This is a genomic window from Frigidibacter sp. MR17.24, assembly GCF_037095655.1.
In the GTDB taxonomy this organism is placed as follows: domain Bacteria; phylum Pseudomonadota; class Alphaproteobacteria; order Rhodobacterales; family Rhodobacteraceae; genus Frigidibacter.
The window spans coordinates 110,592-165,877 of record NZ_JBAWKE010000006.1; the positions used below are offsets into that span (position 1 = coordinate 110,592).

Consider the following 55,286-nt stretch of genomic DNA (forward strand, 5'->3'; position numbering starts at 1 on the left):
GATCTCGGCCCGGGTCTCCTCGGCGGCGATCAGGCGCTCCTCGGCCTCCTCGGCCGCCGACTGGGCGTCCTCGGCGGCGATGGTCGCGGCCTCGAGCGCCTCGGCGGCGCGCGCGCCGGCGCCGGCGGTCTCGGTCTCGGCGCGGCGCGCGGTCTCGCGCGCCTGCTCGGCCTTGGCGAGCCCGGCGCGCGCATCCGCGAGCATCCGCTGCGCCGACTGGTGGCGGGCCGACAGCCGCGCCATGTCCTCGGTCAGGCCCTGCATCGCGCCCTCGCGGTCGCCGAGCGCCGCCGACGCTTCGCGCGCGCGTTCGGTCGCATCGGCCAGCCGCGCGTCGTGGCCGTCGGCCGCCTGCAGGATCTCGGCCTGCTCGGCCTCGAGCCGGGCCATCGTCTCGCCGGCGTCGCGGTTCAGCGCCGTCTCCCGCTCGGTGTCGCGCTCGATCTGCAGCAGCCGCGCGGCCAGCGTCTCGATCGTCTGGCGCGCGCGCCGCTCCTCGTCGGCCAGCCCGTCGCGCCCGACGATCAGCCGCTGCAGGATCGCGCTCGCGATCGCTTCCTCCTCGCGCAGGGCGGGCAGGCCGCGCTCGGCCGCGGCGCGCCTTTCGGACGCGGCGCGGGCCGCCTGTTCGGACTGCGCCGCGGTGCGCGCGCAGGCCGAAAGACCTTCCTCGGCGGCGGTGCGCAGGCTGTCGGCCTCGCGCCAGCGGCGCCACAGCAGCATGTTCTCGGCCCGGCGCAGCGCCTCGCCGATCTCGCGGTAGCGGGCGGCCTGCTTGGCCTGGCGGGTCAGCGTGGCCAGCTGCGCGGCCAGCCCCTCGACCACGTCGTCGACGCGGGTGAGGTTGGTCTCGGCCGCCGACAGCCGCAGCTCGGCCTCGTGCCGGCGCTGGTAGAGGCCCGAGATCCCGGCCGCTTCCTCGAGGATGCGGCGGCGGTTCTTCGGCTTGGCGTTGATCAGTTCCGAGATCTGGCCCTGCCGCACCAGCGCGGGCGAGGTCGAGCCGGTCGAGGCGTCGGCGAACAGCATCTGCACGTCGCGCGCGCGCACGTCCTTGATGTTGACCTTGTAGGCCGATCCGGCGTCGCGGGTGATGCGGCGGATGATCTCGAGCTGGTCGGCATCGTTGAAGCCCGAGGGCGCGAGCCGCTCGGAATTGTCGATGGTCAGCGAGACCTCGGCGAAGTTGCGGGCGTTGCGGGTGGCGGCGCCGGCGAAGATCACGTCCTCCATCCCGTCGCCGCGCATCGCGGTCGGCCGGGTCTCGCCCATCACCCAGCGCAGCGCCTCGAGCAGGTTCGACTTGCCGCAGCCGTTCGGTCCGACGACGCCGGTCAGGCCCTCGTGGATCACGAGGTCGGTCGGGTCGACGAAGCTCTTGAAGCCGTTCAGTCTGAGCCGCGTGAAGCGCAAGGCGGGGTCCTTTGCCCGTTGGAAGGAGGGGTCATCCTTGCCGCTGCGGCGTCACGGAGTCAATCGCGGCCCGCGTCATCTGGGGCTGCTCCTAGGGCTTATCCACAAGATGCGGTGGTCACTCGGTCTCGCGCACCGGGAAATCCAGCCGCGAGACGCAGCCGCCGGCCGGGGCGTTGCGCATCTCCAGCTCGGCATCCAGCTGGATCGCGAACTGGCGCACGATCACGAGCCCGAGCGAGGGGCTGTCCTCGATCGCGAAGCCCGGCGGCAGGCCGGGGCCGTCATCGGCGATCTCGAGCAGCGCGCGCTCGCCCTCGCGCGGGGCGCAGCGGATGGTCAGCGTGCCGCGACGATCGCCGGCGAAGCCATGTTCGACCGCGTTCGAGATGAACTCGGTCGCGATCAGCCCCAGCGGCGTCGACTGCTGCGCGCCGACCCAGAGCGGCGGCCCCTCGAGCGCGAGGGTGATGCGCCGCTCGGCGCCCGAGGATTTCAGCACGTCCGCGGCCATCTCGCGCAGGAAGCGGGTGAAGTCGACGCGCTGCACCTCGGGGTCGTGCAGCATGCGCTGCATCCGCGCCACGAGGTTGATGCGGTTCACCGCCTCGTCCAGCGCCTTGGCCGCGCCCGGGTCGGCGATCTGGCGGCGCTGGATCTTCAAGAGCGAGGCGATGGCCGCAAGGTTGTTCGACACCCGGTGCTGCAGTTCGTGGAACATCAGCCGGCGCGCCTCGGCCTCGGTGTTGGCGATCTCGCGCGCGGCGTGCTGGCCGCGCAGCGCCCGGCGCATCATCTCGAGGATGGCGATGTCGGTCGCGCAGATGAAGGCGTAGAAGCCCAGCGCGACCGAGGTCGTCCCCGTCAGCCCGAACGAGTTGTAGGGCGGGATGAAGTAGTACCAGGCCAGCACCCCGCAGCCCAGGCAAGCCGCGATCCCCGGCCACAGCCCGGCGAGGAAGGTGGTCAGGATCACCGCGGGGAAGAAGGTCAGGTAGGGAAAGCCCGGCGGGAAATAGGCGTCGCCCGCATAGCGCAGGATGAACGAGACCAGCACCGCGAGGATCGCGACGCTCCAGCGCCACGAAGCGCTGCGCGGCGTGGCCGAGAAGGAGGCAAGGGTTCGGAACATGCAGCCGGGAGTTTCGTATCGTGCGGGCCGAGTCATGGGGGGAAAGCCCGGGACTGTCCATCAACTAAACCGTGGGGTGGGGGAATTCGCCGGTCCCGGGCTAGGTTGCGCCCCCATCTTCGCCCAGATGGCGCCGACCGCGGCGCGCGGCGAGCGCGATCTGGCGGGCGCGCTCGCGAAAGCGCGCGCGGTCGGCCGGGCCGTACTCCGCGGCGCAATGGTGGCAGGCGACGCCGTCCTCGAACTCGGGGCGGGCGCGGTCGGCGGGCGTCAGCGGCCGGCGGCAGGCATGGCACAGGGTCGCCGTGCCCTGCGCGAGCCCGTGGCCAAGGCTGACGCGGTCGTCGAAGACGAAGCATTCGCCCTGCCACAGGCTTTCGGCCTGCGGCACCTCCTCGAGGTATTTCAGAATGCCGCCCTGCAGGTGGAACACTTCGGGCACGCCCTCGCCCAGCAGGTAGTTCGTGGATTTCTCGCAGCGGATGCCGCCGGTGCAGAACATGGCGATGCGCTTGCCCGCGAAGCGGTCGCGATTGGCCGCCCACCAGGCCGGGAAGTCGCCGAAGCTGTCGGTGCCCGGATCGACCGCGCCCTCGAAGCTGCCGATCGCGACCTCGTAGCCGTTGCGGGTGTCGATGGTGACGACATCCGGGGCCGAGATCAGGGCGTTCCAGTCGGTGGGGGCGACATAGCGGCCGGTGCCCGCGGCGGGATCGACATGGGGCTGGCCCATGGTGACGATCTCGCGCTTCAGCCGGACCTTCATCCGGCCGAAGGGCATCGTGGGGGCGCTGCTTTCCTTCCAGTCGATCGCCGCGCAGCCGGGCAGGGCGCGGATCGCGGCCAGCGCGGCGTCGATGCCGGCCCGCGTGCCGGCGATGGTGCCGTTGATCCCCTCGGGCGCGATCAGCAGCGTGCCCCTGACCTCGGCGGCCTCGCAGGCGGCCAGCAGCGGCGCGCGCAGCGCGGCCGGGTCGGGAAAGGGCGTGAAGCGGTACAGCGCGGCAACGGTCAGCATGGCCCCGCCCATAGGGCAGGGCGGGGGGCGGCGGCAAGGGAAAGCCGCGGCGCGCGGGCCGCCGGGTCAGCCGGGCGGCGGCCCGGCCCCGCGCCGGCAGCCCTGCGGCATGGCGTGGGTCGCGCTGTAGGCGGTGGCGCCGCAGCGGCGGCACTGCCAGGGCTGCAGCCGGCCCGGCGCCATGTCGGCGGTGGCGGCGCGCCGCCAGCGACAGCGCAGCGTCGCCGCCGCGCGCTGGCGGCGGGCGCCCAGCCAAAGCAGCAGGATCATCGCCAGCGCCAGGCCCAGCCACTGGGCCAGGCTCGCCATCGGCAATTCCGACAGCCGGGCCATCGGGTCGGGGGGCATCAGGAAGCGCATCGGTCCTCCTTGAAATCGTCGTTAAACAAATGTGTGGACGGAACTTGCCAGCGAATCATGGCATTGACGGGGCAATCCCCCCTGCCTACCAATGCCGGGTCCCGGAGGAGACAGCATGCGCCCAGCCACCGACGCCCTTCTCGTCATCGACGTCCAGACCGACTTCTGCCCCGGCGGCGCGCTTGCGGTCGCCGAGGGCGACGCCGTCGTCGCCCCGATCAACGCGATGATGGCCGACTTCGCGACCGTGGTGCTGACGCAGGACTGGCACCCGGCCGACCACGCCTCGTTCGCGGCCAACCACCCGGGGGCGCACCCCTTCACCGTGACCGAGATGCCCTATGGCCCGCAGGTGCTGTGGCCGGTGCATTGCGTGCAGGGCTCGGCCGGGGCCGAGTTCCATCCCGCGCTCGCGGCCGCGCGCGCCGACCTGGTGGTGCGCAAGGGCGCGAACCCGGCGATCGACAGCTATTCCGCCTTCTTCGAGAACGACCGCGTGACCCCGACCGGGCTGCAGGCCGAACTGCAGGCGCGCGGCATCTCGGCGCTGACCATCGTCGGGCTCGCCACCGATTACTGCGTCGCCTATTCGGCGATCGACGCGGCGCGGCTCGGCTATGCCGTGACCGTCCGGCTGGACGCGAGCCGGGGGATCGACCTTGACGGCTCGCTCGCCGCGGCGCTGGACGAGATGCGCGCCGCGGGCGTGGTACTGGAGGGCTGAGCCATGGTCGACATCGCCGCGCGGGTCTGGGCGCACAAGTGGAAGATCGATCCGATCGTGCGCTCGCTGATCGATACCGATTTCTACAAGCTGCTGATGTGTCAGTCGATCTTCCGCAACCGGCCCGAGACGACGGTCAGCTTCAGCCTGATCAACCGCTCGAAATCGGTGCGGCTGGCGGACATGATCGACGAGGGCGAGCTGCGCGAGCAGCTGGACCACATCCGCTCGCTGTCGCTGACGCGCGGCGAGTCGACCTGGCTGCGCGGCAACACCTTCTACGGCAAGCGCCAGATGTTCCGGCCCGACTTCATGGAGTGGTTCGAGGGGATGCGCCTGCCCGACTACCACCTCGAGAAGCGCGACGGCCAGTACGAGCTGAGCTTCGAGGGCAAGTGGCCCGAGGTGATGATGTGGGAGATCCCCGCGCTGGCCGTGCTGATGGAGCTGCGCGCCCGCGCGGTGATGCGCGACATGGGCCGGTTCGAACTGCAGGTGCTCTATGCCCGGGCGATGACCAAGCTGTGGGAAAAGATCGAGCGGCTGCGCGAGATCCCCGGCCTGCGCATCGCCGATTTCGGCACGCGGCGGCGGCACAGCTTCCTGTGGCAGGACTGGTGCGTGCAGGCGATGATGGAGGGCCTGGGCGAGAAGTTCACCGGCACGTCGAACTGCCTGATCGCGCAGCGCCACGACATCGAGGCTATCGGCACCAACGCGCACGAGCTGCCGATGGTGCTGGCGGCGCTGGCCGAGACCGACGAGGCGCTGCGCGAGGCGCCCTATCGCGTGCTGGCCGACTGGCACGAGGAGCATGACGGCAACCTGCGGATCCTGCTGCCCGACACCTACGGCACCGACGGCTTCCTGGCCCATGCGCCGGACTGGCTGGCGGGCTGGACCGGGATCCGCATCGATTCGGGCGACCCGGCGGCGGGGGCCGAGAAGGCGATCGCCTGGTGGAAGGCGCGCGGCGAGGACCCGACGCAGAAGCTGGTGATCTTCTCGGACGGGCTCGACGTCGAGAAGATCGAGGCGCTGCAGGCGCAGTTCGCGGGCCGGGTGAAGGTGAGCTTCGGCTGGGGAACGCTTCTGACCAACGACTTCCGCGGGCTGATGCCGGGCGACGCGCTGGCGCCGTTCTCGCTGGTGTGCAAGGCGATCTCGGCCGATGGCCGGCCGACGGTGAAGCTGTCGGACAATCCCGAGAAGGCGATGGGCCCGGCGGACGAGGTCGAGCGCTACAAGCGCGTCTTCGGCGTCGGCCGCCAGCAGCGGATCGCGGTCGAGGTCTGAGACCGGCCCGCCGGGGGCCGTGGAGCGGGGCGCAGCTGGGCCGGACCCGGCCCGCGTCGCGCGCTCCCCCGGCCGGTCGCGGTCCGGCCATCGCGGTGCCGGGCCGGCCCGCGGGTCCGGGCGCGTCGCGACGCCCCCCCTCTGCGTTGGTGCGCGGACCCCGCGCGGGCCGGACCGCGACCGTCCGGGGCGATGCGCGCCGGTGGCCGGGTCCGGCCTAGCGCGCGACGAGCGTCAGCCCCCAGTAGATCGCCGCGGCGAGCAGGGCCGAGAACGGCACCGTCACCACCCAGGCCGCCGCGATCGTGGTCATGTGCGAGCGTCGCACCAGCTTGCGCCGCGCGCGTTCCTCGGGGGCGAGCACCTTGCCCTTCGCCAGCCCCAGCGCGCGGGCGCGCCGCTCGGCGTGCCATTCGCGGTAGAAGCCCACGCCGAAGATCGCGCCCACGGCGATATGCGTCGAGGAGACCGGCAGCCCCAGCCAGCTTGCCACGATCACCGTGATCGCCGCCGAGAGCGCGACGCAGAAGGCGCGCATCGGGTTGAGCTTGGTGATCTCGGAGCCGACCATCGTGATCAGCTTCGGCCCGAACAGCACCAGCCCGACCGAGATCCCGAGCGCCCCGATCGCCATCACCCAGATCGGCAGTTCGACCGCCGTCGCGACGTCGCCCGCGGCCACCGTGTGCACCACCGCCGCCAGCGGCCCGACCGCGTTCGCCACGTCGTTGGCGCCATGCGCGAAGGACAGCAGCGCCGCCGCGATCACCAGCGGCAGCGCGAACATCGGCTTGAGCGACTTCTTGCGGTTCTCGGCGCCCCGGGCATGGCGCGCGACCGCCGGCCGCGCCACCGCCCAGGCCACCAGCCCGATGACCGCGCCCGCCAGCAGCGCCTCGGCCGGCGAGACGTGGATCAGCCGCTTCAGCCCCTTGGTGATCAGGTAGGTGCCGAAGGCGCCCGCCATGATCCCCACGAGGATCGGCACCCACAGCTTCGCCGCCGACAGCTTGTCCTCGGCGTAGCTGATCCTGGCCTTGATGAAGGCGAGGAAGGCCGCCGCGATCACCCCGCCCATCACCGGCGAGATCACCCAGCTGGCCGCGATCTGCCCGACCATCGGCCAGTTCACCGCGTCGAACCCCGCCGCCACCACGCCCGCGCCGACGACGCCGCCGACGACCGAATGCGTGGTCGAGACCGGCGCGCCGAGCGCGGTCGCGAGGTTGATCCAGACCGCCGCCGCGATCAGCGCCGACATCATCAGCCGCACGAACAGGTGCGGCTCGGCCACCTGGTCGGGGGCGACGATCCCGCCCGAGATCGTGCCGACCACGTCGCCGCCGGCGATGAAGGCGCCCGAGACCTCGGCCACGGCGGCGATGGCGAGCGCGCCGCCCATGGTCAGCGCCTTGGCGCCGACCGCCGGGCCCATGTTGTTGGCCACGTCGTTCGCGCCGATGTTGAGCGCCATGTAGGCGCCCACCGCCGCCGCCGCGACGACGATCCAGCCCGAATTGTCCAGCCCGAACACCGCGAGCGCGCCCACCGTCGCCAGCACGACGAAGGCCAGCGCCAGCCCCGGCGCGACCAGCGGCCGGGCGATGAACATCGCCGCTTCCTCGAGCCGGCCGATCCGCCCGAGATCCTTGTCGAGCGTCTTCCACTGGTTCTTCGGCCGCCCCGAGGCGTCCCGGTCGCCGCGGCCGAGGTGTGCAAGCTGTGGTTCGGTGGCCATGAGCCCCCCGTCGCTGGCCGTCATCTGGCCGTTACAATCGGGGCCGGTACCTAGCGGCTTGGACCCGATGACGCAATCTGTCGCAGCACGCGCCGGCCGTCCCGTGCCCGGCGCGACGCGCCGTCCCGATCGGCGCCCGCCGTGGCCTCAGGTCGCGGCGGCCGCGTCGCGCGGCGGCTGGCGCTGGGGCAGGTGCCGGGGCAGCGCGCGCAGCAGCGCGGCCAGCTCGGGCTCGGCCACCAGCGCGGCGGCCTCGGCCGGGGCGAACCAGCCGAGGTCGCGCTGCCCGGCCTCGGGGAAATGCGGCTCGAGCCGGCGCAGCCAGAGCGGGTAGACATTGACGCTGACCCGCCGGCCCAGCCCGCCGCGGCCGTATTTCAGGTAATGGTAGGTGCCAAGCGGCGCGCGGCCGACCGCGCCGGTGACGCCGGCCTCTTCCCAGGCTTCGCGCTGGGCCGCGCCGGCAAGGCTGCGCCCCTTCATCGGCCAGCCCTTCGGCAGCACCCAGCGACCGCTGCCGCGGCTGGTGATCAGCAGCACCTGCTCGGCCCCCGCCGCGCCGCGCAGGCACAGCGCCGCGACCTGCAGCGCCGGCGGGCGGCGGCCCAGCAACCCGGCAAGCGGCGAGGCGATGCGCGCGATCCAGGCGGCGCGCAGGCGGCGGCGGGCGGCGGCGTCAGTCGGCCTCATCGACGCGCCCCCTGAGCGATTTCACCTCGCCGCGCTGGGTCTTGGCGGCAAGCCGGCGGCGCTGGCTGCCCAGCGTCGGCCGGGTGGCGATGCGCCGCTTGGGCGTGACGGTCGCGGCCAGGATCAGCTCGGCCAGCCGCTCGCGCGCCAGCTCTCGGTTGCGGGCCTGGCTGCGGGTCTCCTCGGCGCGGATCACGATCGCGCCATCGGTGGTCCAGCGCCGCCCCGCAAGCCGCTTCAGCCGCGCCTTCACCGGGCCGGGCAGGTGCGGCGAACGCTCGGCCTCGAATCGCAGCTCGACCGCGGTCGACACCTTGTTGACGTTCTGGCCGCCCGGACCCTGCGCGCGGGTGAAGGTCTCGACCAGTTCCCAGTCGGCGATCTGGATCGTGTCGGTGATGCGCAGCATGGGCAGGCGGGCCTTGGAAGCTTCGGGCGACGGGCGCGGCGGACTGGGGCGAAACGCGTTGAACGCGGATCGGCGGATCTTGTTCCCGGTAAATTGCGCGGCGGCGCAGAAAACCGGGGTCGGCGGGGCCGGCGCTTAAAATGCCGGCGCGGATTAAATCGGAAAGGGCCGTTTCCATCCGGAAACGGCCCCCGAGATCTACGGAGATGGGCCAGTTAGGGTGACGAACGGGTCGTTCGCCTAGGCCCAGTCAGGGTTCTTGACCTTGTGGGGTTGCCCTCAGGCCTCGGCCCCCCTGACTGTCCCGACACCAACCTCCAATATCACTCTAGACACTGGACCACCTCCTTTCATGAGTTGCCGATAAGCAGAGGATGGCACAGATTTAGTGTTCGTCAAATTAATTTATCCAGCCCTAGCGGTGTTTCCGAGCTGCTGTGAAACGATCACGCGGAACGGCACCAATGCCACCAAAGCGAGCAGAATCTTGACGAGCCAGTCCGCCGTCGCGAGCGAAAGCCACAGCGGCGCCATCGGCCCGAGGCCCAGAAGCGGCACGGCGTCGTTCGCCCAGCCGACGTCGTTGCCGGGCTCGAGAAACACCAGCGCGGCCGAGAACGCGGTGGTGAAGAAGATCGCGGTGTCCATCGAGGCGCCGACCAGCGTCGAGACGAAGGGCGCCGTCCACCAGCGCCCGGCGCGGTAGCGGTTGAAGACGGTGACATCGGTGAGCTGCGCGGCCAGGAACGCAAGCCCCGAGCCGAGCGCGACGCGGAAGCTCACGAGCGGCCCGAACGCGCCCTCGATCTGGCTGCCGACCAGCGAGCAGGCCACCCCGACCGCGAAGCCGATGACGATCACCCGGCGCGCGGCGGCCGCGCCCTGCAGGCGGTTGGTCAGGTCGGTGACGAGGAAGGCGAAGGGATAGGTGAACGCGCCCCAGGTCAGCCAGTCGCCCAGCAGGAACTGCACCAGGATGTTCGAGGCCACGACGATGGCGGCCATGGCAAGGATGCCGGGAAGCAGGCGGGTCATGTCCGATGTCCGTTGTGGCAGGGCAGGGGGCGGCAGAGTGAGGAAACCTCGCGGCGGCGGCCGCCGCGACGGGGCCGGATACGCCCGCAGGGGGATTCGGTCAAGCGGGGCAGGGTCCCGCGTGCGCCCCGGGTCCCGGCCCCCGGCATCGACGCGTGCGCCCGTGCGGGCGGCGTGCAGGCGGTGGGCAGGCGGCGGGTCAGCGGCCGGGTCAGCGGCCGGGCGGCAGGCGGTAGTCGATCAGCTCGGTGCGCTGCAGGGCGATGAAGTTGTCGTCCGCGATCATCGTCAGGCGGATCGCGCCCTCGGCATCGGACCAGATCGCGAGGCCCTCGAGATTGTCGAACTCGCCCACGTTGCTTTCCAGAATCGCCTCGCCCGGCAGGGGCGGACTTGCGGGCGCGGTGGCGGTGACGGGGGGATCGAAGCGCCGCACGCGGCTCTGGAAGCCGAAGGGCGGCCAGAAGGCCCGCTCGAGCAGGTAGAGCCGTCCGTCGGGGCCGTAATCCGCCCCCACGGGCTTCCAGCGCCCGTCGCGGGTGATGCGGAACGCGGCGGTCCAGCGGTTGCCCTCGAGCCGCCAGACCGGGGTGTCGGTCTCGTCCGGCAGCGGCTCCTCGGGCAGGGTCACGAGCCGGCCCTGCGGATCGATCGCCAGCGCCTCGAGCGCGCCGTTCTCCTCGAGCCGGCGGAACTCGGGCCGCACCGGGCCGGGCCTGCCGCGGGTGCCGGGCCGGTCGTAGGACATCACCCGGGCCTGCTGCTCGAACGACACCCAGAACCCGCCGTCGTCGCGCAGGGCCAGCCCCTCGGAATCCGACAGCTTGCCCGACATGGCGCCGCCACGCAGGTCCATCAGCGCCATGGCCGGACCGACGCTGGCGCCGGTGACCGCGCCCTCGGCGTCCCTCTCGAGCGTGCCCGAGAAGACGTATCCGCGGTCCGACAGCACCACGACCGACCGGCCGTCCGCCGACAGCTCGATCCCCGACAGCCCGCCGAGGGCGCGGTCGGGGCTGGTCCAGACATGGCGGCCGACGAAGGTCGCGGGCAGCCCGTCGGCGGCGGGCGCCGCATTGGAATGCAGGCACCCGGCCACGAGGAGCGGCAGCGCGACGAGGGCTAGTCCGAGCGGAGGACGGAGGCGCATTGGCGGGGGAGGTCTGCCATGGTGTAGGTGCGCGCCGTGCGGGGCGGGGGGGAGGTCCGGTCCGGACGCGCGGTGGATTTCGGCGGGTTCAGGTAATCGGTCACCCACCAGGTGAGAGTGTCGTCGCAGCCGTCGCCGCCCTTGGACAGCTCGGCCACGGTCGGGCTCTGGGTCTCGCACAGCCGCGCGCCGCGCGGGCACTTGAGCCGGACGTGGAAATGGGTGTTGTGCCCGGCGATCGGGCGGATCTTCTGCAACCAGGCGCGGTCGGCGCGGCTGGCGGTGCGGCACATCTCGATCTTCACCGCCGCGGCGACGAAGATGCGGTCGACGCGCGGGTCGCCGGCGGCGGCCTTCAGCAGCGCGGCATGGGCGGGGGTGTAGTTGGCATTCACCCGGCGCTGGTCCTCGGTCCGGACCGAGATCGACGAGATCGATTCCCGTTCCGCCCGGCTCAGGTTCAGCCGCCGCGGCGGCAGCATCCAGACATCGGCATCAAGCCCGATCTGGTGGCTGGCATGCCCGCCGGTCATCGGCCCGCCGCGCGGCTGGCTGATGTCGCCGATGTAGAGCCCCGCCCAGCCGAGCCGCGTGGCATAGGCCGACAGGTCCGCCAGGAACTGCACCATCTCGGGCTGGCCCCAGTTGCGGTTGCGCGACAGCCGCATCGCCTGCCAGGTCGGCCCCGACTCGGGCATCTGCACCAGCCCTGCGGCGCAGCCCTTCGAATAGAAGCCGATCGGGCTTGGCTGCTGGCGCGAGGGGCGGTTCTCGGCGCCGAACAGCTGGCGCGCGAGCGGCTCCGCCTGCAGGGCGGGGGCGGCGGCGAGAAGCGGCAGCGCCGCCAGCGCGAGCGCGCGCAGGATGGGTCGGATCATGCGGGAGGCTCTCCTTCGGCTTTCACCCAAGGTAGCAGGGCGAGCCCGAGAAGAAAGAGCACGATCAGCGGAACGATCCCGGCCTGCTGGCTGCCGGTCAGCTGCGTGGTCACCGCGATGCCGAGCGGCGCGAGGAAGGCGGTGGCCTTGCCCGCGAGCGCGTAGAGGCCGAAGCTCTCGGTCAGCCGCGCCGGCGGCGACTGGCGCACCAGCATCGTGCGGCTCGCGGCCTGCAGCGCCCCGCCCGCCGCGCCGATCGCGGCGCCAAGCAGGTAGAAGGCGGCATCGGGCAGCCAGCTGTCGGGCGAGACGATCGTGCCGAAGACCGCGTCGCGCGAGACCTGGGTGATGGCGAAGGCCACGAGCGCGAGCAGCGCGACGGTGACCGCGATCACCGGCTTCGGCCCGAAGCGGTCGTCGGCGCGCCCGCCGGCCCAGGCGAAGACCGCGCCGGTCAGCACCGCGAGCAGGCCGAACTTGCCCACGTCGGTCACCGACCAGCCAAGCACGCCGGCGGCATAGATGCCGCCGAAGGTGTACATGCCGTTGAGCGCGTCGCGGTAGAGCATCGAGGCCGCGAGATAGGCCGCGAGGCTGCGCTGGCCGGGCAGGGCGCGCAGCGAGGCCTTCAGCCGTGGCCAGGCCTCGCGCGCGGCGCGGCTGATCGGCACCGGGGCGATGACGCCGGGGTCGCGCACCCACAGGAAGAACGGCACCATGAACACGCCATACCAGATCGCCGTCAGCGGCCCGACGGCGCGGGTGCCCTCGCGCAGCACCGGGTCGAGGCCGAAGAGCGGCGGCAGCCCGAAGAGGGTGCGCCCCGTCGCCGCGTTCTCGGCCAGAAAGCCCAGCACCAGGACCAGCGAGACCAGCCCGCCGAGGTATCCGAAGGCCCAGCCCGAGCCGGAGATGCGCCCAAGCTCGGTGCGCGGGCCGAGGCCGGGCAGAAGCGCGTTGGTGAAGATCGTGGCGAATTCCATCGCCGCGAGGCCGAGGCCGAAGCAGACGAGGGTGAAGACAAGGTTCGGATCGTCGGGCCGCGCGAACCACAGCCCCCATGCGCCGAGCATGTAGACGACCGAGAACAGCGCGACAAAGCCCATGCGGCCGCCCGAGCGGTCGGCCATCGCCCCGAGCAGCGGCGCCAGCAGCGCGATCACCACCCCGGCCGCGCCGATGCCATAGCCCCAGGCCGCCTGCGCGAGGCTGCCGTCGCCCAGGATCTCCTGCACGTAGGGCGCGAAGACGAAGGTCATCAGCAGCGTGGCATAGGGCTGGCTTGCCCAGTCGAAGAAGTACCAGCCGAGGATGCGCTGTCGTGCGGTTGCCGCCATGGCCGTCTCCTGTCTGCCGATCCGGCGCATAACGCCCGAAATGCCGCGGCGCCGCAAGCCGGTGGCGCGACCCGAGGGGGCAGGGGGCATGCAAGCGGGCAGGCCGGTCCCGGGCAGGCGCCGGGGGGAGGCGCGCCTCCCCCCGGACCCCCCGCCCTGGCGCTTCCCGGCCGGGGCGCGCCTGCCGGGGCTCAGGTCTCGGGGGGCCAGGGCCGCTCGCGGTCGGCGCCGATCCAGCCCGCGACCCAGCCCGGCAGCGGCGGCGAGGTGTAGGGGCGCCCCATCGCGGTCAGCATGTCGGCCGGCGGCACGATCCCCTGGGGCGAGCTCACCGCGGCGCGGATCAGCACGTGGCTGGTCGCCTCGCCCTTCCGCCACAGGCTCTGGTCGACGTAGAAGAAGCGCTGGTCCCACCCGAGGATGCGCGAGCGCATCTCGAGCCGGTCGAACATCACCACCCGCCGGCGGTAGCGCACCGACGAGCCCGCGACCGTCAGCCCCCAGCCCTGCGCCTTCGCCGTCGCCACCACGCCGGTCCGGATCAGCAGCGGCAGCCGCCCGAGGTCGAACAGCGTCAGCGTGCGGCCGTTGTTCAGCTCGCACCAGATGTCGAGATCCCAGGGCAGCACCGTGGTGCGGGTGACGAGGGTCTGGGTCACGGGCAGCGGGCCCGCGCGACGGGCGGCGCCGCAGGCAAGCGACATGCGCAGGAACGGGTACATCTTGTCTCCTTACCGGCGCGACTGTCGCCGCGCCGCGGCGCCTTGGCAAGACCCGGGCGGCCGCGGCATGTTGCGCCACCGGCCCGGACGCCTTACCTAGGGCGGCGACGCCCCCTTGGAGATGACGATGGTAACGCTGTTCCAGGCCCTGATGCTGATCCTCGACGTGATCTGGTTCGTGATGATCGCCCACATCATCATGAGCTGGCTGATCAACTTCCAGGTGCTGAACCTGCGCCAGCCCATCGTCGCCCAGATCTGGTACGGGCTGTCGAACCTGCTCGAGCCGCTCTACGCCCCGATCCGGCGGATCCTGCCCAACACCGGCGGGCTCGACCTTGCGCCGCTGGTGGTCTTCATCATCATCATCATCCTGCAGCAGGCGCTTCGCAACAACGCGGGCTTCTTCTACGGCTTCGCCTGACCCCGTGGCCGCGCACGACGCCACCCTGCCGGGCGAGGAGATCCCGGCCGAGATCCTGCACCGGGTCTTCGGCTTCCCGGGCTTCCGCCCCGGCCAGGAGGAGATCGTGCGCGCCGTTCTCGCGGGGCGCGACACGCTGGCGATCATGCCCACCGGCGGCGGCAAGTCGCTGTGCTACCAGCTGCCCGCGATCTGCCGCGCGGGGGTGACGCTGGTGATCTCGCCGCTGATCGCGCTGATGCGCGACCAGGTGCGGGCGCTGAAGGCCGTGGGCGTCGAGGCGGGCGCGCTGACCTCGGGCAATACCGACGAGGAGACCGAGGAGGTCTTCGCCGCGCTCGACGAGGGGCGGCTGAAGCTGCTGTACCTCGCGCCGGAACGCCTCGCCTCGGCCTCGACCCTGCCGCTGCTGCGCCGCATCGGCGTCGCCGCGATCGCGGTCGACGAGGCGCATTGCGTGAGCCAGTGGGGCCACGACTTCCGCCCCGACTACCTGCGCATCGGTGAGCTGAAGCGCACGCTCGGCGTGCCGCTCGCCGCCTTCACCGCGACCGCGGACGGCGAGACGCAGGACGAGATCATCCGCCGCCTGTTCGACGGGCGCGAGCCCGCGCGCTTCCTGCGCGGCTTCGACCGGCCGAACATCCACATCGCCTTCGCCGCCAAGGACGGGCCGCGGCGCCAGATCCTCGACTTCGCCGCGGCGCGACCGGGCCAGTCGGGCATCGTCTACTGCGGCACCCGCAACAAGACCGAGGTGCTGTCGAAGGCGCTGAACGATGCCGGCCACCCGGCCTGCTTCTACCACGGCGGCATGGACCCCGACGATCGGCGCAGCGTCGAGACCCGGTTCCAGCGCGAGGACGGGCTGATCGTGGTCGCGACCGTGGCCTTCGGCATGGGCATCGACAAGCCCGACATCCGCTGGGTCGCCCATGCCGACCTGTCGAAGTCGATCGAGGCGTATTACCAGGAGATCGGCCGCGCCGGCCGCGATGGCGCGCCCGCGGAAACGCTGTGCCTCTACGGCCCCGACGACATCCGCTATCGCCGCCAGCAGATCGACGAGGGCATCGCGCCGGGCGAGCGCAAGGAGGCCGACCACTGGCGGCTGAACGCGCTCCTGGGCCTGGCCGAGGCCGTGGGGTGCCGGCGCCAGAAGCTGCTGGGCTATTTCGGCGAGACGGCGGAGCCCTGCGGCAACTGCGACACCTGCGACAAGCCCCCGCGGGTCTTCGACGGCACCGAGGCCGCGCGCAAGGCGCTTTCGGCCTGCCTGCGCACCGACGAGTGGTTCGGCGCGGGCCACCTGATCGACATCCTGACCGGCGCCCAGACCGACAAGATCCGCGAGCGTCGCCACGACCAGCTGCCGACCTATGGCGTCGGGCGCGACCTGTCGAAGGGCGAGTGGCAGGGGATCTTCCGCCAGATGATGGGCATGGACCTGCTGCGCCCCGATCCCGAGCGCCACGGCGCGCTGCGGATGACCGACCGCGCGCGCCCGGTGCTGAAGGGCGAGGAGAAGGTGGTGTTCCGCCGCGAGCTGCCCGCGCCCGCGCGCCGGGGCGGCCCGGTCGTCAAGGCGCTGGTGGCCGAGACCGACGCGCCGCTGCTGTCGGCGCTCAAGGCCAAGCGGCGCGCGCTGGCCGAGGCGCAGGGGGTGCCGGCCTATGTCGTCTTCGCCGACCGCACCCTGATCGAGATGGCCGAGCAGCGGCCGGCGACGCTTGACGCGATGGCGCGGATCACCGGGGTCGGGGCCAAGAAGCTCGACAGCTACGGTGCGGCCTTCATCGAGGTGATCACCGGCGCCACGGCCGACCGGCCGCACCCGGCGCGGATGCGGCTGGCGGGGCGCGAGGCGGGGTCGCTCTACGACCGGCTGGCCGAGACGGCGGCCGAGCTGGCGCGGGGCGAGGACGGGATCGACAAGCCGCTCAGCTGCCCGCCGGCGCTGCTGCGCCAGCTGGCCGAGCGCCGCCCCGCGACGCCCGAGGCCGTGGCGCGCATCCTTGGCGAGGCGCGGGCCGAACGCTTCGGCGCGGCCTTCCTCGAGCTGTTGCAGACCGCCGACTGACCCCCGCGGCCGCGGCGGCCTCCGACGAAGGCGGCACGCCCCGCGCATCCGGTCGAGCCGGGCTTGAGCCCACCGGCCGCTCGCCGGTCATCGCCCCCCCTGTCGGTCGATTGCCGGCCGCGCGCCGCCCCATGCCGGTTGCGTACCGTTTTCGCCCGCCCTCGCCCGCCGCGCGCGCACGGTAGACGCCGCGCCCCACCGCGGTCCGTCGGAACCATCCATCGAGGCCCCGCGGTCCGGATGCATTTCGGACGGCGGATGACAGCGGCGGTGCCTTGCCCCGGCAGCATCCCCTCACCCGCGCCGGCCGCACGCGCCCGACGCCCGCTACCGCTCCGCCTCACCGGGGTCCCAGCCCCGTGCTGCCCGTCCCGGAGCGGCCCGGGAGGCGGGGCAGGCGGCGCGATCACTCCCCGGCCAGCTCCAGCGCCGGGCCGGGGATCGGCGGGCGGGCATCGGCGGGGCAGTGCAGGGTGATCCGCTCGACGATCGCGTTCTTCTTCAGGGGCTTGGTCAGGTAGTGATCCATCCCGGCGTCGAGGAACTCCTGCGCGTCGCCCTCCATCGCGTGGGCGGTCAGCGCCACCACCGGCACATGGGTGCCGGTCAGCCGCTCGTTGGTGCGGATGGTCCGCGTGGCCTCCTTGCCGTCCATCTCGGGCATCGAGATGTCCATGAAGATCAGGTCGGGCTGCCAGGCGCGCCAGCGCTCGACCGCCTCGCGCCCGTTGGCGGCGAATTCAAGGTCGATGTCCAGGTCCTTGACCATCTTGCGCAAAACCAGCTGGTTCGTGCGGTTGTCCTCGGCCGCGAGCACACGCATCGCGCGGCCGCGCGGCGGCGCCGGGGGCGGCGGCGCCGGGGCGGGGGGCGGCTCGGTCCGCACCGGTGCCGCGCCCGAGATCGACTGCAGCGTGCGCATCAGGTCCGAGCGCAGGATCGGCTTTTGCAGCACCGCCGCGACCTGCCCGGCCGACGTCTGCTGGGCATCCGCCGGGTCGGACGAGACCAGCAGAACCGGCACCTCGATCCCCTTCTCCTTCAGCCGCTCGGCGAAGGCGAGCCCGTCCATCCCCGGCATGTCGTGATCGGTCAGCACCAGGTCGAAGGACTGGCCGCGGTCGACGACCGACAGCGCCTCCTCGGCCGAGCCGCAGAGCGTCACCTGGATGCCGTAGGCCGCAAGCTGGCGTTCGAGGATCATCCGGTTGATCAGCGTGTCGTCGACCACCAGCGCGCAGTTCATCCGGATCGGGTCGGCCGAGGGCCCCTCGGCCCCGTGCGGTTCGGCCACCGGCAGCGGGACCCGGAACCCGAAGCACGATCCCTTGCCCAGCGTGCTGTCGACCCAGACCGTCCCCTCCATCATCGTCACCAGCTGGCGCGTGATCGCGAGGCCGAGCCCGGTGCCCTCGAACTTGCGGTTTTGCGCCGCGTCGACCTGGTCGAACTCGCCGAAGACCTTCTCGATGTTGTCGGCGGCGATGCCGATGCCGGTGTCCTCGACCGTGACATGCAGGTCATAGCGCCCGTCGCCGCGTTCCAGCCCGACGACGCGGGCCATCACGTGGCCCTCGGGCGTGAACTTGACGGCATTGCCCACGAGGTTGGTCAGGATCTGGCGCATCCGCCCTGGGTCGGCGATGAAGCGGGTCGGCAGGAAGATGTCGTAATCGACGACCAGCTTGACCCCCTTGTCGCGCGCCGAGGGCTCGAGCAGCATCATCACCTCGTGCAGGCAGCGCTCGAGATCGAAGGGCTCGGGGTAAAGCCGCATCCGCTCGGCCTCGATCTTGGAATAGTCGAGGACGTCGTTGATGATCTGCAATAGCGCCTCGCCCGACGAGCGGATCGTGTCGGCATAGAGACGCTGATCCTCGGTCAGCGCGGTTTCGCACAGAAGCTCGGCCATGCCGACGACGCCGTTCATCGGCGTGCGGATCTCGTGGCTCATGTTGGCGAGGAAGGCGGACTTGGCGCGGTTCGCGGCTTCGGCCTTGATGCGGGCCTCGTGCAGCTCGGCCTCGCGCCGGATGGTGTCGGTGATGTCCTGCACCAGGCAGACGAGGTCGCCATCCGCGCCCCAGCGGTCGATCAGCCGCAAGTGGCGGCCGTCGGCAAGCCGGATCACGAAGGGCTCGATCCGGTCGCGCCGGATCCGCGCCGTCATCTCGTGGTGCCAGTCCAGCGGGTCGCGCCCCTCGAGGTCCAGCAGGCCCCGCTCGGCGACGATGCGCAGCACCGCGTCATAGCTGACGCCCTGCGTGATCGCGATCCGCCCCTCGAAGAACCCGAGCCAGGCGCGGTTCGCCACCACCAGCCGCAGGTCCGAATCGAACACCGCGAAGCCGTCCTTCACGGTCTCGAGCGCGTCCCACAGCCGGGTCTGCGCGATCCGGGCGAGCGAGGTCGCCTGTTCCAGGTCCTCGAGCGCGCGGGTGGTCTGCGATTTCAGCGTCGCGGCCTCGGACCTTGCGCGTTCCAGGCCGTTGCGCTGCTCGACGATCTGGTCCGACAGCAGCCGGGCATGGTGCGACAGGCGCTGGTTCGCCTCGGTCAGTTCGCGCTGCTTCTGGTCGAGCAGCCGCTCGGCCGCCAGCCGCGCGCGCCGCTCCTTCGACAGCCGTTCCAGAAGTACCGCGGGGTCGAGACCCATCTGCCAGCCATGCCTTTCCGCCCCCGGACCTTGCCAGAGGCTCGGCGATCCGGGTGAAGGCGCGGTTAAGGCGCGGTGGTCACGCCTCGTAAAGGCGCTGGGTCACGGTCAGCGCGGTGTCGAGCGCCGTGCCCTCGGCATAGATGTCGAGGCTCGCGGGGCGCGAGAGGCCGGCGGGGATCTTCGGGCAGGTCTCGGCCGCGCCGATCACGGTGCGCACCGGGATCACCCCGGCCCAGGCCGGGAAATCCAGATCCTCGTCGTCGTCGCCGACGCCCTTGGCGCGGATCTTGGCCGAGGCCTCGTCGATGCGCATGCCGATGACGGTCGTGGCCTTGGTCTCCTGCTCGGTGATCGCGCGCAGGCCCGCGGTGCGCCCGGGATAGAAGCGGTCGACGACGCCGACCAGCGCGCGCGCCTTCTCGTCGGGGTCGTCGATCAGCACGGCGGTGCCGAAGCACATCGCGGCGCGGTAGTTGACCGAGTGGTTGAAGCCCGAGCGCGCCAGCACCAGCCCGTCGAGATGCGACACCGTCAGGCAGGCGGGCATCCCGGCCCGCAGGTGGCGCAGCATCCGGCTGGCCGAGGAGCCGTGCCAGTAGAGCATGTCGCCCTCGCGCCAGTGGATCGTCGGCGTGGCATAGGGCTGGCCGTCGATGACATAGCTGACATGGCACAGCATCGCCGCGTCGAGGATCGCGTGCACCGTCTCGTGGTCGTAGCGGCCGCGCTCGTGCGCGCGCTTGACCCGGTTGCGGGCGGAGACGGGATAGCTGTGGGCCGCGTCGGTCATCTGGCTTGCCTTTCCTGCGAAGTCGCGCCACCGATAGCGCCGGGAATTGGTCCGAAGGAGATCCAATATGATGCCGAGTGATCGGACCAATCCTCCGGACCTGTCGGCGCTGCTGCCCGTGCTGCCCGCGGGCGGGCCGCGGCGGCTCGCGCTTTACCGGGCGCTGCGGGACCGGATCGAGCAGGGGGCGCTGCCGCCGGGCACCAAGCTGCCGACGACGCGGGACCTGGCGGCGCGGTTCGGCCTGTCGCGCGGGGCGGCGGTGGCGGCCTTCGAGATGCTGCTGGCCGAGGGGTTCGCGGTCGCGCGCACCGGGGCCGGCACCTTCGTCGCCGAGGCGGTGCCGCGCGTGGCGCCCGCGCCGGGGGCGCCGGCGGGCCCGGCGCCGCGGCAGCGGCTGCCGGGCACGGTCGGCGCGGCGCTGCCCGACCCGATCAGCGCCGAAGCCTTCCGCCGGCTGCTGATCCGCCACGCCACCCGCCCGGCCGAGGCGCAGTTCCACTATGGCGACCCGCGCGGCGGGGTGGGGCTGCGCGCGGCGCTCGCGGCCTATCTGGCGACCGCGCGCGGGGTGCGCTGCCACCCCGACCAGATCGTGATCACCTCTGGCAGCCAGCAGGCGCTGGACCTGGTGCTGCGCGGCGTGCTGGCCCCGGGGCAGGCGGTCTGGCTCGAGGATCCGGGCTATCCGATGGCGCGGGCCGCGGTGGCGGGGGCGGGGCTTCGGCCCGTGCCGGTGCCGGTCGGCCCCGAGGGGATCGAGGTCGCGCAGGGCATCGCGGCGGCGCCCGGCGCGGGGGCGGTCTATGTCACGCCCTCGCACCAGTTCCCGCTGGGGGTGACGCTGTCGATGGCGCGCCGGCTCGCGCTGCTGGACTGGGCGGCCGGGGCCGGGGCCTGGGTGATCGAGGACGATTACGACAGCGAGTTCCGCCATGCCGGCCCGCCGCTCGCGGCGATGCAGGGCATGGATGGCGCCGGGCGGGTGATCTATGTGGGCACGCTGTCCAAGGCGATGTGGCCGGGGCTGCGCACCGGCTATGTCGTGCTGCCCGAGCCGCTGATCGGCCCGGTGCTGGCGCTGCGCGACCGCACCGACCGCTATCCGCCCGTGCTGACCGAGGGTCCCTTGGCGGATTTCCTGTCCGAGGGGCATTTCTCGCGCCATCTGGCCCGTGCCCGGCGGCGGGTGAAGGCCGCGCGCGACGCGCTGGTCGCGGCGCTGGCCGAGGGGCCGCTGGCTGCGGCCGCGCCCGACCAGGGGCTGCACCTGATCGCGCGCGGGCCGGTGCCCGAGGCCGAGCTGTTCGCGCGGGCCGAGGCGGCGGGGCTTGGCGGGCGGCGGCTGTCGCCGCTCTATCTCGGGCCCGGCGCGACCGAGGGGCTGGTGCTGGGCTTTGGCGGCGGCACGCCCGAGGCGCTGGCCGCCGCGGCCCGGCGGCTGACCGCGGCCCTCTAGCAGGCGCGCCCCGGAAGCCGCGCCACGAACAGCGCGCCCCGAACCCCGCGCCTTAGCCGCGCAGCCGCGCGAGCATGGCGGGGGTCGGATAGCCGTCGGCCATCAGCCCGTTCGCCGCCTGCCAGGCCCGCAGCGCCTCGACCGTGTTCGGGCCGATCTTGCCGTCGGTCCCTTGCGTGTCATAGCCGCGCCGGGTCAGCAGCTCCTGCATCTCGCGCCGCTCGTCGGGGCTGAGCGAGCGGTCGCCGCGCGGCCACTGCCCCTGCAGCCCGGGCCGCCCGGCAAGCCGGTCCGACAGAAGCCCGACGCCCAGCACGTAGCTGTCCGAGGCGTTGTAGGTGCGGATCGCGCCGAAATTGGCACCGACGAGGAAGGCCGGCCCGCGCGCGCCCGCGGGTAGCAGGATCGAGGCGCGGTCGAGATCGGGGAGGCCGCTGCCCGACACCGTGCGCACGCCCATGCCCTGCCAGTCGCGCGACTGGCGCGAGGTCGCGCGGCCCGACAGGCGCATGTCGAAGTTGACCGGCAGCCGCACCTCGACCGCCCAGGGCTGGCCGCTGCGCCAGCCCGACTGCGCGAGGTAGGACGCCGTCGAGGCCAGCGCGTCGGTCGGATCGTCCGACCAGATGTCGCGCCGGCCGTCGCGGTTGAAATCGACCGCATGGGCCAGGAAGGACGAGGGCATGAACTGGGTGTGGCCCATGGCGCCGGCCCAGCTGCCGGTCATGTAATGCGCGGGCACGTCGCCGGCCTGCACGATGCGCAGCGCCGCCATCAGCTCTCCCTCGAAGAACGCGCCGCGGCGGCCGTCATAGGCAAGGGTGGCAAGCGCGGGGATCACCTCGGTCCGGCCGCGGTTGGCGCCATAGTTGCTCTCCATCCCCCAGACCGCCACGACGACCTCACGCGGCACGCCGTAGCGCCGCTCGATCGCGTCGAGGATCTGGGCGTTGGCGGCGATCTTGGCCTGGCCCTGCGCGATGCGGTCGGCCGAGACCGCGCCGTCGAGGTAGTCCCAGACGGTCTTGGTGAATTCGGACTGGTTCTGGTCCAGCCGGATGATCGAGGGCTGGTAGCCGACGCCGGCCAGCGACTGGTCGAAGACCGCCGGGTTGATGCCCTGCGACAGCGCGCGGATCCGCAGCCCCGACAGCCACTGGGCAAAGCCCTGGTCGGGCGCGTAGTCGGGGGCGCTGGGCTCGGGCATGGCGCGGCTCACCGGGGCCATCGAGGGCGGTGGCGAGGTGAGGGGGGCGTAGTCGGCACCGCTGCAGCCGGGAACGGCAAGGCATGCGAGGCCGAGCGCAAGGATCGGGTGGCGCATCGGGTCTGTCCTGCTCGGGGTCGTCTTGTTGTTGCCCCGAGCATAGCAATCCCCCCGCCGAACTCAAAGCGGATCAGCGCCGCTTGCGCAGCACCTTGCGCTTTCCTGCCGCCGTGCGCGCCTTGGCCATGCCGGGCCGGCGCGCGCCGCGCTTGCCCTTCTTGGCCGAGGCGCCGGCCGGCATCGCGCCGCCCTCGATCTCCAGCAGGTCGAGCATCAGGCCCCCGGTCACCGGCACCGCCTCGGCCAGCCGCACCAGCACCCGCTGGCCGATGCCGATCACCATGCCGGTATCGGCCCCCATCAGGGTCTGGCTGTCGGGGTCGTAATGGAAGAACTCGCGCCCGATCGCGCGGATCGGCACCAGCCCGTCGGCCCCGGTCTCGTCGAGCTTCACGAACAGGCCGAACTTCTGCACGCCCGAGATCCGCCCCGTGAACTCGCCCCCCACCCGGTCGGACAGGAAGGCCGCGAGATAGCGGTCGGTGGTGTCGCGCTCGGCCGCCATCGACCGGCGCTCGGTGTCCGAGATCACCTTGGCGGTCTCGTCCAGCGTCTCGATGTCGGCCGGGCTGAGGCCGTCCTTGCCCCAGCCGTGGCCGGTGATCAGCGCGCGGTGCACGATCAGGTCGGAATAGCGCCGGATCGGCGAGGTGAAATGCGCGTAGCTGCGCAGCGCGAGGCCGAAATGCCCGAAGTTCTGCGGATTGTAATAGGCCTGCGTCATCGAGCGCAGGGTGCTGAGGTTGATCAGCTCGTCGAAGTCGCTGTCGGCGGCCTGCGCCAGCAGGCGGTTGAGATGCGCGGTCTTCAGCACCTGCCCCTTGGCGAGGCTGAAGCCCGAGGCCTCGGCCACCTCGCGCAGCGACTCCAGCTTCTGCGGCGAGGGTTCCTCGTGCACGCGGTAGAGAAGCGGGCGCTTCAGCCGCTCCAGCTCCTCGGCCGCGGCGACGTTCGCCAGCACCATGAACTCCTCGATCAGCTTGTGCGCGTCGAGGCGGTCCTTGAAGTTCACGCTCGCCACCCGGCCGTCGTCGGTCAGGCGGATCTGGCGCTCGGGCAGGTCAAGCTCGAGCGGCTGGCGCAGGGCGCGCGCCTTCAGCAGCGCCCGGTAGGCGCCGTAGAGCGGCCGGATCACCGTGTCCAGCATCTCGGCGCAGCGGTCGTTCGGGGTGCCGTCCTCGGCCGCCTGCACCTCTTCGTAGACCAGCGAGGCGCGGGATTTCATCAGGCCGCGGTGGAAGCGGTGCGAGATCTTGTGGCCCTGCGCGTCGATGCGCATCCGCACCGCGATGCAGGCGCGGCTGACGCCCTCGTGCAGCGAACACAGGTCGCCCGACAGCCGGTCGGGCAGCATCGGCACGACGCGGTCGGGGAAATAGGTCGAGTTGCCGCGCCGCCGCGCCTCGTGGTCGAGCGCCGAGCCGGGGGTGACGTAATGGGCGACATCGGCGATGGCGACCCAGATCACGAAGCCGCCGGGGTTCGACGCGTCGTCGTCGGCATGGGCATAGCAGGCATCGTCGTGGTCGCGCGCATCGGCCGGGTCGATCGTGACCAGGGGCAGGTCGCGCAGATCCTCGCGCCCCTCGAGGCCGGCGGGTTCCCAGGCGTCGGCCTCCTTGATCACGCGGTCGGGGAAGTCGTCGGGGATGCCGTGCTGGTGGATCGCGATCAGGCTGACGGCCTTGGGCGCGCCGGGATCGCCCAGGCGCTCGACGATGCGGGCCCAGGGCAGGCCGAGGCGGCCCTTGGGGCCGGCCTGCTCGGCCTCGACCAGCTCGCCGTCCTCGGCCTCGAGCGTGGCGTCGCGCGCGACGCGCCATTCCTTGTCGGAGCCCTTGTCGACCGGCACGATCCGCCCGCCCTCGGGGCCCTTGCGGAAGATGCCCAGCAGCCGGTGCTGCGCGACGCCGATCTTGCGGATCAGCCGCGCCTGATAGTCGTGGTCGCCCCCGCCCGGGATCTCGATCAGCTTGGCAAGGATGCGGTCGCCCGCGGCCACCGGGTCATCGGCCTTGCGCGGCACGAACAGGATGCGCGGCGGGGCGCCCTTGCCCTCCCATTCCATCGGCCGCGCCCAGAGGTCGCCGTCGGCATCGGGCGGCAGCACGGTCAGCACCGTCACCGGCGGCAGCTTGCCCGCGCCGTTGTAGCTGTGGCGGCGCCGCTCCAGCAGGCCCTCGGCCTCCAGCTCCTTCAGCATCCGCTTGAGCTCGATCCGCTCCGCGCCCTTGATGCCGAAGGCTTTCGCGATGTCGCGCTTGGCCGCGGCCTCGGGGTGGTCGGAAATCCAGTCGAGGATCTGCTGTCGGGAAGGTATCTGAGCCATGGCCCACCGCTAGCACGCGCGGCTTCCGGGCGAAAGCGTCAGCGCAAGGGCCGCCACATGTCGCGGTGCGGCACCGCCCCGTCGAGGTATTCCGGCCCCTCGGCCACGAAGCCCGCGCGCTCGTAGAAGCCGAGCGCTTGCGTCTGGGCCGACAGATAGGCGCGGGCAAGCGCCGGGTCCTCGGCCAGCTTGGCGACCGCCACCTCCATCAGCCGCGCGCCAAGCCCGGTGCCGCGCGCCGCCGGCAGCACGCAGACCCGGCCGATCTTGCCGACATCGCCCGCGCTGAGCAGCCGCGCCGCGCCCATCGGCACGCCATCCACCAGCCCCAGCAGGTGGCGCGCCTGCGGGTCGAGCGCATCGGGCTCTTCCTCCAGCCCATAGCCCTGTTCCTCGCAGAAGACCGTGCGGCGCAGTGCGATGCAGGGGGCGTAGTCGGTGACCTCGCGCACCTCGACCGTCATGCGAAATACTCCTTCAGGATCCGGCGATAGACCGCCTTCAGCGCATCGATCTGCGCGGTTTCCACCCGCTCGTCGACCTGGTGCATGGTCTTGCCGACCAAGCCGAATTCCAGCACCGGGCAGTGGGTCTTGACGAAGCGCGCATCCGACGTGCCGCCGGTGGTCGACAGTTCGGGCGCGATCCCGGTCTCGGCCTGCACCGCGGCCGCGACCAGATCGACGAAGGGCCCGGGCGGCGTCAGGAAGCTTTCGCCCGAGACCTGCGCGACCAGCTCGAACGCGACGCCGGTTGCGGCGGTGACGCGGTCGGCATCGGCGCGCAGCCGCTCCATCACCGAGGCCGAGGAATGGCGGTCGTTGAAGCGGATGTTGACGCTGGCCCGGCCGCGCGCGGGGATCACGTTGGTGGCCGGGTTGCCGCAGTCGATGGTCACGACCTGCAGCGTCGAGGGGTCGAAATGCGCGGTCCTCTCGTCGAAGGGGGCGCGGGTCCAGCCCTCGAGCAGCGCGACCAGCGCGTGCAGCGGGTTGTTGGCGCGGTGCGGATAGGCGGCGTGGCCCTGGGTGCCGGTCGCGGTGACATGCACGGTCATCGAGCCGCGGCGGCCGATCTTGATCATGTCGCCCAGCCGCTCGGGGCAGGTCGGCTCGCCCACCAGGCAGACGTCCATCCGCTCGCCCGCCGTCGCCATCCAGTCGAGGATCGCGGTGGTGCCGTCGCGGCCCGGGCCTTCCTCGTCGCCGGTGATGGTCAGGATGATCGCGCCCTCGGGCGGGGCCTCGCGCACGAGGTCGCAGGCGGCGGCGACGAAGGCCGCGACGCCCGACTTCATGTCGGTGGCGCCCCGGCCCCAGATCTCGGGACCCACGATCTCGCCGCCGAAGGGATCGCGCGCCCAGGCCGCGGCATCGCCCACCGGCACCACGTCGGTATGGCCGTTGAAGCCGAAGGTCCGGGGGGCGCCCTTCGCGCCCCAGCGGGCGAAGAGGTTGGGCGTGCCCTCGCGGTCGACCCGGGTGCAGCTGAAGCCCGCGGCGGTCAGGTAGCGATCGAGCAGCACCAGCGCGCCGCCCTCGACCGGCGTGACCGAGGGGCAGCGGATCAGCTCGGCGGTCAGCGCGACGGGATCGACGGGGGTGTTGCCAAGGGCAGGGCGGTCGGACATCGGGGGCTCCTTCGCGGGTATCCTCGCGCCCCCGGGTCTAGTGCCGCCGGGCGCGGGACGCAATCAACGCCGCTTCGGGCCCTTGCCCGCGCCACCCTTGCGCGTGCCCCCCTTGCCCGTGCCACCCTTGCCCGCGCCACCCGTGCCGGCGCCGTGCGGGCCACCCGAGGGTGCCTTGCCGCCCTTTCCGGCCCCGGTTCCGGCCCCGGTTCCTTCCCCGGTTCCAGTCCCGGCGGGCCGGCCCGGCTTCGGCGGCTTCACCGCCGCCCGCGCCGCCTTGTGCGCCGGGGCCGGCTTGCCCGCGGGACGCACGGCGCGCAGCGCCTCGCCCCCGCCTGCCGCCTTGCTGCCGCCTGCCGCCTCGCTCCCTCTGGCGTCGGCGGCCTCGGGGCCGTCGAAGAAGGGCGTCATCTGCGCGACGATCACCGCGTTCTCGGCCAGCGCGCGGTCCATCAGTTCCCGCTCGTCGGCGTCGATCTCGTGGCCCTGCGCCTCGCGTTCTGCCAGCGTGCCATAGCCGGTGATGTCGACGGGCGAGAGTTCCGCGACCTTCAGCACCGCGACCGTCTCGCGCACGGCCTCATCCTCGTCCACGCCCGAGGCGAAGCACATCAGCGCGGCGCCGGTCGCGCCCTCGGGCAGGCCGTCGCCGGGCGAGCGGCCCAGTTCGACCACCAGCGTGTAGACCTGCTGCGGGCGCTTGGTCTTCTCGGGCTTTTCGGGGGTCTCGGTCATGATCGGCTCTCCGCGGGCTGGCCTGCCGTCATCTGTCGTCCTTCGGCGCGCCATGCAAGCCGGTTTCGCCGATCCGCGGCATCGTCCAGCGATCGTGGGCGCAATGCGGGCAGGCGCCGTCGGGCAGGACCTCGGCCGCGCGCGCCAGCGCCCCGCAGCGGGTGCAGCAGGCCAGCCCCCCGGGCGCGAGCGCCGGATCGGCGAGCCGGGGCAGGGGCCGGATCTCGGCCGGGGGCACGATCGGCAGGCCCGGGCGCGGGGTGCCGGCCCGGAAGGTCGAGAAGGCGCCGCCGCCCTCGATGTAGAGATGCTCGACCTCGCCGAGGTTGCGGATCCCCTGCATCCGCAGCCGCGCGATCACCTCCGGCGGGCCGATGTCGCGCGCCGCCATCCCCTCGGGCAGGAGGCGTCCATCCTGCACCAGCGCCACGGGCAGCCCGTCGATCAGCCGCTTGGCGCGGTCCAGCCGCAGGATCAGCAGGTCGAGCCCCTTGTTGATCAGCACGACCAGCGTGATCACCAGACCCGCGTTCAGAAGCGGCACGTCGGGATAGAAGGTCGCATCGCCCACCGCCGAGCCGAGCGCGATCACCAGCAGGAATTCGACCAGCGACAGCTGCACGACGCCGCGCCCGCCGACCCAGCGGATCAGCAGCAGCGTATAGCCGTAGATAAGCCCGGTCCGCACCAGGATCTCGAGCAGGAACAGCGGCGTGGTGTCGCCCAGCACCATCCGGTGCAGGTCGAAGGGAACGACGGTCTGGTCCATGCGCGGCGCTCCGGCGGCGACGACGCCGCGGCAGCATGAACGCGCCGCGCGCAGCCGCGGTTCCGGCCGGCAGCCGGGCCCGCGGTCAGCGCGCGCTCAGCCCGTGCCGGGGCCCGCCTGCGCGGCCAGCACCGCGCCGATCAGGCCGGGGAACCGGCGGTCAAGCTCGTCCCGGCGCAGCGACAGCAGCCGCCCGCGCCCCTGCGCGACATTGCGGATCACGCCTGCCTCGCGCAGGACCTTCATCAGGTGCGACTTGGTCGATTTCGGAACCTCGGGATCGCCGAGGTGGCAGCGCGCCATCTCCAGCGGTCCCTCCGCCAGCTGCGCCACGATCTCGAGCCGGGCGGGATCGCTCAGCGCGAACAGCACCGCGTCCAGCGTGATCTCGGCTTCGTCGGGATGGGGCAGGTCGGAATTCGTCGTGGTCATGGTTCGAATATAGTTGAACCTTCGCGCGGCGCCACCGATATAAGGTTCCACAATCTTCGAACCATTGGAGTCGCCATGTCCCCCGTCGCCCGATCCCGCCCCGCGGCGCTGGCCTTCGCCGTCCCGGCGCTGGGCAGCGCGCTGGTGATGGCCAGCGCCAGCGCGCCCTCGCCGTTCTATCCCGCGCTGCAGGCCGGGATCGGCTTCTCGCCGGTGGCGCTGACCGGGATCTTCGCGATCTACACGATCACGCTTCTGGCGACGCTGCTGGTCACGGGATCGGTCTCGGACCACCTGGGCCGGCGCCCGGTGCTGTCGGCGGGCTTCGCGCTGCTGGCGGTCTTCGCGGTGCTGTTCGCGCAGGCGGACACGGTGGCCGGGCTGGTCGCGGCGCGGGCGCTGCAGGGCGTCGCCTGCGGGCTGCTGATCTCGGCGCTCTCGGCCGCGATGCTCGACCTCGAGCCGCCGGCAGCGCCGGGGCTCGCGGCGATCTGCAACGCGATCCTGCCGCTGGCGGGGCTCGCGCTCGGGGCGCTGCTGGCCGGGGCGGCGATCGACCTGTGGGGGCCGGCGCGGGCGGGCGTGTTCGACGGGCTGGCGATGGTCTCGGCGCTGTTCGCGGTCGGGGTCTGGGCACTGCCCGAGACCGCGCCGCGCCACGCGGGGCTGGCGCGGGCGCTGCAGCCGCGGGTCCGGGTGCCGGAGGCGGCGCGGCAGGCGTTCTGGCGCACGGCGCCGGCGCTGTTCTCCAGCTGGGCGACGGGCGGGCTTTACCTGTCGCTCGGCGCCTCGATCGCGGCGCATGTCTTCGGGCTGTCGCGCGGGATCGAGCAGGGGGCGGTGGTGACGCTGCTGGCGGGGATGGGGGCGCTGGCCTGCTTCCTGGCGCGGCACCGGCCGGCGCCGGCGACGCTGCGGCTGGGCACGCGGGTGCTGGCGGCGGGGACGGCGCTGACGCTGGCCGGGCTGGGGCTGGGCAGCGTGGGGCTGTACCTTGCCGCGCTCGCCGTGGCCGGGGCGGGGTTCGGCGCGACCTTCTACGGCGGGCTGCGCACGATCGCGCCGCTGGCCCCGCCGCAGGAGCGTGGCGAGCTGTTCGCGGCGGTCTACACCATCTGCTACCTCGCCTTCGGCGTGCCGGTGGTGATCGCGGGCATGATGGTGCCCCTGCTGGGGCTGATCGGCGCGACCTGGGCCTATGGCACGGTGATCCTGTGCACGGCGCTGGCGGCCTCGGTGCTCAACCGCCGCTGACGCGCCGATCGGCCCTTCGTCGAGGGGCTGCCCCGCCGGCGGGCCGAACGGCCCCCAGGCGGAACGGCCCGAACGGAAAGGACCCGGCCGCTTGCGCCGCCGGGTCCCGTGTCATCCGTCATCGACCGCGTCCAGTCGCGGTGCGGCGCCTCAGGTGCCGCGCCTCAGGCGTGGCGGCCGCGCATCATCCGGCCGATCGCGATCAGCAGGCAGGCGCCGACGATCGCGACGATCAGGTTGCCCAGCAGCCCGACGGCCGAGGCCCCCAGCACCAGCGCCAGGATCCAGTTCAGGATCACCGCGCCGAGGATGCCGAGGATGATGTTCATGAAGATCCCGTGATCCGCCTTCATGATCTTCTCGGCGATCCAGCCGGCGAGCGCGCCGACGATGATCGTCATGATCCAGCCAACTCCGGTCATATCGTCCTCCATGGTTGCCCCGCGCCCCCGCGGGAGGGCGCGCATGTTCTGAAGGGCGAACGCCGGATCCGCCGCGCGGTTCCCCGCGATCAGTCGCGCAGCAGCTCGTTGATCGAGGTCTTCGACCGGGTCTTGGCGTCGACGCGCTTCACGATCACCGCGCAGTAGAGGTTCACGCCGTTCTTCGACGGCAGCGAACCCGACACCACGACCGAGCCCGCGGGCACTTCGCCATAGAAGGTCTCGCCGGTCTCGCGGTCGTAGATCTTGGTCGACTGGCCAAGGTAGACGCCCATGCCCAATACTGAGCCCTCGCGCACGATCACGCCCTCGACCACTTCCGAGCGGGCGCCGATGAAGCAGTTGTCCTCGATGATCGTCGGGCCGGCCTGCATCGGCTCCAGCACGCCGCCGATGCCGACGCCGCCCGAGAGGTGCACGTTCTTGCCGATCTGGGCGCAGCTGCCGACCGTGGCCCAGGTGTCGACCATCGTGCCCTCGTCGACATAGGCGCCGAGGTTGACGAACGAGGGCATCAGCACCACGCCCTTGGCGATGAAGGCCGAGCGGCGCACCACGCAGTTGGGCACCGCGCGGAAGCCCGCGGCGCGCCACTGGTTCTCGCCCCAGCCGGCGAACTTGCTGTCGACCTTGTCCCACCAGCCGCCGCCCTGCGGCCCGCCCGACTGCAGTTCCATGTCCTTGAGGCGGAAGCCCAGCAGCACCGCCTTCTTCGCCCACTGGTTCACGTGCCACTGGCCGTCGGCCTGGCGTTCGGCCACGCGCAGGGTGCCCGCGTCAAGCGCGCTCAGCGTGTCCTCGATCGCCTCGCGGGTCTCGCCGGTGGTGGCCGGGGTGATCGCGTCGCGGGCCTCCCAGGCGGCTTCGATCGCGGTTTCAAGCTGGGCATTCGACATGTTTCTCTCCGGAAATTCCTTGGCGTCAGGCGTTACAGCCCTATAGACCGGGGCACCGGGCCGTTGCAACGCGGCCCTTTCCGGCGGCGGCCGTTCCGACTGCTTCCGGCGCCGACAGGAGAGACCGACGATGGACGACACGCCCCGCCCCGGCCATGCATTCCGCGACAGCCAGGAGGACAGCCGCGCGGCGCGCGAGACGCCCGACACCGCGCAGACCCGGGCCCCGGCCTACCGTCTGGCCTTCGCCGATCCCGACTTCCTGCTGCGCGAGGAGCTGCGCCCCGTGCGCCTGCAGCTGGAGCTGCTGAAGCCGCAGCTGGTGATGGACGAGCGCGGCGTGCAGTCGACCTTCGTGATCATGGGCTCGGCCCGGGTGCCGGGTCCCGAGGGCGAGGGCGCGCCGCATCGCGGCCGCGCCGCGGCGCTCGCGCCTTGGTACGACGTCGCGCGCGACCTGGCGCGGCGCGCGACCGAGCGCAGCCTCGGGAGCTATGGCCGCGACTGGGTGGTCTGCACCGGCGGCGGCCCGGGCATCATGGAGGCCGGCAACCGCGGCGCCGACGAGGCCGGCGGCCAGTCGATCGGGCTGAACATCGTGCTGCCGCACGAACAGGCGCCGAACCCCTGGGTGACGCCCGACCTGTGCTTCAACTTCCACTATTTCGCCATCCGGAAGATGCACTTCCTGATGCGCGCGCGGGCGATCTGCGTCTTCCCCGGCGGCTTCGGCACGCTTGACGAGATGTTCGAGTGCCTGACGCTGATCCAGACCGGGCGCATGCGGCCGGTGCCGCTGGTGCTGTTTGGCCGCGCCTTCTGGGACGGGCTGGTGAACTGGCAGGCGCTGGTCGAGGCCGGCACCATCAACGAGGCCGACCTCGGGCTGATCAGCTATGCCGAGACCGTCGACGAGGCGATGCGGATCATCGACGCCTTCGACTACGGCTGCTGAGCCGCCCGCGCCGCCCGGTGGCGGCCCGGGTCCCAGGGCGCCGGGCGCGCAGGGGCCAGGCGCGCAGGGGCCGGGCGCGCCGCGGCGTGGTCAGGGGCGCGACAGTTCGGAGTCGAGCTTCAGCACCCGGTCGCCGTCGTCCTGCCGGATCAGGTAGGCCGGCCGCGCGCGGCTGCCGTTGCGGGTGATCTCGCGCCCCTTGATGCGGCGCTTGACTCGGCGGGTGAACACCTCGGCCACCTCGCCCTTGCCCTCGCCGCGGCCCCAGGACCAGGCGACGGTGTCGCCCTTGGAAAATCTGCTCATCGCGCACCTCCTGCTGCGGGTGGCAACGCGCCGTGGCGGCGGGCCGTTCCCGGGACGGGGCGGATGAGGGAGGCGGGCGGGGGAAGCGGGCGGGGGCGGTCCCGGGGGGCAGAGGGGGCTCCGCCCCCGCGGCTGCGCCGCCCCCCGGGATATTTGGGCAAAGTCGAGGATCAGTGCGCGGCGATGCCCGCGTCGGGCTTGTCGTGCCGGCCCAGACGCTCGACCAGGGTCTGCGAGGCGCGGTTGAGGCCGGTCAACGTGACCTCGGCGCCGGCGCGGCGGAACTTCACCACCGCCTGGTCGATCGCCGCGACCGAGGAGATGTCCCAGACATGGGCGCCCGAGACGTCGATCGTCACCCGGGCGAGGCGCTCGCGGAAGTCGAAGGCGGCCATGAACGCCTCGACCGAGGCGAAGAACAGCTGCCCCTCGACCCGGTAGTGCCGGTGGTCGCCCTCGCGTTCGGAGGTGACGGTGAACAGGCGCGAGATCTTCCAGGCGAAGAAGATCCCCGACAGCAGCACCCCGGTCAGCACGCCGAAGGCGAGGTTGTGCGTCGCCACGACCACCGCGACCGTCGCCAGCATCACCACCGAGGACGGCAGCGGATGGTCGCGCAGCTGGCCGAGCGAGCGCCACGAGAAGGTGCCGACCGAGACCATGATCATGATCGCGACCAGCGCCGCCATCGGGATCTGGCCGACCCAGGCGTTGAGGAAGGTCACGAAGATCAGCAGCATCACCCCGGCGAAGAAGCACGACAGCCGGCCGCGCCCGCCCGAGGTGACGTTGATCACCGACTGGCCGATCATCGCGCAGCCCGCCATCCCGCCGATGAAGCCGGTGCAGAAGTTGGCGAGCCCCTGGCCGATGCATTCCTGGTTGCGGTTCGACCCGGTGTCGGTCAGGTCGTCGACGATCTGCTGGGTCATCAGGCTTTCCAGCAGGCCGACGGCGGCGACCGCGACCGAATAGGGCGCGATGATCTGCAGCGTCTCCAGCGTGAAGGGCACGTCGGGCAGCATCAGGCTGGGCAGCGCGTCGGGCAGGGCGCCCATGTCGGCGACGGTGCGCACGTCCCAGCCGAAGGCCATCGAGCAGGCGGTCAGCACCACGATCGCCACCAGCGGCGCGGGCACCGCGCGCGTCAGGCGCGGGAACAGGTAGATGATCGCCAGCGCCGCCGCGACCAGCGGGTAGGTCAGCATCGGCACCCGCGACGGGTCCAGCTCGGGCAGCTGCGCCATGAAGATCAGGATTGCCAGCGCGTTGACGAAGCCCGTCATCACCGAGCGCGACACGAAGCGCATCACGAAGCCCAGCTTCAGCGCCCCCGCGATCATCTGCACCACGCCCGCCAGCACCGTGGCCGCGAGCAGGTAGTCGAGGCCGTGGTTCCTGACCAGCGTGCCCATCAGCACCGCCGTGGCCGCGGTCGCGGCCGAGATCATCCCGGGCCGGCCGCCGAAGATCGCGGTGATCACCGCGATCGAGAACGAGGCATAGAGCCCCACCTTGGGGTCGACCCCGGCGATGATCGAGAAGGCGATCGCCTCGGGGATCAGGGCGAGCGCGACGACGAGGCCCGAGAGGAGGTCGGCGCGGATGTTGCCCGTCCACTGCCGGGCGTAGCTGTCCTTGTGCATGTAATTGTTCGTTCCGGTGGTCGGGCCGGGTCGCGCATTGGCTGACCTGTGGGCCCGGTCGGTTGTCCGGCGGATCGGCGGCCGGAAGAGCCAGCGGGGATCGCACCCGCTCCTGTCTGCTGGGGCGAGGGGATAGCAGATCTGCGCCGTTGCGGCAACCTTTTCGCCGCAGCGCGGCGCCGCGCGGCGCCAGGCGGCGGGCGGGGCGGCGTCAGGCCCGGGCGAGGCGGCGGCGCAGCAGGCGCAGCGTCGCATGGCTGCAGGCCGAGGAGGCAAGCCCGCCCGCCGCGAGGATCAGGCCGACGAGGCTGGCGATGGTCTGCAGCGCAAGATCGGTCAGGCGCACCGTGGCGCGCAGGAACCGGCCCTTGCCCAGCACCTCGATCCGGCCGACGGTGCGCGGCCCCAGCACCTCGGCGGCATTGGCGATCCGGCGCGCCTCGGTCGCGTCGTCGATGCGCGACAGCAGGTGCAGCGCCGCGCGCGGGCCGGTCGCGGCCTCGATCCGGCCAAGCGCCACGGCCGTCGCGCGCAGCGGCGCCAGCGCGGCCGGGCGCACCAGCCCCGGCAGCGTCTCGCCGTCGAGCGCGCGCGCGATCCCGAGCCCGCGCATCCGGCCCCAGTCGATGCCCTCGTCCGCCGCGCGCGCGAGCATGGCGCCGAGCCGCGCCGAGACGAGGCCCATGCTGCGCGCGGTGCGCAGCGCCCCCGCGCCGATCTTGATCGGCAGGCTGGTGCCGCCGGTGGCCACGATCGCCGCCGTGGCGCCAAGCCCGGCAAGCCCGAGCGCGAGGTTGACGCGGTCGACATCGCCGCCGCGCGCCCAGGACACCGCCTCGGTACCGACGGCGGCGATGTCGCCGGCGGGGGTCAGCACCATCGGCGCCTGGCACAGCAGCTGCGCCGACAGCTGGCAGGCGGCGGGATTGGCAAGGCAGGCAAGGCAGCCCGCCGCCGTGGCCCACAGCCCCTCGTCCGCGCTCTGCGCCGCGTCGATCCGCGCCAGCATCTCGGCGGGCAGGAACACGCCGCGCTCTTCGGCCACGCCCATCACGGCGTCGATCGCGACCCAGTTGCGCTCGGGCGCGGACAGAAGCGCATCAAGCCGCCCGAGCACCCGCTCGGGCGTGGCGCTGCGCGCCATCTCGCGGTCCATCGCGGCGCGGATCTGCTCTTGCCCGGCATCGACGAAGGGGCCGAGCCCGGGCGTGGCGGCGATATGGGCCAACGACCGGGCGCCACCGATCAGCGACAGCACCAGCAGCACCAGCAGCAGCCGCCGCGCCGCCAGCCGGGCACCGCGGCCGATCCGGTCGCCGCGCGGCGGGGGCGGGGGGGCGGCGGGCCGCGGTGGCGGCCCCTCGACGGCGACGGGCCTGCCCCGGGTCGTGACGTCGGGCCGGGCCTCGCCGACGGCGGCGTCGCCGGCAGGGGCCCCGTGGGGAGGGGCCTCGTGGGTAGGGGGCGTGGCAAGGGGCATGCCGCTGCGCATCGCCGGCAGCCGCGCGAGCCTTTGCCCGAGCGCGGCGCCATCGACGCGCGGATCGCCCGAGCGCACGCCGCGCAGATGCGCCGCCGGGTCGGGGGCGGGCACCGCCTCGGCGGACGGCAGGTCGTCGGCGGGCGGGGTGTCGGCGTGCGAGGTGCCGGTGGGCAGATCGTCGGGAGGAGGGGCCTCCTCGGGGCGCGGTTCGACGGGCGGGACCGCTGGCGCGGCCGGCGCGAGCGGCCGCGCGGGTCCGGCGGCGGTGACCGGTGGTTCGCGGCGCGCGGCCGCGACGGCGGAGGGGGCGGGCGCCGCCGCGGCAACGGCCGCCGGGCGTCCGCGCCGCTGTTCGGCATGGGCCGCCTTCAGCCGGTCCATCGCCGCGCTCATGCCGCTGGCCGGCGGGCGCGCCGGCGCGTCCCGCCGCGGCGGCGGCGGGGGATCATCGCCGCCGGGGGGCGGCGACGGCGGGCTCACCGCGCCCGCGACCGGATCATGCCGACGATCTCCTGCGTGCGCGCAAGGATCGGGGCGGCGATCGCGTCGGCCTTCTCGGCGCCGGCGCCGAGGATGCGGTCGATCTCGGCCGGGTCGGCCATCAGCCGGTTCATCTCGGTGGTGATCGGCGCGATCTGCGCCACCGCCAGCTCGGCCAGCGCGGGCTTGAAGGTGCCAAAGCCCTTGCCGGCGAACTCGCCCACCACCGCCTCGGCGGTCATCCCCGACAGCGCGGCGTAGATGTTGACGAGGTTCTTCGCCTCGGGGCGCTCCTTCAGGCCGTCGAGCGTCTCGGGCAGCGGCTCGGGATCGGTCTTGGCCTTGCGGATCTTCGAGGCGATGGCATCGGCATCGTCGGTCAGGTTGATCCGGCTCGCATCCGAGGGATCGGATTTCGACATCTTCTTGGTGCCGTCGCGCAGGGACATCACCCGGGTCGCCGCGCCCTCGATCACCGGCTCGGTGATCGGGAAGAACTCGACCCCGTAGTCGTGGTTGAACTTGGCCGCGATGTCGCGCGTCAGCTCGATGTGCTGCTTCTGGTCCTCGCCCACGGGGACATGGGTCGCGTGGTACAGAAGGATGTCGGCCGCCATCAGCGACGGATAGGCATAAAGCCCGAGCGAGGCGTTCTCGGCGTTCTTGCCGGCGGTCTTGTCCTTGAACTGGGTCATCCGGTTCATCCAGCCAAGGCGGGCGACGCAGTTGAAGATCCACGCCAGCTCGGCATGGCCCGAGACCTGGCTCTGGTTGAACAGGACCGAGCGCGCCGGGTCCACGCCCGCGGCGATGAAGGCGGCGGCCGCCTCGCGCGTCTGGTTCGCCAGCGCCACGGGGTCCTGCCAGACGGTGATCGCATGCATGTCGACCAGGCAGTAGATCGACTCGAAGCCCTCGTCCTGCATCTCGGCGAAGCGCTTGAGCGCGCCCAGATAGTTGCCCAGCGTCAGGCCGCCGGACGGCTGGATGCCCGAGAAGACGCGAGGGGTGAAGGCGGCGTTCGGCGAGAGCGCGGTGGAAGGCGCTTGGGTCATGGCGGATCTTTCCGTGAAAGGGCACCGGAGGCTGGAGTTTCCGGCCCCCGTCGCTTATCGCTGGGTCGCAGTCAGGTCAACGAGAAGCGGCCCCCCAACGCCATGAACGAGCCCCGCGGCGAAAGCCCCCTGAACCCGATCCCGCCCGTCGTCTGGGCGCTGTTCCTGCCGGTCGCGGCGATGGAGATCGTGCTGTCGGCCGGCGGCTCGGGCCTCGTGGGCGGGGCGGGCGCCATCGGCTGGCGGCTGGATGCGCTGCAGCGCTTCAGCTTCTCGCCGCAGCTGTTTCGCTGGATGCTCGAGAACGGGCACTGGCCGCCGGGCCAGCTGGTGCGGATCCTGACCTATCCCTTCGTGCACGGCTCGATGACGCATGCGCTGTTCGTCGCGGTGTTCCTGCTCGCGCTTGGCAAGATGGTGGCCGAGGTGTTCTCGGCCCTCGCGGTGGTCACGGTCTTCGTGGTGGCCGCGATCGCGGGGGCGCTGGTCTACACGGTGATCCCGGGCGACCTGCCGCCGCTGTACGGTGGCTACCCGCCGGTCTACGGGCTGATCGGGGCCTTCACCTTCATCCTGTGGCAGCGGCTCGGGGCGGTGCAGGCCAACCAGTACCGCGCCTTCTCGCTGATCGGGTTCCTGCTGGGGATCCAGCTGGTGTTCGGGCTGATCTTCGGCGGCACCTGGCAGACGGTGTCCGAGATCGCGGGCTTCGCCGCCGGGTTCCTCGTGTCCTTCGTGGTGGCGCCGGGCGGCTGGCGCGCGGTGCTGCGCCGGCTGCGCGCGCGCTGATCGGCCGCCGCCGTCAGCCGCGCCGCCGCTCCCGCCTTCAGCCCCGCCGCAGCCCCGCCTTCAGGTCCGACGGCCGGAACGCGCCAAGCGCCACCGCCGCCGCGCCGTAGACCGCGACGCCCGCGCCGATCAGCCCGGCCAGCGCGGCATAGCGCGTGCCGGGGGCGTGCAGCGCCGCGTCGAGCCAGCGCGCCATCACCCACAGCACCCCGCCCATCAGCGCCGAGGCGAGCACGATCCGCGGCAGCCGCCGGCGCAGCCGGTCGTCCCAGGACGCGGCCTCGCCCATGTCGCGCGCGTGCAGCGCCAGCTGCGCGACCATGGTCCAGCCCGCCAGCGTCGTCGCGAGCGCGGCGGCCGAGAAACCGATGACCGGCGACAGCCCGATCGCGACCACCGCGTTGACGATCATCGCGTGGACGGCGAAGCGGAACGGCCGCCGGGTGTCCTCGCGCGCGAAGTACAGCGGCTGCAGCACCTTCTGCAGCGTGAAGGCCGGCAGCCCCGCGCCGTAGATCGCTAGCGCCAGCGCGGTCGGGGCCACGTCCGCGGCATCGAAATCGCCGCGCTGGAACAGGACCGAAATCAGCGGCCCCGCGATCACCATCAGCGCGACGGCGGCCGGAACGGTCAGGAACAGCGCGAATTCGGTGCCGCGGCTGTAGGCGTGGCGGCTGCCGCCGACATCGCCCGCCTTCAGCCGCCGCGACAGGTCGGGCAGCAGCACGACGCCGATCGCGATGGCGACGACGCCCAGCGGCAGCTGGTACAGCCGGTCGGCATAGGTCAGCCAGGCGATGGCGCCGTCGAAGAACGACCCCACCTGCCGCCCGACCAGCAGGTTGACCTGCACCACGCCCCCCGCCAGCACCGCCGGTCCCGCGATCGCCAGCATCCGGCGCATGTCGGGATCCAGCCGCGGCCGCACGAGCCGCAGCGGGAAGCCCATCCGCGCCGCCGCCGTCCAGCACAGCGCCAGCTGCACCACGCCCGCGACCGGCGTCGACCAGGCCATCGCCAGCCCCATGTCCCAGCCGAACCGGTCCGCGCCCAGCATCGCCGCGATCAGCACGAGGTTCATCAGCACCGGTGCTGCCGCCGCCGCGACGAAGCGCCCGCCCGCGTTCAGCAGCCCCGACAACAGCGCCGTCAGCGAGATCAGCACCATGTAGGGAAAGCAGATCCAGCCATACAGCGTGGCCAGCGCCGCCCGCTCGTCGCCGGCAAAGCCCGAGGCCATCACCAGCACCAGCCAGGGCATCGCGATCATGCCAAGCGCCGTGACCACGCCCGAGACCAGCAGCAGCCCCGCCATCGCGCGCTCGGCGAAGGCGCGGGCATCCTCCTGCCCCTCGAGCTTCTTCGAGAACATCGGCACGAAGGCGGTGTTGAACGCGCCCTCGCCGAAGAAGCGGCGGAACATGTTGGGCAGCGAGGTCGCGACGAAATAGGCCTCGGCCACCGGGCCCGCGCCGACATAGGCCGCGATCATCACGTCGCGCACGAAGCCCACGACGCGGCTGCCAAGCGTCCAGCCGCCCACGGTCAGAAAGCCGCGGACCAGCCGCACGGGTCGTATCGTCGACATCTCTGCCCCTCTCGCGGGCGTCTTGCGGCCCGTCTTGCTGCTGTGCGCGGGCGCCTTCATACGCCCGACACCGGACGGCGCCTAGCCCCGGCGGGGCTCACTCCGGCAGGCCGCCGCCGTCGCCCCCGGGCGCGCCACCGTCGTGCGCGCTGGCGCGCTTGTGGGCGCGGTCGTCGCCGGCCCGCGCGTTCGGCCCCAGCATCGTGCCGAAGCTGCCGTAGAACTCGGCCCGCCGGTCGTAGGGCGGGCTGTCGGCCAGCGCGTCGAGCCGGGCAAACACGGTGTCGCGCCGCGCGACCTCGGCCAGCAGGTCCTCGAGGATCGGGCCCGCGACCGGGTCGGTGCCCGCGACGCTCAGCACCAGCGCGGTGATGTTGCGCAGGATGTCGTCGCCGGGGCAGAAGCCGCCAAGGCCCGGAAAGCCCGGCGTGCGCAGCGAGCCGTCGCCGCCCGCGGGCACCGTGCGCCGCACCAGGCTTCGCTCGGCCTCGTAGACCTTGATCAGGTTCATGAAGGTGAAGCCGACGGCGCCGACCAGGGCCTGGCCCTCGGTTTCGGCATGGTCGTGGAAGGTCTGCAGCGCCGAGATCTTCCAGCGCGCGTTCAGCTGCGCGCGCAGGAAGGCGCCTTCCTCGGCCCAGAGCCGGTGGAACAGGATCTGCGCCGTCTCGGTATGGGGGGTGCGCCGGCGCAGGTAGGAAATCGCCAGCGCGTGCAGCACGAGGATCTCGGGGCGGCCGGCGAACTGCACCTGCAGCTTGCGCCGCTGCACGCGGAAGTCGCGCCGGTCGCCCTCGGCCGACAGGCCGGTCGCATCGACCCGCGCGGCCTTCAGCGGCGCGAAGTCGATGTCGGGCGCGGGCAGCAGGTTCTCGGCGCTCTTGTGCCGGGTCAGCCGGCGCGCCGCCGCCTCGCGCAGGGGGGCAAGCGGATCGTCTTCCCCCGCGCCGTGCGGGGGATCCCCGCCGGTGCCGTCTTCGGTGCCGCCCCGGGCGCCGGTCATGCGCCGTTCTGCGCGCGCTCGGCCCCGGCCGCGATCGCGGCGCGCAGCCGGCGCTCCAGCGCCTCCTGCCGGGCGGGCGAGAACAGCTTCAGCCCGAAGGTGTCCTTGACGTAGAAGGTGTCGACCACCTGCGCGCCATAGGTCGCGATCACGGCCGAGGCGATGTAGATGTTGTTGGACGCCAGCGTCCGGGTCAGGTCGTAGAGCAGGCCGGGGCGGTCGCGGGTATCGACCTCGATGATCGTGTAGATATCAGAGCCTTCGTTGTCGAAGCTGATGTTGGTCGGGAAGCTGAATGCGCGTTCGCGCTTCTTCAGGCGGTCGCGGTCGGTCAGCGCCTCGCGCGCGCGGACCTCGCCCTTCAGCGTCTTGCCGATCATCGTGCGCAGCCGCGGCAGCTTGCCGGCCTCGTAGGGCTTGGCCTCGGCGTCCTGCACCCAGAACACGGCCGCGGCATAGCCGTCCTTGGTGGTGTCGGTGCGCGCGTCGACCACGTTCGCGCCGACCAGCGCCAGCGCGCCGGACAGGCGCGAGAAGATGCCCGGGTGATCGACCATCACGAAGGACACCCGCGTCGCGTCGCGTTCGAGGTCGGGCATCAGGTCGATGCGGATCTCGTCGTCCTTCAGCCCGTCGAGCAGCCGCGCGAAGACCAGGTGCCCCTCGGTCCCCAGCGCCTGCCAGTAGGGCGGGTAGTGGCGCGCGATCTCGGCATCAAGCTTCTCGGCCGGCCAGAAGGCCAGCGCGGCGCGCAGCTGCGCCTTGGCCTCGTCCTCGGTGCGGTCGCGCACGACCTCCTCGACGCCGCTGTCCAGAAGCTCGCCCGCCAGCCGGTAGAGCCGTCGCAGGAGCGCGGCCTTCCAGCCGTTCCAGGTGTTGGGGCCGACGCCGCGGATGTCGCAGACGGTCAGCACCGTCAGCAGGTCGAGCCGCTTGCGGGTCTTCACCGCCTTGACGAAGTCGCGCAGCGTGCGCGGGTCCGACAGGTCGCGCTTCTGCGCCACGTCGGACATGAACAGGTGATAGCGCACCAGCCATTCGACGGTCTCGACCTCCTCGGCGTCCAGTCCCAGCCGCGGCGCCACCCGGCGCGCGATCTGGGCGCCGATGACCGAGTGATCCTCGGGGCGGCCCTTGCCGATGTCGTGCAGCAGCAGCGCCACGTACAGCACCCGGCGGTTGACCCCGGCCTTCAGGATCGCGCTCGACAGCGGCAGGTCCTCGGTCAGCTCGCCGCGCTCGATCCGGTCCAGCGTCGAGATGCACTGGATGATGTGCTCGTCCACCGTGTAGTGGTGGTAGACGTTGAACTGCATCATCGCCACGATCGGCTCGAACTCGGGGATGTAGGCGCTCAGCACGCCCAGCTCGTTCATCCGCCGCAGCGCGCGTTCGGGGTTGCCGTGCTTGAGCATGAGGTCGAGGAAAATCGCCGAGGCCTCGGCATTGTCGCGCACGGTCTCGTCGATCAGCTGCAGGTTCGCCGCCACCAGCCGCATCGCGTCGGGATGGATCAGGAAGCCGGTGCGCAGCGCCTCGTCGAAGATGCGCAGCAGGTTCAGCTTGTCGGACAGGAAGGCCTTCGGATTCTCGATGTTCAGCCGGTTCAGGTCGATGCGGTAGCCCGGCTTGACCTTCTTGCGCCGCTTGAACAGCCCTTCGAGCTTGGGCGCCTTCTTGACGTGGCGCGCCTCGAGCGCGGTGAGGAATATCCGCGTGATCTCGCCGACCTTGGTGGCGTAGCGGAAGTAGTGCTGCATGAACAGCTCGACCCCGCGCCGCCCGGCGCGGTCCTCGAAACCCATGGCAGAGGCGACCTCGATCTGCATGTCGAAGGTCAGCTGGTCCATCGCCCGGCCCGCCAGCAGGTGCAGGTGGCAGCGCACGGCCCACAGGAAGTCCTCGGCATAGTCGAACTGGCGGTATTCGTCGCGGGTGAACAGCCCGATCTCGACCAGCTCGCCGATCTCGTCGACGCCGTGCAGGTACTTGGCGATCCAGTAGAGCGTCTGCAGGTCGCGCAGCCCGCCCTTGCCCTCCTTGACGTTGGGCTCGAGCACGTAGCGCTGCCCGCCCTGGCGGGAATGGCGCTGCGCCCGCTCGCCCAGCTTGGCCTCGATGAACTGCGGGCCGGTGCGGCGGAACAGCTCGGCGCGCAGCCGGATCTGCATCTCCTCGGCCAGCGCGGTCTCGCCGACGAGGAAGCGGTTCTCGAGAAGCGCGGTGCGGATCGTGACGTCCTCGGCCCCCAGCCGCAGGCATTCGTCGACGGTGCGCGAGGCGTGGCCGACCTTCAGCTTGAGGTCCCACAGCATGTAGAGCATCGACTCGATCACGCTCTCGGCCCAGCCGGTGATCTTCCAGGGGCTGAGGAACAGCAGGTCGACGTCGGATTCGGGCGCCATCTCGGCCCGGCCGTAGCCGCCGACGGCGACCACGGCCAGCTTCTGGCCGCCGGTCGGGTTGGGCAGCGGGTGCAGGTGGCGGGTGGCGGCGCGGAAGGCGGTGATCACCACCACGTCGGTCAGCTGCGCATAGGCGCGCACGGTGATCGCGGCGGTGCGGGGATGGCTGCGGAATTCGGCCGCGATGCGGGCGCGCCCGGCGGTGCGCAGCGCGCCCAGCACCTGCACCACGGGCGCGCGCAGCTGGGTCACCCCCTCGGCCCTCGCCGTGGCGATCGCCTGGTCGACCAGCCGCTGGGCCGCGGCCATCAGCGGCTCTGGCGGGCCGCGGTCGAAGAGGGCGTCGAAGGGCAGGGCGGCGATCGCCGCGCTGTCCGCGCCCGTGTCGGGCGCGGTGGCGGCGGAGGGAGAGGGGGGCATCTGGTCGGGTCTCGGTCGGAAGGGGCGCCGGGGCGCGGGCTCAGAAGCCCGCCCCGCCGAAGCTGCGCGGGGCCGGGTCGATGATGGCGACGCGGTTGTCGCGGATCTCGGCCACGGCGAGCGCGCGTTCGGTGCTGCCGTCCGCGCGCAGGCGGAAGACGCCGCCGGTGCCGACGAAGCCGGCGCCCTGGGTCAGCGAGGCGGTCGAGAACGGGTTCGGGCGGCCCGATTTCGCCAGCGCGCCGATCGCGGCGATGCCGTCATAGGCGAGCCCCGCGATCGGGTGCGGCGCCTCGCCATAGGCCGACTGGTAGCGGCTGGCGAACTGCTGCGAGGGGCCGGGATCGGGCAGGGCGAACCAGCCGCCCTGCAGGCCCGGCAGCGCCAGCGTCTGCGAGGGGATGTCCCAGCGGGTCAGGCCGATGTACTTGACCACGTTCGGCGACAGGCCGTTCTCGGGCAGCAGCTGCGCCAGCAGCGGCAGCGCGCCGGCGGTGTCGGCGGTCAGGAACAGCCCCGTCGCGCCCGCGGCCCCGGCCTGCGAGGCGATGCTCGGCGCGGCCGACATCACGCCTTGCTGCGAGAAGTCGTAGCTCGCCTGCCCGGCGAGCGAGGCGCCCGTGCCCGCGATCGCGCTCTCGATCGCGCGGCGGCCGGCCTCGCCGCCCGCGGTGCGCTCGGAGGCGACGAAGATCCGGCCGTGGCCGTTGCGCGCGGCATAGGCGGCCAGGCGGTTGGCGCTGTTCTGGAAGCTGTTGCCCAGCACATAGAGGTTGCCGCCCGCGATCTCGGTGTTGTTCGAGAACGACAGCACGTTGATGCCGCGGCCGCGCACGGCGAGGCCGGCGGCATTGGCGGCCTCGGCATAGACCGGGCCGAGGATGATCATCGCGCCCTCGTCCGCGGCGCGGACCGCGGCGGCGCCGGCGGCGGCCGGCGAGGTGCCGGTGTCGTAGCTGCGCAGGTCGATGGTCACGCCCTGCAGGTCCTTCACCGCCAGCTCGGCCGCCTGGCGCAGGTTGCGCGCCAGAAGCTCCTCGGTCGCGTCGCCGGTGCCGCCGGGCACCAGAAGCGCCACCTGCACCGTCTCGCCGCGCCCGACCGAGGGGCCGTTAGCGCCCATCGCGCCCGGGTCGCAGGCCGCGAGCCACAGCGCCGAGGCGCCGAGCGCGCCGCGGCGGGCGAGGCGGCCAAGCCGGGCGGCAAGCCCTTCGGCCGTCTGCCCGGAGCGGGGGGCGGAGCCGATCGCGGTGCCAGTCGCGGGGCCAGCGGCTGGTCCGGTCACGGGCTTGCGCGAGGCGCGGAAAATGGCGAACATGGGCAAGGACCTCGAATGTTTCGTCGGTGCGCGTGTCCGCGCCCGGCGGGGCTGCGGCGCAGGGGGACACTAGGTGACCCGGCCATCGATGGCAATCTTTCAGGGGGCGATGTGACGGAAGCGGACGGCGGCGGCACCGGGGACGGGGCCCCGGAAACGGGCCTGCGCAGGGCGGGCCGGGGCAGCGCGGCCCCGGGCGGCCACGGCGGGTCGACCCAGGCCCGGCCGGTGCCGCCGGGGCTGCATTTCGTGGCGACGCCGATCGGCGCGGCCCGCGACATCACGCTGCGCGCGCTCGACACGCTGGCCGGCGCCGACCTGCTCGCGGCCGAGGACACGCGCACGCTGCGCCACCTGATGGAGATCCACGGCATCCCGCTCGCCGGCCGCTCGATCCTGCCCTACCACGACCACAACGGCCCCGAGATGCGGCCGCGGATCCTGGCCGCGCTGGCCGAGGGACGCTCGGTCGCCTATGCCTCGGAAGCGGGGACGCCGCTGGTCGCCGATCCCGGCTACCAGCTGGGCCGCGCCGCGATCGAGGCGGGCTTCACCGTTCTCGCAGCACCCGGCCCCTCGGCGGCGCTGGCCGCGCTGACCGTCTCGGGGCTGGCCTCGGACCGGTTCCTGTTCGCGGGCTTTCCGCCGACCGGCACCGCGGCGCGCCGGACCTGGTGCCTGGAACTCGCAGGCCTGCCCGCGACGGTGATCCTGTTCGAAAGTCCGAAACGGGTTAGGGAAACATTAGCCGACCTGGCGCTAACCTTCGGAGAGACGCGGGAGGCCGCGGTCTGCCGCGAACTGACCAAGCGCTACGAGGACATCAGCCGCGGCACGCTCGGCAGCCTGCGCGACCGGTTCGACAGCGACCCCAAGGGCGAGATCGTCCTGGTGATCGACCGGGCGCGGACGCCGCAGGCGACGGCCGAGGATCTGGAGGCGGCGCTGCGGCAGGCGCTGGCGACGATGCGGGTCAAGGATGCGGCCGCCACGGTGGCCGAGGCGCTGGGGCTGCCCAAGCGCGAAGTGTATCAGGCCGCGCTGCGGCTGGGACAGGGCGGGGAGGGCTGAGGCCCGGGCCGCCGGAACGGAGGCGGCGATGATCGCGGTGGAACGGATCTGCGGGGCGGGACCCGAAGCGGCGATGCCATGGCTGGCGGCGCGCGGCGGCGGGACCGGGGCTGTTGGCGACCGGCGCGACCGCGGCACGCTGGCGCATTACCGCGGCCTTGCGGCCGAGCGGCAGGTCGAGGCCGCCTATCTCGCCCGCGGGGCGGAGGTGATCGCGCGGCGCTGGCGCGGGACGGCCGGGGAGATCGATCTGGTCCTGTGGATCGATGGGGCCTACCGGTTCGTCGAAGTGAAATCGTCCGGCTCGCTCGACCGGGCGGCCCGCCTGCTGGGGCCGGGGCAATGCCGCAGGCTGGGGCGCGCGGCGCTCGAGTTTCTCGGCGGACGGCCCGGCGGGCTCGGGACGGATTGCGCCTTCGACCTCGCGCTGGTTGACGGGCAAGGGCAGTTGCAGATCCGCGAGAACGTGCTGTGGTTCGACAGCCTTGCGCCCGGTGGACTGGCCGCCTGACGCCCGGCACGCGCGTGCCGCCTTTGGGGTGACGTGGGGGTGACCGCGGGCCGCCGGCCCTGGTTCCGGTCTGGGCACCTCTGCGGTCTTTCCTGCGGGCCGTTGCGTGGTCCGGCGTGTCGGCGCCGATTGCATCCTGCGTCGCGGCAGTCCATCAACGGGCGGCCAGATGGAGAATGCCCATGCCCAACGCGTCGCCGAAGCCTTTGAAGGTCGCCTTCCAGATGGATCCGATCGGCCCGATCAACATCGATGCCGACAGCACCTTCCGCATCGCGCTCGAGGCGCAAGCGCGCGGGCACGAGCTGTTCTATTACACGCCCGACAAGCTGAGCTATCGCGAGGGGCGCATCCTCGCGCGGGGCTGGCCGCTGGAGCTGCGGCGGGTGAAGGGCGACCACTACACGCTGGGCGCCGAGACCGAGATCGACCTTGCCGACTGGGACGTGGTCTGGCTGCGCCAGGACCCGCCCTTCGACATGGCCTACATCACCACGACCCATCTTCTCGACCGGATCCATCCCGGCACGCTGGTCGTCAACGATCCGTTCTGGGTTCGCAACTCGCCCGAGAAACTGCTGGTTCTGAATTTCCCCGACCTGACGCCGCCGACGCTGATCGCCCGCGACCTGGCCGCGATCCGCGCCTTCAAGGCCGAGCACGGCGACATCATCCTCAAGCCGCTCTATGGCAACGGCGGGGCGGGCGTGTTCCGGCTCGACCACAACGACCGCAACCTGTCGAGCCTGCACGAGCTGTTCACCGGCTTCTCGCGCGAGCCGCTGATCGCGCAGAAGTTCCTGCCCGATGTCGCCAAGGGCGACAAGCGGGTGATCCTGGTCGACGGCGAGCCGGTGGGCGCGATCAACCGCGTGCCGCAGGCCGGCGAGACGCGCTCGAACATGCATGTCGGCGGCCGTCCCGAGAAGGTCGCGCTGACCGAGCGCGACCACGAGATCTGCGCGCGCATCGGCCCGGTGCTGCGCGAGAAGGGCCAGATCTTCGTCGGCATCGACGTGATCGGCGACTGGCTGACCGAGATCAACGTCACCTCGCCGACCGGCATCCAGGAGCTGGAACGCTTCGACGGCATCAACACCGCCGAGAAGATCTGGCAGGCGATCGAGGCCAAGCGGTCCGCCTGATCCGGCAAGATCCGGTTCCGCTCGTCAGTCCGCGTCCCGCGGCGCGGTCGAGAGCCGGAAGCTCAGCGCCTCGGCGACATGGCTGCGGCCGACGGCCTCGGCCCCGTCGAGATCGGCGATCGTGCGCGCGACCCGCCGCACCCGGTGATAGCCCCGCGCCGAAAGCCGGTAGCGTTCCGCCGCCCGCCCCAGCAGCGCGCGCCCCTCGGCATCGGGCAGCGCGAAGCGGTCGAGCAGCGCCGGCCCGGCATCGGCGTTCAGCCGCGCCTCGGGCGTGGCGGCATAGCGCTCGGCCTGCAGCGCCCGCGCCGCGGCGACCCGCGCCGCGACCGCGGCCGACGGCTCGGCCTGCGCCGGCGCGTCGAGATCGGCCCAGGGCACGGGCGGCACCTCGATGCGCAGGTCGAAGCGGTCGAGCAGCGGGCCCGAGATCCGGCCCAGGTAGTCCTCGCCGCAGGCCGGGGCCCGGGCGCAGGCCTGGGCGGGATCGGCGAGATGGCCGCAGCGGCAGGGATTGGCCGCCGCCACCAGCAGCACCCGCGCGGGATAGCGCACATGCGCATTGGCCCGCGCGACGACGACCTCGCCGGTCTCGAGCGGCTGGCGCAGCGTCTCGAGCACGCCGCGGGCGAATTCCGGCAGCTCGTCGAGGAACAGCACCCCGTTGTGCGCGAGGCTGATCTGCCCCGGCCCCGGGCTGCCGCGGCCGGCGCGGCCCCCGCCGATGATCGCCGCGGGCGAGGCGGTGTGATGCGGCTGGCGGAACGGGCGCAGCCGCGAGATGCCGCCCGCGCGCAGTTCGCCCGCAAGCGACTGGATCATCGAGGTTTCCAGCGCCTCGGCCGGGCTCAGCGGCGGCAGGATCCCCGGCAGGCAGCGCGCGAGCATCGACTTGCCCGCGCCCGGCGGCCCGACCAGCATCAGGTGGTGACGCCCCGCCGCGGCGATCTCGAGCGCGCGGCGGGCGCGCTCCTGCCCGCGCAGCTCGGCCAGGTCGTGTTCGGGCGGCGCCGCGGCGATCTCGCCGGGACGGGCCGGGGGCAGGGGCGCCGCGCCGGTCAGGTGGCGGATCGCCTGATCGAGCGTCGCCGCCGCATGCACCGCCGTCGCGCCGACCCAGGCCGCCTCGGCGCCCGAGGCGGCGGGGCAGATCAGGCCGCGGCCCTCGGCCGCCGCCGCCATCGCCGCCGGCAGCGCGCCCGCCACCGGCTCGAGCCGGCCATCAAGCGACAGCTCGCCGATCGCGAGCACCCCGTCGAGATCCTCGCCCGGCACCACCTCGAGCGCGGCGAGGACCGCGAGCGCGATCGGCAGGTCGAAATGCGACCCCTCCTTGGGCAGGTCCGCCGGCGACAGGTGCAGGGTGATCCGCTTCGAGGGCAGCACGATCCCGAGGGCGGCCAGCGCGGTGCGGACCCGCTCGCGCGACTCGGACACCGCCTTGTCGGCCAGCCCGACCAGGGAAAAGGCCGGGAGACCGGGGCTGAGCGCACATTGCACCTCGACCGCCCGCGCCTCGATCCCGTCGAAGGCGACCGTGTGGGCCCGTGCGATCATCCCGGCTCCCGGCCCCAGACATCCCCGTCCCGATCATCGATCAGGCGTGGTTACCAATCGGTTAACGCGAGCCCGCTTCCGCGATCTGGCGCTGGCCCCGCCGCCGCCGATCAGGCCGCCGCGCGCATCGCCTCGAACGCGGGCCAGGCGGCGGGATCGGCCAGGGTCTTGTCGCGGCAGAACGCGTTGCAAAAGCCCCAGACCCGGCCCTCGAGGCGCAGGAAATGGGTCACGGGATCGCCGGAATAGGGGCAGGCGCCGTTGACCGAGGGGCCGTCGCAGGCCTCGGCCGGGATCGGCGCCGGGCCGGGCCAGGGCCGCTGCGGATAGTCGCGTTCGTAGATCTGCTGCACGACGCCGTCCGCCAGCCCCATCGCGCGCCAGCGCCGGAACGCCGGATCGGCCAGGTGCGCCTGGGCATAGGCGAGCGCCTCGGGCCCGACATCGAGGTTGTAGCCCGCGATCCGCGCCGCGACCGGGGCATAGAAGGCGTCCGCCGCCGAATAGTCGCCAAAGAGCCAGGGGCTGTCGGCGCGCCCGAACCGCGCCTTCGCCGCCGCCCAGATCTCCTGCACCCGCGCGAGGTCGCGGGCCACGCCCGGGGGCGGGGCACAGTCGGAATAGCTTTTCGACAGATTCATCGTCGCGTGGTCGCGCAGGGTGGCGAAGCCCGAATGCATCTCGGCCGCAAGCCAGCGCGCCCGCGCCCGCGCCGCGGGGTCGGCGGGCCAGATCCCGGCCGCGGGGTGCCGTTCGGCCAGCGTCTCGGCGATGGCCAGCGTGTCGCCCACCGCCTCGCCCTCGGGCGTGATCATCACCGGGACCAGCCGGCTGCCGAAAGGCTGCAGCGTCTGGGCAAAGGCGGGATCATAAAGCCGCACCAGCTCCGACCGGACCGGGATCCCGAACTTCTCGAACAGCAGCCAGCCGCGCAGCGACCAGCTGGAATAGGTGCGGTCCCCGATGGCGAGGCGATAGGTCATGGCGTCTGTCCTTTCCTGTGATGCCGGCACCTTAGCCCTGCCGGGCCGCGGCCCGCCAATTCCGTTTCGTGGCGCCGCCGATCACGGGCGCTGATGGACCGCGCTAGCGCCGCCGCGCGGATAATCCAGTCGCTTTGCACTTTTCATGAAACCCGGACGCCGTCTCGCGCGTAGTTGCGATGTGGGAAACGGACCGCGCCGTTCAGACCGGCCGGCCCGAACCCCCGGATGACCTACAGCACAGAAGGGGGTTCCGACATGGCACTTGACGGATCGGCCGACGGGCTTCTGCCGCGACGCGCGATGAAGGCGGAGCTGCTGGACGCGGAAACCGAGCACCGCCTCGCCGTGCGCTGGCGCGATCACCGCGACGAGGCCGCGCTGCACCGCCTGGTCACCGCCTACATGCGGCTCGCGATTTCGATGGCGGCCAAGTTCCGCCGCTATGGCGCGCCGATGAACGACCTGATCCAGGAAGCGGGCCTTGGCCTGATGAAGGCCGCCGACAAGTTCGACCCGGACCGCGGCGTGCGCTTCTCGACCTATGCCGTGTGGTGGATCAAGGCCTCGATCCAGGATTACGTGATGCGCAACTGGTCGATGGTGCGCACCGGCTCCACCTCCAGCCAGAAGGCGCTGTTCTTCAACATGCGCCGCGTGCAGGCCCGGCTCGAGCGCGAGGCGCGCGACCGGGGCGAGGTGCTCGACAGCCACCAGATGCGCGCCCTCGTGGCCCGCGAGGTCGGCGTGCCGCTGCATGATGTCGAGATGATGGAGGGCCGGCTCTCGGGGTCCGACTTCTCGCTCAATGCCACGCAGGCGGCGGACGAGGACGGGCGCGAGTGGATCGAGGCGCTGGAGGATGACAGCCCGCAGGCGGCCGAGCGCGTGGCGGAAAGCCACGACGCGGATGCGCTGCGGCTGTGGCTGGGCGTGGCGATGGGCGCGCTGACCCCGCGCGAGCGCTACATCGTCGGCGAGCGCAAGCTGCGCGCCGAGCCGCGGACGCTGGAATCGCTGGGCGACGAGCTGCGGCTGTCGAAGGAACGCATCCGCCAGCTCGAGGCGCAGGCGTTCTCGAAGATGCGCCGCTCGCTCGAGACCCAGTCGGGCGAGGTGCGCCATTTCCTGGCGTGACCTCGCGCCGGCCCTGATCCTCGCGCTGCTGCCGGTCGCGGCGGCGGGCGAGGAGGTCGCGCCCGCAGCACTGCCAGCCCGCATCGCCGATGCGGGCGCGCAGGTCGTGCTGCTGGGCGAGATCCACGACAACCCCGATCATCACCGGCTGCAGGCCGCCGCCGTCGCGGCGGTCCGGCCCGCCGCGCTCGTCTTCGAGATGCTCGAACCGGCGCAGGTCGCGGCCGCGGCGGGCATCGCGCGCGACGATGCCCCGGCGCTGTCGCGCGCCTTCAGCTGGCAAGCCTCCGGCTGGCCCGATTTCGCGATGTATGCGCCGATCTTCGCCGCGGCCCCGGGCGCGGCGCTTTACGCAGGTGGCCTGCCGCGCGACGAGGTGCGCCGCGCGGTGACCGACGGCGCGGCCGCCGTCTTCGGCGCGGGGGCGGCGCGCTTCGGGCTCGACCGGCCGCTGTCGGTCGAGGCGCAGATCGCGGCCGAGGACCAGCAGTTCCGCGCCCATTGCGAGGCGATGCCGCGCGACATGATGGCCGGCATGGTCGAGGCGCAGCGGCTGCGCGACGCGGCGCTGGCCCGCGCCGCGCTGCAGGCCCTGGACGAGACCGGCGGCCCGGTGGTCGTGATCGCCGGGGCCGGGCACGCGGCGCGCGACGCGGTGCCCGCGGCGCTGGCGCTGGCGGCGCCCGGCCTGCGCCCGCTGTCGGTCGGGCAGACCGAGACCGACGATCCCGACGCGCCCTTCGACCTCTGGGCGCAAAGTCCCGCGCCGGCGCGCGAGGACCCCTGCGCAAGCTTCGCCGCACCCGGCGGCAACTGACGCGCCGTTCCGGGCGGTTGTCATCGCGCGCGCGCATGCCTACTGCTGGGGCCAACGGCGCGCCACGGCGGCGCGGGTGGGAAAGGCAGTGGCGGCCATGCTGGCGGGAAAGCGCATCCTGTTGATCGTCGGCGGCGGTATCGCGGCCTTCAAGATCCCCGAGCTGATCCGCGCCCTGCGCGGCCGCGGCGCCGCCGTCACCCCGGTGATGACCCGCGCGGCCGAGGAATTCGTGACGCCGCTGACGCTGTCGTCGCTGGCCGGCGAAGAGGCGCACCGTCACCTCTTCGACCTGTCGAAAGAGGCCGAGATCGGCCATATCCAGCTGTCGCGGGCCGCCGATCTGGTGGTGGTGGCCCCGGCCACCGCCGACCTGATGGCGAAGATGGCGGCGGGGCTGTGCGATGATCTGGCCTCGACGCTGCTTCTGGCGACGGACAAGCGGGTGCTGGTCGCGCCGGCGATGAACGTGCGGATGTGGGACCATGCCGCGACGGCGCGCAACCGCGCCACGCTCGCGGCGGACGGGATCCTGTTCGCGGGGCCGAATTCCGGCGACATGGCCTGCGGCGAATACGGTCCGGGGCGGATGGCCGAACCGGCCGAGATCCTGACCGCGATCGAGGCCGCGCTGGCCGGCGGGCCGCTTGCCGGGCGCCATGTCGTCGTGACCTCGGGCCCGACGCACGAGCCGATCGACCCGGTGCGCTACATCGCCAACCGCTCCTCCGGCGCGCAGGGCACCGCGATCGCGGCGGCGCTGCGCGACCTTGGCGCGCGGGTCAGCTTCGTGACCGGCCCCGCCAGCGTTCCGCCCCCCGCCGGGGTCGAGGTGATCCGGGTCGAGACCGCGCGCGAGATGCTGGCGGCGGTGCAGGGCGCGCTGCCCGCCGATGCCGCGGTGATGGCCGCCGCCGTCGCCGACTGGCGCGTGGCCAACGCGGCCGGCTCGAAGATGAAGAAGGACGGCTCGGGGCGGGCGCCGGCGCTCGACTTCGCGGAAAACCCCGACATCCTCGCCACCGTCTCGCGCGGCGCCGACCGGCCCGGCCTCGTGGTCGGCTTCGCGGCCGAAACCGACGACGTCGTCGCCCATGCCACCGCCAAGCGCCTGCGCAAGGGCTGCGACTGGATCGTGGCGAACGATGTCTCGCCCGCGACCGGCATCATGGGCGGGGCCGAGAACGCGGTGACGATCATCGACGCCGCCGGCGCCGAGGACTGGCCGCGCCTGCCCAAGGACGAGGTCGCGCGCCGCCTCGCCGCGCGCATCGCCGCGGCGCTGGGCTGATCGCGCTCAGCCCAGCGGCTGGAAGCGAAGGTGGCGGCTGCCGTCCTCGGGATCGACGAGGGTGGTCGCGCGCACGCCGAACACCTCGGCCAGCCGGGCGCGGGTCAGCACCTCGGCGGGCGGGCCCAGCGCGACCATCCGGCCGCCCTGCAGCACCGCCAGCCGGTCGCAGCCCATCGCGTGGTTGAGGTCGTGCAGCGCGATCACCGTCGTCAGCCCCAGCCCCGCGACCAGATCCAGCACGGCCAGCTGGTGACCGATGTCGAGGTGGTTCGTCGGCTCGTCCAGCAGCAGCACCCGCGGCTCCTGCGCCAGCGCGCGGGCGATCTGCACCCGCTGCCGCTCGCCGCCCGACAGCGTCAGCCAGTCGCGCGCCTCGAAGCCCGCCATGTCGGTCGCGGCCAGCGCGCGCGCGACGATGCGGTCGTCCTCGGCCGAGAACGGCCGCAGCGCCGACAGCCAGGGCGTGCGCCCAAGCTCGACCGCGTCGCGCACGGTGATGCGCTCGGTGGTCTGCGCCTCCTGCTGCACGAAGGCCAGCCGGCGCGCCACCGCGCGCGGCCCCAGCCGGCGCAGGGGCGTGCCCTCCAGCCGCACCTCGCCCGCGCTCGGCCGCGCGAGCCCCGCCAGCAGCCGCAGCAGCGTCGACTTGCCCGAGCCGTTCGGGCCGACAAGCCCCAGACGCTCGCCCGGCGCGAGCGCGAGGTCGACGTCGCGCAGGATCCAGCCCGCGCGGGTGCGCCAGCCAAGGCCGGTTGCGGCCAGGCTCATCGCGCGCACCGCCCGCGGATCAGGATCAGCGCGAAGGCGGGCGCGCCGACCAGGGCCGTGACCACGCCGATCGGCAGCACCTGGCCCGGCACGATGATGCGCGACAGCACGTCGGCCGCGATCAGGAACACCGCCCCGATCAGCGCCGCAAGCGGCAGCATCCGGCCATGGCGCGGCCCGACCAGAAGCCGCGCGGCATGCGGGATCACGAGGCCGACGAAGCCGATCGCCCCGGTGACCGACACCAGCGCCGCCGTGGCCAGCGCCGTGGCCAGGATCAGCGTGGCCTGCACGCGCCGCACCGGCACGCCAAGCGCCGCGGCGCTGTCGGCGCCGAAGGTGAAGGCGTCGAGCGTGCGCAGGTGGCCCAGCGCGACGATCAGCACCAGCCCCGCCGCCGGCAGCGCCAGCGCCACGTCGGGCCAGCGCACGCCCGACAGGTTGCCCATGAGCCAGAACAGGATGCCGCGCGCCTGCTCGGCGCTGGCCGAGCGCGCGATCAGGAAGGTGGTGAGCGCGTGGAACAGCTGCGATCCCGCGATGCCGGCCAGGATGATCACGCCCGCGCCGCGCGGCCCCGCGCCGCCGCCCGCCGCCCGCGCCAGCGCCGCGACCAGCGCGAAGGCCGCGAGCGCGCCGGCGAAGGCGCCCGCCGACATCGACACCGCCCCCGCGCCCAGCCCCGCAAGCGCCACCAGCACCGCCCCGGTCGAGGCCCCGGCCGAGATCCCCAGCAGGTAGGGATCGGCCAGCGGGTTGCGCAGCAGCGCCTGCAGGATCGCGCCGCAGGTCGCAAGCCCCGCACCGCAGCCCGCCGCGACCAGCGCCCGCGTCAGCCGGTAGGACCAGATGATGCCCGCGTCGATCGGGTCGACCGGCAGGCCCGCGTCGAACAGCCGGTTCGCCAGCACCGCCAGCACCGTGGCCGGCGGGATCCGGGTCTCGCCGATGCAGATGCCGCCGATCAGCGCCAGCGCCAGCACCAGCGCCGCCGCCAGCACCCGCGGCGCGATCCCGCGCCGCCGCCGCGCGGCCGCAGGGGCAAGCGCGAGCGTCACGGCGCCAGCGTCTGCATCGCCGCGGTCAGCGTCTCAAGCCCGTCGACGACCCGGATCGAGGCCTCCATCTGCTGGGCGTCGAGGATCACGATCCGGCCCTCGCGCACGGCCGTCATCTCGCGCGTCACCGGGTCGGAGGCCAGGAAGGCCAGCTTTTTGTCGACGTCGTCGGCGGGGAAGCGGCGCCGGTCCATCCGCGCCAGCACGATGACCGAGGGGTCGGCGCGGGCGATGGTCTCCCAGCCGACGGTCGGCCATTCCTCGTCCGACTGCACGACGTTGCGCAGCCCAAGCTGGCGCATCATCCAGGCCGGGATGCCGCGCTGGCCCGCCACGAACGGGTCGAGGTCGAGATCCGCGCTCGAGAA

The 55,286-nt window shown here is 72.7% G+C and carries 49 protein-coding genes, 1 pseudogene and 1 other annotated feature (2 of these 51 cut by a window edge); of the genes and pseudogenes, 14 read left to right on the top strand and 36 right to left on the bottom strand.

From position 1 onward, the window contains the following. The 4 genes from smc to V8J39_RS17670 form a co-directional block, all read right to left on the bottom strand. On the bottom strand, window positions 1-1,413 hold the 5' portion of the coding sequence (smc, locus tag V8J39_RS17655; RefSeq protein WP_336462268.1) for a chromosome segregation protein SMC. 2,043 nt of this gene lie to the left of the window's left edge; only the first 1,413 of its 3,456 coding nucleotides appear in the window; its start codon is at window positions 1,411-1,413; the stop codon falls past the left edge of the window. A gap of 118 nt (window positions 1,414-1,531) precedes the next feature. Next, window positions 1,532-2,545, bottom strand: coding sequence for a sensor histidine kinase (locus tag V8J39_RS17660; RefSeq protein WP_336462269.1), 1,014 nt, complete (start codon window positions 2,543-2,545; stop codon window positions 1,532-1,534). Between the two features lie 100 nt (window positions 2,546-2,645). Continuing rightward, the gene (gene trhO / locus V8J39_RS17665) at window positions 2,646-3,563 is read right to left on the bottom strand and encodes an oxygen-dependent tRNA uridine(34) hydroxylase TrhO (protein ID WP_336462270.1); all 918 of its coding nucleotides are present in this window, start codon (window positions 3,561-3,563) and stop codon (window positions 2,646-2,648) included. A 66-nt stretch (window positions 3,564-3,629) separates the two neighbouring features. After that, on the bottom strand, window positions 3,630-3,923 hold the full coding sequence (locus V8J39_RS17670; protein WP_336462271.1) for a hypothetical protein: 294 nt from the start codon (window positions 3,921-3,923) through the stop codon (window positions 3,630-3,632). A 115-nt stretch (window positions 3,924-4,038) separates the two neighbouring features. On the opposite strand from V8J39_RS17670, the gene pncA reads away from it, so the two are divergent. Both pncA and pncB read left to right on the top strand, forming a co-directional pair. Then, a complete protein-coding gene (pncA, locus tag V8J39_RS17675) occupies window positions 4,039-4,647 on the top strand; it encodes a bifunctional nicotinamidase/pyrazinamidase (protein ID WP_336462272.1) in 609 nt (202 codons plus the stop codon). A 3-nt stretch (window positions 4,648-4,650) separates the two neighbouring features. After that, window positions 4,651-5,943 (top strand): nicotinate phosphoribosyltransferase, encoded by a 1,293-nt coding sequence (pncB, locus tag V8J39_RS17680; RefSeq protein WP_336462273.1) that lies wholly within the window; start codon window positions 4,651-4,653, stop codon window positions 5,941-5,943. A 217-nt stretch (window positions 5,944-6,160) separates the two neighbouring features. On the opposite strand, the gene V8J39_RS17685 is transcribed toward pncB, so the two are convergent. The 8 genes from V8J39_RS17685 to V8J39_RS17720 all read right to left on the bottom strand — a co-directional run bounded on the left by V8J39_RS17685 (window position 6,161) and on the right by V8J39_RS17720 (window position 13,902). Further along, complete coding sequence (locus tag V8J39_RS17685; RefSeq protein WP_336462274.1) at window positions 6,161-7,681, bottom strand: inorganic phosphate transporter; 1,521 nt, start codon at window positions 7,679-7,681, stop codon at window positions 6,161-6,163. A 147-nt stretch (window positions 7,682-7,828) separates the two neighbouring features. After that, a complete protein-coding gene (locus V8J39_RS17690) occupies window positions 7,829-8,371 on the bottom strand; it encodes an NUDIX hydrolase (protein WP_336462275.1) in 543 nt (180 codons plus the stop codon). Beyond that, on the bottom strand, window positions 8,358-8,780 hold the full coding sequence (arfB, locus tag V8J39_RS17695) for an alternative ribosome rescue aminoacyl-tRNA hydrolase ArfB (RefSeq protein WP_336462276.1): 423 nt from the start codon (window positions 8,778-8,780) through the stop codon (window positions 8,358-8,360). The genes V8J39_RS17690 and arfB overlap by 14 nt, the downstream gene beginning before the upstream one ends. Window positions 8,781-9,185: 405 nt before the next feature. Further along, a complete protein-coding gene (locus V8J39_RS17700; protein ID WP_336462277.1) occupies window positions 9,186-9,815 on the bottom strand; it encodes a queuosine precursor transporter in 630 nt (209 codons plus the stop codon). A gap of 211 nt (window positions 9,816-10,026) precedes the next feature. Beyond that, window positions 10,027-10,965, bottom strand: coding sequence for an esterase-like activity of phytase family protein (locus tag V8J39_RS17705; RefSeq protein WP_336462278.1), 939 nt, complete (start codon window positions 10,963-10,965; stop codon window positions 10,027-10,029). Continuing rightward, the gene (mepA, locus tag V8J39_RS17710; protein WP_336462279.1) at window positions 10,938-11,843 is read right to left on the bottom strand and encodes a penicillin-insensitive murein endopeptidase; all 906 of its coding nucleotides are present in this window, start codon (window positions 11,841-11,843) and stop codon (window positions 10,938-10,940) included. The genes V8J39_RS17705 and mepA overlap by 28 nt, the downstream gene beginning before the upstream one ends. After that, on the bottom strand, window positions 11,840-13,180 hold the full coding sequence (locus V8J39_RS17715) for an MFS transporter (protein ID WP_336462280.1): 1,341 nt from the start codon (window positions 13,178-13,180) through the stop codon (window positions 11,840-11,842). The genes mepA and V8J39_RS17715 overlap by 4 nt, the downstream gene beginning before the upstream one ends. A 191-nt stretch (window positions 13,181-13,371) precedes the next feature. Beyond that, entirely contained in the window at window positions 13,372-13,902 is a 531-nt protein-coding gene (locus V8J39_RS17720; protein ID WP_336462281.1) for an acyl-CoA thioesterase, read from the bottom strand. 127 nt (window positions 13,903-14,029) lie between these two features. On the opposite strand from V8J39_RS17720, the gene V8J39_RS17725 reads away from it, so the two are divergent. Beyond that, window positions 14,030-14,326, top strand: a complete 297-nt coding sequence (locus V8J39_RS17725; RefSeq protein WP_336462282.1) for a YggT family protein — start codon at window positions 14,030-14,032, stop codon at window positions 14,324-14,326. A gap of 4 nt (window positions 14,327-14,330) precedes the next feature. Then, on the top strand, window positions 14,331-16,406 hold the full coding sequence (recQ, locus tag V8J39_RS17730) for a DNA helicase RecQ (protein WP_336462283.1): 2,076 nt from the start codon (window positions 14,331-14,333) through the stop codon (window positions 16,404-16,406). Between the two features lie 406 nt (window positions 16,407-16,812). On the opposite strand, the gene V8J39_RS17735 is transcribed toward recQ, so the two are convergent. Together V8J39_RS17735 and V8J39_RS17740 are read right to left on the bottom strand one after the other, a co-directional pair. Beyond that, window positions 16,813-19,062, bottom strand: a complete 2,250-nt coding sequence (locus V8J39_RS17735) for a response regulator (protein ID WP_336462284.1) — start codon at window positions 19,060-19,062, stop codon at window positions 16,813-16,815. A gap of 79 nt (window positions 19,063-19,141) precedes the next feature. Then, window positions 19,142-19,855: a pyridoxamine 5'-phosphate oxidase family protein gene (locus V8J39_RS17740; protein WP_336462285.1), complete on the bottom strand. Its 714-nt coding sequence runs from the start codon at window positions 19,853-19,855 to the stop codon at window positions 19,142-19,144. 67 nt (window positions 19,856-19,922) lie between these two features. On the opposite strand from V8J39_RS17740, the gene pdxR reads away from it, so the two are divergent. Continuing rightward, entirely contained in the window at window positions 19,923-21,314 is a 1,392-nt protein-coding gene (gene pdxR, locus V8J39_RS17745) for a MocR-like pyridoxine biosynthesis transcription factor PdxR (protein WP_336462286.1), read from the top strand. Between the two features lie 52 nt (window positions 21,315-21,366). On the opposite strand, the gene V8J39_RS17750 is transcribed toward pdxR, so the two are convergent. The 7 genes and pseudogenes from V8J39_RS17750 to V8J39_RS17780 form a co-directional block, all read right to left on the bottom strand. Further along, complete coding sequence (locus V8J39_RS17750) at window positions 21,367-22,638, bottom strand: lytic murein transglycosylase (RefSeq protein WP_336462287.1); 1,272 nt, start codon at window positions 22,636-22,638, stop codon at window positions 21,367-21,369. 73 nt (window positions 22,639-22,711) lie between these two features. Beyond that, the gene (rnr, locus tag V8J39_RS17755) at window positions 22,712-24,970 is read right to left on the bottom strand and encodes a ribonuclease R (RefSeq protein ID WP_336462288.1); all 2,259 of its coding nucleotides are present in this window, start codon (window positions 24,968-24,970) and stop codon (window positions 22,712-22,714) included. 38 nt (window positions 24,971-25,008) lie between these two features. Next, window positions 25,009-25,434: a GNAT family N-acetyltransferase gene (locus tag V8J39_RS17760; protein ID WP_336462289.1), complete on the bottom strand. Its 426-nt coding sequence runs from the start codon at window positions 25,432-25,434 to the stop codon at window positions 25,009-25,011. Then, window positions 25,431-26,600, bottom strand: coding sequence for a succinyl-diaminopimelate desuccinylase (gene dapE / locus V8J39_RS17765; RefSeq protein WP_336462290.1), 1,170 nt, complete (start codon window positions 26,598-26,600; stop codon window positions 25,431-25,433). Before dapE ends, V8J39_RS17760 begins: the two co-directional genes overlap by 4 nt. A 393-nt stretch (window positions 26,601-26,993) precedes the next feature. Then, window positions 26,994-27,335, bottom strand: a pseudogene (locus V8J39_RS17770) (hypothetical protein); the annotation flags it as partial. Window positions 27,336-27,363: 28 nt separating this feature from the next. Then, entirely contained in the window at window positions 27,364-28,104 is a 741-nt protein-coding gene (locus V8J39_RS17775; protein ID WP_336462291.1) for a DUF421 domain-containing protein, read from the bottom strand. Window positions 28,105-28,200: 96 nt separating this feature from the next. Further along, window positions 28,201-28,536 carry an ArsR/SmtB family transcription factor gene (locus V8J39_RS17780; RefSeq protein ID WP_336462292.1) on the bottom strand — a complete coding sequence of 112 codons (336 nt, stop codon included), beginning with the start codon at window positions 28,534-28,536 and terminating at the stop codon, window positions 28,201-28,203. A gap of 75 nt (window positions 28,537-28,611) precedes the next feature. Between V8J39_RS17780 and V8J39_RS17785 the strand changes: the two genes are divergently transcribed. Next, window positions 28,612-29,790 (top strand): MFS transporter, encoded by a 1,179-nt coding sequence (locus V8J39_RS17785; protein WP_336462293.1) that lies wholly within the window; start codon window positions 28,612-28,614, stop codon window positions 29,788-29,790. Between the two features lie 164 nt (window positions 29,791-29,954). On the opposite strand, the gene V8J39_RS17790 is transcribed toward V8J39_RS17785, so the two are convergent. Beyond that, a complete protein-coding gene (locus V8J39_RS17790; RefSeq protein ID WP_336462294.1) occupies window positions 29,955-30,212 on the bottom strand; it encodes a GlsB/YeaQ/YmgE family stress response membrane protein in 258 nt (85 codons plus the stop codon). 89 nt (window positions 30,213-30,301) lie between these two features. Continuing rightward, window positions 30,302-31,129 (bottom strand): 2,3,4,5-tetrahydropyridine-2,6-dicarboxylate N-succinyltransferase, encoded by an 828-nt coding sequence (dapD, locus tag V8J39_RS17795; RefSeq protein ID WP_336462295.1) that lies wholly within the window; start codon window positions 31,127-31,129, stop codon window positions 30,302-30,304. A gap of 130 nt (window positions 31,130-31,259) precedes the next feature. Between dapD and V8J39_RS17800 the strand changes: the two genes are divergently transcribed. Then, entirely contained in the window at window positions 31,260-32,084 is an 825-nt protein-coding gene (locus V8J39_RS17800) for a TIGR00730 family Rossman fold protein (RefSeq protein WP_336462296.1), read from the top strand. A gap of 90 nt (window positions 32,085-32,174) precedes the next feature. Here V8J39_RS17800 and V8J39_RS17805 read toward each other — a convergent pair whose 3' ends face one another. The 4 genes from V8J39_RS17805 to trpS form a co-directional block, all read right to left on the bottom strand. Further along, the gene (locus V8J39_RS17805; RefSeq protein ID WP_336462297.1) at window positions 32,175-32,390 is read right to left on the bottom strand and encodes a DUF2945 domain-containing protein; all 216 of its coding nucleotides are present in this window, start codon (window positions 32,388-32,390) and stop codon (window positions 32,175-32,177) included. A 170-nt stretch (window positions 32,391-32,560) separates the two neighbouring features. After that, window positions 32,561-34,036, bottom strand: a complete 1,476-nt coding sequence (locus tag V8J39_RS17810) for a SulP family inorganic anion transporter (protein ID WP_336462298.1) — start codon at window positions 34,034-34,036, stop codon at window positions 32,561-32,563. A 60-nt stretch (window positions 34,037-34,096) separates the two neighbouring features. Continuing rightward, window positions 34,097-34,152, bottom strand: a sequence feature (sul1 is cis-regulatory element that is thought to sense ions involved in sulfur or methionine metabolism; They are found in Alphaproteobacteria). 95 nt (window positions 34,153-34,247) lie between these two features. Then, window positions 34,248-35,912, bottom strand: coding sequence for a hypothetical protein (locus V8J39_RS17815; protein WP_336462299.1), 1,665 nt, complete (start codon window positions 35,910-35,912; stop codon window positions 34,248-34,250). A gap of 83 nt (window positions 35,913-35,995) precedes the next feature. Beyond that, window positions 35,996-37,054 (bottom strand): tryptophan--tRNA ligase, encoded by a 1,059-nt coding sequence (gene trpS, locus V8J39_RS17820; protein ID WP_336462300.1) that lies wholly within the window; start codon window positions 37,052-37,054, stop codon window positions 35,996-35,998. Between the two features lie 102 nt (window positions 37,055-37,156). Between trpS and V8J39_RS17825 the strand changes: the two genes are divergently transcribed. Further along, window positions 37,157-37,843, top strand: a complete 687-nt coding sequence (locus V8J39_RS17825; RefSeq protein WP_336462301.1) for a rhomboid family intramembrane serine protease — start codon at window positions 37,157-37,159, stop codon at window positions 37,841-37,843. Window positions 37,844-37,880: 37 nt separating this feature from the next. On the opposite strand, the gene murJ is transcribed toward V8J39_RS17825, so the two are convergent. The 4 genes from murJ to V8J39_RS17845 form a co-directional block, all read right to left on the bottom strand. Continuing rightward, window positions 37,881-39,422 carry a murein biosynthesis integral membrane protein MurJ gene (gene murJ, locus V8J39_RS17830; RefSeq protein WP_336462388.1) on the bottom strand — a complete coding sequence of 514 codons (1,542 nt, stop codon included), beginning with the start codon at window positions 39,420-39,422 and terminating at the stop codon, window positions 37,881-37,883. A 106-nt stretch (window positions 39,423-39,528) separates the two neighbouring features. After that, window positions 39,529-40,434 (bottom strand): hypothetical protein, encoded by a 906-nt coding sequence (locus V8J39_RS17835; protein WP_336462302.1) that lies wholly within the window; start codon window positions 40,432-40,434, stop codon window positions 39,529-39,531. Continuing rightward, a complete protein-coding gene (locus V8J39_RS17840) occupies window positions 40,431-43,259 on the bottom strand; it encodes a [protein-PII] uridylyltransferase (protein WP_336462303.1) in 2,829 nt (942 codons plus the stop codon). The genes V8J39_RS17835 and V8J39_RS17840 overlap by 4 nt, the downstream gene beginning before the upstream one ends. Before the next feature lie 40 nt (window positions 43,260-43,299). After that, window positions 43,300-44,577, bottom strand: coding sequence for a penicillin-binding protein activator (locus V8J39_RS17845; RefSeq protein ID WP_336462304.1), 1,278 nt, complete (start codon window positions 44,575-44,577; stop codon window positions 43,300-43,302). Between the two features lie 162 nt (window positions 44,578-44,739). Here V8J39_RS17845 and rsmI point away from each other — a divergent pair, with 162 nt between their 5' ends. From rsmI to gshB, 3 genes are all read left to right on the top strand, one after another. Beyond that, the gene (gene rsmI / locus V8J39_RS17850) at window positions 44,740-45,648 is read left to right on the top strand and encodes a 16S rRNA (cytidine(1402)-2'-O)-methyltransferase (protein WP_442902613.1); all 909 of its coding nucleotides are present in this window, start codon (window positions 44,740-44,742) and stop codon (window positions 45,646-45,648) included. 28 nt (window positions 45,649-45,676) lie between these two features. Next, complete coding sequence (locus V8J39_RS17855) at window positions 45,677-46,159, top strand: YraN family protein (RefSeq protein WP_336462305.1); 483 nt, start codon at window positions 45,677-45,679, stop codon at window positions 46,157-46,159. Window positions 46,160-46,341: 182 nt separating this feature from the next. Further along, complete coding sequence (gshB, locus tag V8J39_RS17860) at window positions 46,342-47,304, top strand: glutathione synthase (RefSeq protein WP_336462306.1); 963 nt, start codon at window positions 46,342-46,344, stop codon at window positions 47,302-47,304. Between the two features lie 24 nt (window positions 47,305-47,328). Here the strand turns inward: gshB and V8J39_RS17865 are convergent, their stop codons facing one another. Both V8J39_RS17865 and V8J39_RS17870 read right to left on the bottom strand, forming a co-directional pair. Next, window positions 47,329-48,861, bottom strand: a complete 1,533-nt coding sequence (locus tag V8J39_RS17865; protein ID WP_336462307.1) for a YifB family Mg chelatase-like AAA ATPase — start codon at window positions 48,859-48,861, stop codon at window positions 47,329-47,331. A gap of 110 nt (window positions 48,862-48,971) precedes the next feature. Continuing rightward, the gene (locus V8J39_RS17870; protein ID WP_336462308.1) at window positions 48,972-49,844 is read right to left on the bottom strand and encodes a glutathione S-transferase; all 873 of its coding nucleotides are present in this window, start codon (window positions 49,842-49,844) and stop codon (window positions 48,972-48,974) included. Between the two features lie 258 nt (window positions 49,845-50,102). Here V8J39_RS17870 and V8J39_RS17875 point away from each other — a divergent pair, with 258 nt between their 5' ends. From V8J39_RS17875 to coaBC, 3 genes are all read left to right on the top strand, one after another. Beyond that, window positions 50,103-50,981 carry an RNA polymerase factor sigma-32 gene (locus V8J39_RS17875; protein ID WP_336462309.1) on the top strand — a complete coding sequence of 293 codons (879 nt, stop codon included), beginning with the start codon at window positions 50,103-50,105 and terminating at the stop codon, window positions 50,979-50,981. Window positions 50,982-51,063: 82 nt separating this feature from the next. Next, window positions 51,064-51,798, top strand: coding sequence for a ChaN family lipoprotein (locus V8J39_RS17880; RefSeq protein ID WP_336462390.1), 735 nt, complete (start codon window positions 51,064-51,066; stop codon window positions 51,796-51,798). Between the two features lie 97 nt (window positions 51,799-51,895). Then, complete coding sequence (gene coaBC, locus V8J39_RS17885; protein ID WP_336462310.1) at window positions 51,896-53,089, top strand: bifunctional phosphopantothenoylcysteine decarboxylase/phosphopantothenate--cysteine ligase CoaBC; 1,194 nt, start codon at window positions 51,896-51,898, stop codon at window positions 53,087-53,089. Window positions 53,090-53,095: 6 nt separating this feature from the next. Here the strand turns inward: coaBC and V8J39_RS17890 are convergent, their stop codons facing one another. The 3 genes in view from V8J39_RS17890 to V8J39_RS17900 are tightly spaced (each overlapping or abutting the next) and all read right to left on the bottom strand, a layout consistent with a single transcriptional unit that may run on beyond the window. Continuing rightward, complete coding sequence (locus V8J39_RS17890; RefSeq protein WP_336462311.1) at window positions 53,096-53,860, bottom strand: ABC transporter ATP-binding protein; 765 nt, start codon at window positions 53,858-53,860, stop codon at window positions 53,096-53,098. Beyond that, window positions 53,857-54,918 carry a FecCD family ABC transporter permease gene (locus tag V8J39_RS17895; protein WP_442902610.1) on the bottom strand — a complete coding sequence of 354 codons (1,062 nt, stop codon included), beginning with the start codon at window positions 54,916-54,918 and terminating at the stop codon, window positions 53,857-53,859. The genes V8J39_RS17890 and V8J39_RS17895 overlap by 4 nt, the downstream gene beginning before the upstream one ends. Further along, window positions 54,915-55,286, bottom strand: the end of a protein-coding gene (locus tag V8J39_RS17900; RefSeq protein WP_336462312.1) for an ABC transporter substrate-binding protein. Its footprint extends 720 nt past the window's final position; the window shows 372 of its 1,092 coding nt (coding positions 721-1,092); the start codon falls outside the window, past its right edge; its stop codon occupies window positions 54,915-54,917. Before V8J39_RS17900 ends, V8J39_RS17895 begins: the two co-directional genes overlap by 4 nt.

Excerpts from the sequence above, each read along its gene's own strand:
- dapD (WP_336462295.1), bottom strand. The coding sequence starts at position 31,129 with ATGTCGAATGCCCAGCTTGAAACCGCGATCGAAGCCGCCTGGGAGGCC.
- pncB (WP_336462273.1), top strand. The coding sequence starts at position 4,651 with ATGGTCGACATCGCCGCGCGGGTCTGGGCGCACAAGTGGAAGATCGAT.
- V8J39_RS17775 (WP_336462291.1), bottom strand. The coding sequence starts at position 28,104 with ATGGACCAGACCGTCGTTCCCTTCGACCTGCACCGGATGGTGCTGGGC.
- V8J39_RS17700 (WP_336462277.1), bottom strand. The coding sequence starts at position 9,815 with ATGACCCGCCTGCTTCCCGGCATCCTTGCCATGGCCGCCATCGTCGTG.
- dapE (WP_336462290.1), bottom strand. The coding sequence starts at position 26,600 with ATGTCCGACCGCCCTGCCCTTGGCAACACCCCCGTCGATCCCGTCGCG.
- V8J39_RS17780 (WP_336462292.1), bottom strand. The coding sequence starts at position 28,536 with ATGACCACGACGAATTCCGACCTGCCCCATCCCGACGAAGCCGAGATC.
- V8J39_RS17660 (WP_336462269.1), bottom strand. The coding sequence starts at position 2,545 with ATGTTCCGAACCCTTGCCTCCTTCTCGGCCACGCCGCGCAGCGCTTCG.
- V8J39_RS17790 (WP_336462294.1), bottom strand. The coding sequence starts at position 30,212 with ATGACCGGAGTTGGCTGGATCATGACGATCATCGTCGGCGCGCTCGCC.
- pdxR (WP_336462286.1), top strand. The coding sequence starts at position 19,923 with ATGATGCCGAGTGATCGGACCAATCCTCCGGACCTGTCGGCGCTGCTG.
- V8J39_RS17835 (WP_336462302.1), bottom strand. The coding sequence starts at position 40,434 with ATGACCGGCGCCCGGGGCGGCACCGAAGACGGCACCGGCGGGGATCCC.
- V8J39_RS17825 (WP_336462301.1), top strand. The coding sequence starts at position 37,157 with ATGAACGAGCCCCGCGGCGAAAGCCCCCTGAACCCGATCCCGCCCGTC.
- V8J39_RS17735 (WP_336462284.1), bottom strand. The coding sequence starts at position 19,062 with ATGGGTCTCGACCCCGCGGTACTTCTGGAACGGCTGTCGAAGGAGCGG.
- V8J39_RS17870 (WP_336462308.1), bottom strand. The coding sequence starts at position 49,844 with ATGACCTATCGCCTCGCCATCGGGGACCGCACCTATTCCAGCTGGTCG.
- V8J39_RS17845 (WP_336462304.1), bottom strand. The coding sequence starts at position 44,577 with ATGTTCGCCATTTTCCGCGCCTCGCGCAAGCCCGTGACCGGACCAGCC.
- V8J39_RS17875 (WP_336462309.1), top strand. The coding sequence starts at position 50,103 with ATGGCACTTGACGGATCGGCCGACGGGCTTCTGCCGCGACGCGCGATG.
- V8J39_RS17865 (WP_336462307.1), bottom strand. The coding sequence starts at position 48,861 with ATGATCGCACGGGCCCACACGGTCGCCTTCGACGGGATCGAGGCGCGG.
- V8J39_RS17720 (WP_336462281.1), bottom strand. The coding sequence starts at position 13,902 with ATGTACCCGTTCCTGCGCATGTCGCTTGCCTGCGGCGCCGCCCGTCGC.
- V8J39_RS17740 (WP_336462285.1), bottom strand. The coding sequence starts at position 19,855 with ATGACCGACGCGGCCCACAGCTATCCCGTCTCCGCCCGCAACCGGGTC.
- trpS (WP_336462300.1), bottom strand. The coding sequence starts at position 37,054 with ATGACCCAAGCGCCTTCCACCGCGCTCTCGCCGAACGCCGCCTTCACC.
- pncA (WP_336462272.1), top strand. The coding sequence starts at position 4,039 with ATGCGCCCAGCCACCGACGCCCTTCTCGTCATCGACGTCCAGACCGAC.
- V8J39_RS17670 (WP_336462271.1), bottom strand. The coding sequence starts at position 3,923 with ATGCGCTTCCTGATGCCCCCCGACCCGATGGCCCGGCTGTCGGAATTG.
- V8J39_RS17805 (WP_336462297.1), bottom strand. The coding sequence starts at position 32,390 with ATGAGCAGATTTTCCAAGGGCGACACCGTCGCCTGGTCCTGGGGCCGC.
- mepA (WP_336462279.1), bottom strand. The coding sequence starts at position 11,843 with ATGATCCGACCCATCCTGCGCGCGCTCGCGCTGGCGGCGCTGCCGCTT.
- V8J39_RS17810 (WP_336462298.1), bottom strand. The coding sequence starts at position 34,036 with ATGCACAAGGACAGCTACGCCCGGCAGTGGACGGGCAACATCCGCGCC.
- gshB (WP_336462306.1), top strand. The coding sequence starts at position 46,342 with ATGCCCAACGCGTCGCCGAAGCCTTTGAAGGTCGCCTTCCAGATGGAT.
- V8J39_RS17705 (WP_336462278.1), bottom strand. The coding sequence starts at position 10,965 with ATGCGCCTCCGTCCTCCGCTCGGACTAGCCCTCGTCGCGCTGCCGCTC.
- V8J39_RS17855 (WP_336462305.1), top strand. The coding sequence starts at position 45,677 with ATGATCGCGGTGGAACGGATCTGCGGGGCGGGACCCGAAGCGGCGATG.
- V8J39_RS17760 (WP_336462289.1), bottom strand. The coding sequence starts at position 25,434 with ATGACGGTCGAGGTGCGCGAGGTCACCGACTACGCCCCCTGCATCGCA.
- V8J39_RS17785 (WP_336462293.1), top strand. The coding sequence starts at position 28,612 with ATGTCCCCCGTCGCCCGATCCCGCCCCGCGGCGCTGGCCTTCGCCGTC.
- V8J39_RS17685 (WP_336462274.1), bottom strand. The coding sequence starts at position 7,681 with ATGGCCACCGAACCACAGCTTGCACACCTCGGCCGCGGCGACCGGGAC.
- coaBC (WP_336462310.1), top strand. The coding sequence starts at position 51,896 with ATGCTGGCGGGAAAGCGCATCCTGTTGATCGTCGGCGGCGGTATCGCG.
- V8J39_RS17890 (WP_336462311.1), bottom strand. The coding sequence starts at position 53,860 with ATGAGCCTGGCCGCAACCGGCCTTGGCTGGCGCACCCGCGCGGGCTGG.
- V8J39_RS17840 (WP_336462303.1), bottom strand. The coding sequence starts at position 43,259 with ATGCCCCCCTCTCCCTCCGCCGCCACCGCGCCCGACACGGGCGCGGAC.
- rnr (WP_336462288.1), bottom strand. The coding sequence starts at position 24,970 with ATGGCTCAGATACCTTCCCGACAGCAGATCCTCGACTGGATTTCCGAC.
- trhO (WP_336462270.1), bottom strand. The coding sequence starts at position 3,563 with ATGCTGACCGTTGCCGCGCTGTACCGCTTCACGCCCTTTCCCGACCCG.
- V8J39_RS17800 (WP_336462296.1), top strand. The coding sequence starts at position 31,260 with ATGGACGACACGCCCCGCCCCGGCCATGCATTCCGCGACAGCCAGGAG.
- V8J39_RS17725 (WP_336462282.1), top strand. The coding sequence starts at position 14,030 with ATGGTAACGCTGTTCCAGGCCCTGATGCTGATCCTCGACGTGATCTGG.
- V8J39_RS17715 (WP_336462280.1), bottom strand. The coding sequence starts at position 13,180 with ATGGCGGCAACCGCACGACAGCGCATCCTCGGCTGGTACTTCTTCGAC.
- V8J39_RS17750 (WP_336462287.1), bottom strand. The coding sequence starts at position 22,638 with ATGCGCCACCCGATCCTTGCGCTCGGCCTCGCATGCCTTGCCGTTCCC.
- arfB (WP_336462276.1), bottom strand. The coding sequence starts at position 8,780 with ATGCTGCGCATCACCGACACGATCCAGATCGCCGACTGGGAACTGGTC.
- V8J39_RS17690 (WP_336462275.1), bottom strand. The coding sequence starts at position 8,371 with ATGAGGCCGACTGACGCCGCCGCCCGCCGCCGCCTGCGCGCCGCCTGG.
- V8J39_RS17815 (WP_336462299.1), bottom strand. The coding sequence starts at position 35,912 with ATGAGCGCGGCGATGGACCGGCTGAAGGCGGCCCATGCCGAACAGCGG.